This is a genomic window from Burkholderia sp. SJZ089 (assembly GCF_007828315.1).
GTDB lineage: Bacteria > Pseudomonadota > Gammaproteobacteria > Burkholderiales > Burkholderiaceae > Burkholderia > Burkholderia gladioli.
In genome coordinates, this window is sequence record NZ_VIUM01000002.1 from 558900 (window position 1) to 615307 (window position 56408).

General features: G+C 67.8%; 51 protein-coding genes, 2 tRNA genes and 2 pseudogenes (2 of these 55 cut by a window edge). 24 read left to right on the plus strand and 31 right to left on the minus strand.

Annotated elements, in window-relative coordinates; genetic code table 11:
• The 5 genes from FB600_RS05595 to hslU all read left to right on the plus strand — a co-directional run.
• Window positions 1-185, plus strand: partial view of a class I SAM-dependent rRNA methyltransferase gene (locus FB600_RS05595; RefSeq protein ID WP_096750035.1) — the 3' portion only. The gene continues 1069 nt to the left of window position 1, outside the view; the window shows 185 of its 1254 coding nt (coding positions 1070-1254); its start codon lies off the left edge, out of view; the stop codon is at window positions 183-185.
• 164 nt (window positions 186-349) lie between these two features.
• On the plus strand, window positions 350-1441 hold the full coding sequence (locus FB600_RS05600) for a CobW family GTP-binding protein (RefSeq protein ID WP_096750034.1): 1092 nt from the start codon (window positions 350-352) through the stop codon (window positions 1439-1441).
• A gap of 670 nt (window positions 1442-2111) precedes the next feature.
• The gene (gene dksA, locus FB600_RS05605) at window positions 2112-2528 is read left to right on the plus strand and encodes an RNA polymerase-binding protein DksA (protein WP_013699713.1); all 417 of its coding nucleotides are present in this window, start codon (window positions 2112-2114) and stop codon (window positions 2526-2528) included.
• 300 nt (window positions 2529-2828) lie between these two features.
• Complete coding sequence (gene hslV, locus FB600_RS05610) at window positions 2829-3365, plus strand: ATP-dependent protease subunit HslV (protein ID WP_013699714.1); 537 nt, start codon at window positions 2829-2831, stop codon at window positions 3363-3365.
• Between the two features lie 10 nt (window positions 3366-3375).
• The gene (gene hslU, locus FB600_RS05615) at window positions 3376-4719 is read left to right on the plus strand and encodes an ATP-dependent protease ATPase subunit HslU (protein WP_013699715.1); all 1344 of its coding nucleotides are present in this window, start codon (window positions 3376-3378) and stop codon (window positions 4717-4719) included.
• 95 nt (window positions 4720-4814) lie between these two features.
• Here the strand turns inward: hslU and FB600_RS05620 are convergent, their stop codons facing one another.
• The 3 genes from FB600_RS05620 to FB600_RS05630 form a co-directional block, all read right to left on the minus strand.
• Window positions 4815-5357, minus strand: a complete 543-nt coding sequence (locus FB600_RS05620) for a response regulator transcription factor (protein WP_013699716.1) — start codon at window positions 5355-5357, stop codon at window positions 4815-4817.
• A gap of 65 nt (window positions 5358-5422) precedes the next feature.
• Complete coding sequence (locus FB600_RS05625) at window positions 5423-6709, minus strand: ATP-binding protein (RefSeq protein WP_036052934.1); 1287 nt, start codon at window positions 6707-6709, stop codon at window positions 5423-5425.
• A 2-nt stretch (window positions 6710-6711) separates the two neighbouring features.
• On the minus strand, window positions 6712-7083 hold the full coding sequence (locus FB600_RS05630) for a cysteine-rich CWC family protein (RefSeq protein ID WP_096750033.1): 372 nt from the start codon (window positions 7081-7083) through the stop codon (window positions 6712-6714).
• Window positions 7084-7331: 248 nt separating this feature from the next.
• On the opposite strand from FB600_RS05630, the gene argB reads away from it, so the two are divergent.
• The 7 genes from argB (at window position 7332) to FB600_RS05670 (ending at window position 14106) form a co-directional block, all read left to right on the plus strand.
• Window positions 7332-8231, plus strand: a complete 900-nt coding sequence (argB, locus tag FB600_RS05640) for an acetylglutamate kinase (protein ID WP_013699719.1) — start codon at window positions 7332-7334, stop codon at window positions 8229-8231.
• 104 nt (window positions 8232-8335) lie between these two features.
• Window positions 8336-9082 (plus strand): pyrimidine 5'-nucleotidase, encoded by a 747-nt coding sequence (locus FB600_RS05645; protein ID WP_105820186.1) that lies wholly within the window; start codon window positions 8336-8338, stop codon window positions 9080-9082.
• Complete coding sequence (slmA, locus tag FB600_RS05650) at window positions 9049-9798, plus strand: nucleoid occlusion factor SlmA (protein ID WP_096750031.1); 750 nt, start codon at window positions 9049-9051, stop codon at window positions 9796-9798. The genes FB600_RS05645 and slmA overlap by 34 nt, the downstream gene beginning before the upstream one ends.
• A gap of 270 nt (window positions 9799-10068) precedes the next feature.
• A complete protein-coding gene (locus tag FB600_RS05655; protein ID WP_013699722.1) occupies window positions 10069-11214 on the plus strand; it encodes a homoserine O-acetyltransferase in 1146 nt (381 codons plus the stop codon).
• Window positions 11211-11825, plus strand: a complete 615-nt coding sequence (gene metW, locus FB600_RS05660; protein ID WP_013699723.1) for a methionine biosynthesis protein MetW — start codon at window positions 11211-11213, stop codon at window positions 11823-11825. Before FB600_RS05655 ends, metW begins: the two co-directional genes overlap by 4 nt.
• Before the next feature lie 9 nt (window positions 11826-11834).
• Window positions 11835-13151, plus strand: coding sequence for an AmpG family muropeptide MFS transporter (locus FB600_RS05665; RefSeq protein WP_145756349.1), 1317 nt, complete (start codon window positions 11835-11837; stop codon window positions 13149-13151).
• A complete protein-coding gene (locus FB600_RS05670) occupies window positions 13141-14106 on the plus strand; it encodes a M48 family metallopeptidase (protein ID WP_096750029.1) in 966 nt (321 codons plus the stop codon). Before FB600_RS05665 ends, FB600_RS05670 begins: the two co-directional genes overlap by 11 nt.
• Before the next feature lie 72 nt (window positions 14107-14178).
• Here FB600_RS05670 and FB600_RS05675 read toward each other — a convergent pair whose 3' ends face one another.
• The gene (locus FB600_RS05675) at window positions 14179-15129 is read right to left on the minus strand and encodes an AraC family transcriptional regulator (protein WP_036039116.1); all 951 of its coding nucleotides are present in this window, start codon (window positions 15127-15129) and stop codon (window positions 14179-14181) included.
• Between the two features lie 241 nt (window positions 15130-15370).
• On the opposite strand from FB600_RS05675, the gene FB600_RS05680 reads away from it, so the two are divergent.
• A complete protein-coding gene (locus tag FB600_RS05680; protein WP_047836804.1) occupies window positions 15371-16429 on the plus strand; it encodes an NAD(P)-dependent alcohol dehydrogenase in 1059 nt (352 codons plus the stop codon).
• Window positions 16430-16549: 120 nt separating this feature from the next.
• Here FB600_RS05680 and FB600_RS05685 read toward each other — a convergent pair whose 3' ends face one another.
• The 5 genes from FB600_RS05685 to gatC form a co-directional block, all read right to left on the minus strand.
• The gene (locus tag FB600_RS05685) at window positions 16550-17323 is read right to left on the minus strand and encodes an exodeoxyribonuclease III (protein WP_013699728.1); all 774 of its coding nucleotides are present in this window, start codon (window positions 17321-17323) and stop codon (window positions 16550-16552) included.
• Window positions 17324-17389: 66 nt separating this feature from the next.
• Window positions 17390-18229 carry a PPK2 family polyphosphate kinase gene (locus FB600_RS05690; protein WP_145756350.1) on the minus strand — a complete coding sequence of 280 codons (840 nt, stop codon included), beginning with the start codon at window positions 18227-18229 and terminating at the stop codon, window positions 17390-17392.
• A gap of 208 nt (window positions 18230-18437) precedes the next feature.
• Window positions 18438-19931 carry an Asp-tRNA(Asn)/Glu-tRNA(Gln) amidotransferase subunit GatB gene (gene gatB, locus FB600_RS05695; protein ID WP_098181477.1) on the minus strand — a complete coding sequence of 498 codons (1494 nt, stop codon included), beginning with the start codon at window positions 19929-19931 and terminating at the stop codon, window positions 18438-18440.
• A 3-nt stretch (window positions 19932-19934) separates the two neighbouring features.
• Window positions 19935-21425: an Asp-tRNA(Asn)/Glu-tRNA(Gln) amidotransferase subunit GatA gene (gatA, locus tag FB600_RS05700; RefSeq protein WP_096750028.1), complete on the minus strand. Its 1491-nt coding sequence runs from the start codon at window positions 21423-21425 to the stop codon at window positions 19935-19937.
• Window positions 21426-21495: 70 nt separating this feature from the next.
• Window positions 21496-21795, minus strand: a complete 300-nt coding sequence (gatC, locus tag FB600_RS05705; protein ID WP_096750027.1) for an Asp-tRNA(Asn)/Glu-tRNA(Gln) amidotransferase subunit GatC — start codon at window positions 21793-21795, stop codon at window positions 21496-21498.
• Between the two features lie 391 nt (window positions 21796-22186).
• On the opposite strand from gatC, the gene FB600_RS05710 reads away from it, so the two are divergent.
• The 5 genes and pseudogenes from FB600_RS05710 to rodA all read left to right on the plus strand — a co-directional run bounded on the left by FB600_RS05710 (window position 22187) and on the right by rodA (window position 28612).
• Entirely contained in the window at window positions 22187-23230 is a 1044-nt protein-coding gene (locus tag FB600_RS05710) for a rod shape-determining protein (protein ID WP_004189550.1), read from the plus strand.
• A gap of 178 nt (window positions 23231-23408) precedes the next feature.
• On the plus strand, window positions 23409-24506 hold the full coding sequence (gene mreC / locus FB600_RS05715; protein ID WP_098181476.1) for a rod shape-determining protein MreC: 1098 nt from the start codon (window positions 23409-23411) through the stop codon (window positions 24504-24506).
• On the plus strand, window positions 24503-25015 hold the full coding sequence (gene mreD, locus FB600_RS05720; protein ID WP_096750025.1) for a rod shape-determining protein MreD: 513 nt from the start codon (window positions 24503-24505) through the stop codon (window positions 25013-25015). Before mreC ends, mreD begins: the two co-directional genes overlap by 4 nt.
• 130 nt (window positions 25016-25145) lie before the next feature.
• Window positions 25146-27498: pseudogene (gene mrdA / locus FB600_RS05725) on the plus strand (penicillin-binding protein 2); the annotation flags it as partial.
• Window positions 27464-28612: a rod shape-determining protein RodA gene (rodA, locus tag FB600_RS05730; protein ID WP_096750024.1), complete on the plus strand. Its 1149-nt coding sequence runs from the start codon at window positions 27464-27466 to the stop codon at window positions 28610-28612. The pseudogene mrdA and the gene rodA, both read left to right, overlap by 35 nt.
• Before the next feature lie 55 nt (window positions 28613-28667).
• Here rodA and FB600_RS05735 read toward each other — a convergent pair whose 3' ends face one another.
• From FB600_RS05735 to def, 16 genes are all read right to left on the minus strand, one after another.
• Window positions 28668-29540 carry a tetratricopeptide repeat protein gene (locus FB600_RS05735; RefSeq protein WP_145756351.1) on the minus strand — a complete coding sequence of 291 codons (873 nt, stop codon included), beginning with the start codon at window positions 29538-29540 and terminating at the stop codon, window positions 28668-28670.
• A 397-nt stretch (window positions 29541-29937) separates the two neighbouring features.
• Entirely contained in the window at window positions 29938-30390 is a 453-nt protein-coding gene (gene queD, locus FB600_RS05740) for a 6-carboxytetrahydropterin synthase QueD (protein ID WP_013699738.1), read from the minus strand.
• A 19-nt stretch (window positions 30391-30409) separates the two neighbouring features.
• The gene (gene queE, locus FB600_RS05745; RefSeq protein ID WP_013699739.1) at window positions 30410-31042 is read right to left on the minus strand and encodes a 7-carboxy-7-deazaguanine synthase; all 633 of its coding nucleotides are present in this window, start codon (window positions 31040-31042) and stop codon (window positions 30410-30412) included.
• Window positions 31043-31210: 168 nt separating this feature from the next.
• Complete coding sequence (gene queC, locus FB600_RS05750) at window positions 31211-31945, minus strand: 7-cyano-7-deazaguanine synthase QueC (protein WP_013699740.1); 735 nt, start codon at window positions 31943-31945, stop codon at window positions 31211-31213.
• Between the two features lie 350 nt (window positions 31946-32295).
• Window positions 32296-32371 (minus strand) — tRNA-Phe (locus tag FB600_RS05755).
• Between the two features lie 70 nt (window positions 32372-32441).
• A complete protein-coding gene (gene esaR / locus FB600_RS05760; protein WP_096750021.1) occupies window positions 32442-33131 on the minus strand; it encodes a response regulator transcription factor EsaR in 690 nt (229 codons plus the stop codon).
• A complete protein-coding gene (gene esaS / locus FB600_RS05765) occupies window positions 33132-35540 on the minus strand; it encodes a sensor histidine kinase EsaS (protein WP_096750020.1) in 2409 nt (802 codons plus the stop codon).
• The gene (locus FB600_RS05770; protein WP_145756352.1) at window positions 35530-36120 is read right to left on the minus strand and encodes a DUF4390 domain-containing protein; all 591 of its coding nucleotides are present in this window, start codon (window positions 36118-36120) and stop codon (window positions 35530-35532) included. Before FB600_RS05770 ends, esaS begins: the two co-directional genes overlap by 11 nt.
• Entirely contained in the window at window positions 36117-37547 is a 1431-nt protein-coding gene (gene rsmB, locus FB600_RS05775; RefSeq protein ID WP_098154719.1) for a 16S rRNA (cytosine(967)-C(5))-methyltransferase RsmB, read from the minus strand. The genes FB600_RS05770 and rsmB overlap by 4 nt, the downstream gene beginning before the upstream one ends.
• Before the next feature lie 165 nt (window positions 37548-37712).
• The gene (locus FB600_RS05780) at window positions 37713-38456 is read right to left on the minus strand and encodes a MipA/OmpV family protein (protein ID WP_164467602.1); all 744 of its coding nucleotides are present in this window, start codon (window positions 38454-38456) and stop codon (window positions 37713-37715) included.
• A 307-nt stretch (window positions 38457-38763) separates the two neighbouring features.
• Entirely contained in the window at window positions 38764-39045 is a 282-nt protein-coding gene (locus FB600_RS05785; RefSeq protein ID WP_217281962.1) for a type II toxin-antitoxin system RelE/ParE family toxin, read from the minus strand.
• 41 nt (window positions 39046-39086) lie between these two features.
• Entirely contained in the window at window positions 39087-39362 is a 276-nt protein-coding gene (locus FB600_RS05790; protein WP_036048802.1) for a CopG family ribbon-helix-helix protein, read from the minus strand.
• A 295-nt stretch (window positions 39363-39657) separates the two neighbouring features.
• Window positions 39658-40515: a zinc metalloprotease HtpX gene (gene htpX, locus FB600_RS05795; protein WP_013699748.1), complete on the minus strand. Its 858-nt coding sequence runs from the start codon at window positions 40513-40515 to the stop codon at window positions 39658-39660.
• Between the two features lie 153 nt (window positions 40516-40668).
• Entirely contained in the window at window positions 40669-41316 is a 648-nt protein-coding gene (locus FB600_RS05800; RefSeq protein ID WP_036048800.1) for a LysE family translocator, read from the minus strand.
• A gap of 205 nt (window positions 41317-41521) precedes the next feature.
• Window positions 41522-42505: a methionyl-tRNA formyltransferase gene (gene fmt / locus FB600_RS05805; protein ID WP_145756353.1), complete on the minus strand. Its 984-nt coding sequence runs from the start codon at window positions 42503-42505 to the stop codon at window positions 41522-41524.
• A 23-nt stretch (window positions 42506-42528) separates the two neighbouring features.
• Window positions 42529-43032 (minus strand): peptide deformylase, encoded by a 504-nt coding sequence (gene def, locus FB600_RS05810; protein ID WP_013699751.1) that lies wholly within the window; start codon window positions 43030-43032, stop codon window positions 42529-42531.
• Between the two features lie 218 nt (window positions 43033-43250).
• Between def and dprA the strand changes: the two genes are divergently transcribed.
• The 3 genes from dprA (at window position 43251) to FB600_RS05825 (ending at window position 47872) form a co-directional block, all read left to right on the plus strand.
• Window positions 43251-44633: a DNA-processing protein DprA gene (dprA, locus tag FB600_RS05815; RefSeq protein ID WP_145756354.1), complete on the plus strand. Its 1383-nt coding sequence runs from the start codon at window positions 43251-43253 to the stop codon at window positions 44631-44633.
• The gene (locus FB600_RS05820; protein WP_013699753.1) at window positions 44633-45013 is read left to right on the plus strand and encodes a thioredoxin family protein; all 381 of its coding nucleotides are present in this window, start codon (window positions 44633-44635) and stop codon (window positions 45011-45013) included. Before dprA ends, FB600_RS05820 begins: the two co-directional genes overlap by 1 nt.
• A 210-nt stretch (window positions 45014-45223) precedes the next feature.
• The gene (locus tag FB600_RS05825) at window positions 45224-47872 is read left to right on the plus strand and encodes a DNA topoisomerase III (RefSeq protein ID WP_046575281.1); all 2649 of its coding nucleotides are present in this window, start codon (window positions 45224-45226) and stop codon (window positions 47870-47872) included.
• Between the two features lie 124 nt (window positions 47873-47996).
• Here the strand turns inward: FB600_RS05825 and FB600_RS05830 are convergent, their stop codons facing one another.
• Window positions 47997-49049, minus strand: a complete 1053-nt coding sequence (locus FB600_RS05830; protein ID WP_025097238.1) for a LysR family transcriptional regulator — start codon at window positions 49047-49049, stop codon at window positions 47997-47999.
• 398 nt (window positions 49050-49447) lie between these two features.
• Here FB600_RS05830 and FB600_RS05835 point away from each other — a divergent pair, with 398 nt between their 5' ends.
• On the plus strand, window positions 49448-50467 hold the full coding sequence (locus FB600_RS05835; RefSeq protein WP_013699756.1) for a D-2-hydroxyacid dehydrogenase family protein: 1020 nt from the start codon (window positions 49448-49450) through the stop codon (window positions 50465-50467).
• Window positions 50468-50539: 72 nt separating this feature from the next.
• On the opposite strand, the gene FB600_RS05840 is transcribed toward FB600_RS05835, so the two are convergent.
• Entirely contained in the window at window positions 50540-51418 is an 879-nt protein-coding gene (locus tag FB600_RS05840) for a patatin-like phospholipase family protein (protein ID WP_098181472.1), read from the minus strand.
• A 54-nt stretch (window positions 51419-51472) separates the two neighbouring features.
• Window positions 51473-51877: a PaaI family thioesterase gene (locus FB600_RS05845; RefSeq protein WP_145756355.1), complete on the minus strand. Its 405-nt coding sequence runs from the start codon at window positions 51875-51877 to the stop codon at window positions 51473-51475.
• A 190-nt stretch (window positions 51878-52067) separates the two neighbouring features.
• Between FB600_RS05845 and FB600_RS05850 the strand changes: the two genes are divergently transcribed.
• Window positions 52068-52143, plus strand: a tRNA-Lys gene (locus FB600_RS05850).
• 17 nt (window positions 52144-52160) lie between these two features.
• On the opposite strand, the pseudogene FB600_RS38040 reads toward FB600_RS05850, so the two are convergent.
• The 3 genes and pseudogenes from FB600_RS38040 to FB600_RS05870 form a co-directional block, all read right to left on the minus strand.
• Window positions 52161-53236, minus strand: a pseudogene (locus FB600_RS38040) (tyrosine-type recombinase/integrase).
• Between the two features lie 212 nt (window positions 53237-53448).
• Entirely contained in the window at window positions 53449-53835 is a 387-nt protein-coding gene (locus FB600_RS05865) for a hypothetical protein (protein WP_145756358.1), read from the minus strand.
• Entirely contained in the window at window positions 53813-54322 is a 510-nt protein-coding gene (locus FB600_RS05870; protein WP_127837649.1) for a hypothetical protein, read from the minus strand. The genes FB600_RS05865 and FB600_RS05870 overlap by 23 nt, the downstream gene beginning before the upstream one ends.
• On the opposite strand from FB600_RS05870, the gene FB600_RS05875 reads away from it, so the two are divergent.
• Window positions 54321-56408 carry the 5' portion of a DEAD/DEAH box helicase family protein gene (locus FB600_RS05875; RefSeq protein ID WP_145756359.1) on the plus strand. It continues 66 nt past the right edge of the window, so the window shows 2088 of its 2154 coding nt (coding positions 1-2088); it begins with the start codon at window positions 54321-54323; its stop codon lies off the right edge, out of view. The genes FB600_RS05870 and FB600_RS05875 overlap by 2 nt on opposite strands.

Below are 56408 nucleotides of genomic sequence, written 5' to 3' on the forward strand. Positions count from 1 at the left end.
TTACCTATTCGTGCTCGGGCGCGATCGACATGGACCTGTTCCAGAAGATCGTGGCCGGCGCGGCGGCCGACGCGCGCGTCGACGCGCGCATCCTCAAGCGGCTCGGCGCGGGCGTCGACCACCCGCTGCTGACGGCCTTCCCGGAAGGCGAATACCTGAAGGGCCTGCTGTTGCAAATCGCCTGAGCGCCCCGATCTGGGATTGCCGCGACGCGCCCCGGCCGAACGGCCGGGGCGCGGGCGCTTGACAACTATGTTTCAATAGGTGGTTCCGCGTGCGCGCCGGCAGGCCGGCGCGGCACCCAGATTCCGGCAGTTTTGACCCCGTTTCACGAACCAAGGCGATCGACATGGCCACCCCAGTCACCATCCTCACCGGCTTCCTCGGCAGCGGCAAGACCACCCTGCTCAAGCGCATCCTGAACGAACAGCACGGCATGAAGATCGCCGTGATCGAGAACGAGTTCGGCGAAGAGAACATCGACAACGAGATCCTCGTGCAGGACAGCAACGAGCAGATCATCCAGATGAGCAACGGCTGCATCTGCTGCACGATCCGCGGCGACCTGGCCCGCGCGCTGGAGGACCTGGCCGCGCGCAAGCGCGAGGGCAAGCTCGACTTCGACCGCGTGGTGATCGAGACCACCGGCCTGGCGAACCCCGGCCCGGTGGCGCAGACCTTCTTCATCGACAGCCAGATCGCCGACGATTTCCTGCTCGACGCGATCATCACCCTGGTCGACGCCAAGCACGCCAACGCCCAGCTCGACGAGCACGAGGTGGTGCAGCGCCAGGTCGGTTTCGCCGACCGCCTGTTCATCACCAAGGCCGACCTGGTCGACGAGGCGGCGCTGGCCTCGCTCAAGCACCGCCTGATGCACATGAACCCGAAGGCGGCGATCCGCCAGGTCGATTTCGGCCAGGCCGACATCAAGGAAATCTTCGACCTGCGCGGCTTCAACCTGAACGCCAAGCTCGAGATCGATCCGGATTTCCTGGTCGAGGACGAGCACGACCACGCCCATCACGGCCATGGACACGGCCACGACCACGGCGACCATGCGCACTGCGATCACGACCACGGCCATTGCGAGCACGACCACGAGCATGGTCACGGCCACCACCATCACCACGCGCACCACGACGACAAGATCAAGTCCTTCGTCTATCGCAACGACCGCCCCTTCGATCCGACCAAGCTCGAGGACTTCCTCGGCGGCATCCTGCAGATCTACGGCGAGCGGCTGCTGCGCTACAAGGGCGTGCTCTACATGAAGGGCGTGGACCGCAAGGTGGTGTTCCAGGGCGTGCACCAGATGATGGGCAGCGACCTGGCCGGCAAGTGGATGCCGATCGAGAAGAAGACCAACAAGATGGTCTTCATCGGCATCGACCTGCCGCAGGACCTGATCACCGACGGCCTCGACGCCTGCCTCGCCTGATCGCGCCGGGCCGGGCCGGGCCTGCCGCCGCGCGCGGCGGGTCCGGCCCGTGCCGCGGCGGCTTCGCGCCGCGTAACCTGGTCACCCGCGCAGGTCGCCCGCGCCGCGCTCGCGCCGACCGTTTGGCGCATCGGCGCCGCCCGCTTTCGCGGCTGATCCCTGGCCGATTCCAGGCCACCTCCCGCTCGCCGGCCAGCCTGCCGCCATCCCTTCGCCGCCCTTGTTCCCGCCTCGCGCATCCTTCGGTTGGCGCCGCACCGGCCGGGCAGGCACGCGATTTGATCCCGTCATCGCTTTTTCGCGCTTTGCAGGTTATATTTTTAGGATATCGGGGCGGCACGGCGGTGGAATTCCCTGATGCGGAGCGGCGAAGCGATTCAGTTACAATACGTGCCCACTGGATGGCGGCAGTAACAGGCCCGGTTCTTGCATGACTCGCCGGGCAACACCGGCATCGCCCCCGCAGGCCGGCTTCGGGCCGGGCGCGGGAAGCGCCGCGGATCGCGTCACGGCGCGAGCGGGCCGGACCAGGGGTACCGGGCTAACGGTACCGGAGGCTTTCGGCCCCGACAACGGCAAATGATTGGCAAACCATGACAAAGGCCGTTGCGGGTAATCCCAAAGTGCGGGCAATATCTCGCGATTTGCCGCACATTGAAGAAGCAAGCAGATGACGAACAAACTCTTGACCGAAGCCGAAATCCTGAAGATGAGCGAGAAGGATTACATGAATGACGATCAGCTCGCGTTCTTCAAAAATCGGCTCGAACAGCTGCAGGCGGAAATCCTCCGCAATGCGGGCCAGACGACCGAGAACCTGCGTGAAACGGTGATCGTGCCGGATCCTGCCGATCGCGCGACGATCGAAGAGGAACACGCGCTCGAGCTGCGCACGCGCGACCGCGAGCGCAAGCTGCTCAAGAAGGTCCAGCAGTCGCTCGCGCGCATCGATTCCGGCGATTACGGCTGGTGCGAGGAAACCGGCGAACCGATCGGCATTCCGCGCCTGATCGCGCGTCCGACGGCCACCCTCTCGCTGGAAGCCCAGGAGCGCCGCGAGCTGCGCCAGAAGCTGTTCGGCGACTGATCCGCCCGGCGCGGCCGCTTCCCGCGCCACCTCACGCTGCTTCGACAGAGCGCGCGGCTTGCCGCGCGCTTTTTGTTTTTCGGGCCGCCCCCCTTGCCCGGCCTGCCTTGCGCCTGCCCGCGGCCCCGGCCGCCGGCGCCCGTGCCGCCCCGCTCCGGGCATTTCCGCTCTTGATATCGCCTCGGCTGCCCTAACATGTCTGCAATACGCGCGGTGCGCCCCGGCGGCCGCGCCGCGCGTCGCCAGGGCGGCGGTGCCCCGCACCCCCGCGTCCTCCCCGGATTCTCTGAAGGAACGCAGATGGAGCAATATCACGGCACGACGATCGTCTCCGTGCGCCGCGGCGAGCAGGTCGCGCTCGGCGGCGACGGCCAGGTCACGCTCGGCAATATCGTCATGAAGGGCGGCGCGCGCAAGGTGCGCCGCATCTACAACAACCAGGTGCTGGTCGGCTTCGCCGGCGGCACGGCCGACGCCTTCTCGCTCCTCGACCGTTTCGAGGCCAAGCTCGAGAAACACCAGGGCAACCTGACGCGCGCCGCCGTCGAACTCGCCAAGGACTGGCGCACCGATCGCATGCTGCGCCGGCTGGAGGCGATGCTGATCACGGCCGACAAGACCACCACCCTGGTGATCACCGGCAACGGCGACGTGCTCGACCCGGAAGGCGGGATCTGCGCGATCGGCTCGGGCGGCTCCTACGCGCAGGCGGCCGCGCGCGCGCTGGCCGAGAACACCGAGCTGTCGCCGGGCGAGATCGTCAAGAAGGCGCTCACCATCGCCGGCGACATGTGCATCTACACGAACCACAGCCACATCATCGAAACGATCGAGTAAGGACGCCGACATGAGCACCATGACCCCTGCCGAGATCGTCTCGGAACTCGACAAGCACATCATCGGCCAGCACAAGGCGAAGAAGGCGGTGGCCGTCGCGCTGCGCAATCGCTGGCGCCGCCAGCAGGTGGCCGAGCCGCTGCGCCAGGAAATCACCCCCAAGAACATCCTGATGATCGGGCCGACCGGCGTCGGCAAGACCGAGATCGCGCGGCGCCTGGCCAAGCTGGCCGACGCGCCCTTCATCAAGATCGAGGCCACCAAGTTCACCGAGGTCGGCTACGTGGGGCGCGACGTCGACAGCATCGTGCGCGACCTGATCGAGATCGCCGTCAAGCAGACCCGCGAATCGGAAATGCGCAAGGTGCGCTCGAAGGCCCAGGACCAGGCCGAGGACCGGATCCTCGACATCCTGCTGCCGCAGCCGCGCGCGGTGGGCTTCGGCTCGAACAGCGAGACCGCCAACGACGACAACAACGCCACGCGCCAGACCTTCCGCAAGCGCCTGCGCGAGGGCGCGCTCGACGACAAGGAGGTCGAGCTCGACATCGAGCAGCCGCAGGCCGGCATGGACATCATGGCGCCGCCGGGCATGGAAGAGATGACCGAGCAGATCCGCTCGATGTTCTCGAACATCGGCGGCGGCAAGAAGACGCGCCGCAAGGTCAAGATCAAGGAAGCGCTGAAGCTGCTGAGCGACGAGGAAGCCGCCAAGCTGCTCAACGACGAGGAAGTGAAGACGCGCGCGGTGCAGAACGTCGAGCAGAACGGCATCGTGTTCCTCGACGAGATCGACAAGATCGCCTCGCGCAACAACGAGGGCGGCGGCGGGGAAGTGTCGCGGCAGGGCGTGCAGCGCGATCTGCTGCCGCTGGTCGAGGGCACCACGGTCAACACCAAGTACGGGATGATCAAGACCGACCACATCCTGTTCATCGCCAGCGGCGCCTTCCACCTGTCCAAGCCGAGCGACCTGATCCCCGAGCTGCAGGGGCGCTTCCCGATCCGCGTCGAACTCGATTCGCTGTCGGTGAAGGATTTCGAGTCGATCCTGGTGGCCACCGACGCGAGCCTGGTCAAGCAGTACCAGGCGCTGCTCGCCACCGAGGACGTGCAGCTCGAGTTCGCCGATGACGGCATCCGGCGCCTCGCCGAGATCGCCTTCTCGGTCAACGAGAAGACCGAGAACATCGGCGCGCGCCGCCTCTATACCGTGATCGAGAAGCTGCTCGAGGACGTCTCGTTCGCGGCCGGCAATCACGCCGGCGAGGCGGTGACGATCGACGCGGCCTATGTCGACCGCGCGCTCGGCGAGGTCTCGAAGGACGAGGACCTGTCGCGCTACGTGCTGTAAAAAACGCCGCAGGAATGAAAAAAAGGGCGGACCCGCGTCGAGCGGGCCGCCCTTTTTTCATGCGCCGCGCCGGCGCTACCGCCGGCGCCGGCCGCTTACTGCCGCACCGGCCGCTTGGCCAGCTTGCGCTGCAGCGTGCGCCGATGCATGTTCAGCGCGCGCGCCGTCGCCGAGATGTTGTTGTTGTTCTCGGCCAGCACGCGCTGGATGTGCTCCCATTCGAGCCGGTCGACCGACAGCACCACCGGGTTCTCCAGCGCGTCCTCGGCCTGCACCTCGCTGGCGTTGGTCTGCAGCGCGGCGAGGATCGATTCCACGTTGGCGGGCTTGGACAGGTAGTTGTCGGCGCCGTCCTTGACCGCCTGCACGGCGGTGGCGATGCTCGCGTAGCCGGTCAGCACCAGGATCCGCGCATCGGGCTGCAGGTCGCAGAGCGGCGCGATCAGCGACAGCCCCGAATCCTCGCCGAGATGCAGGTCGACCGTGATGAACTCGAATTTCGACGCGCTCGCGAGCTTCAGCGCCGCATCGCGCGTATGCGCCTGCTGGACGAGATAGCCGCGACGCTCGAGGCCCCGCGCCAGCGTGCCGGCAAATACCTCGTTGTCGTCGATGACGAGGAAGTGGTTGTCGCTCATCGTTTTCTCCTTCGGGTCAGCGTATGGTTAAGCGGTGGCGGGGCGAGGCGGCACGGGCGGGCCGCTCAGGCGATCAGCCCCGCCGATGGGTCCGCGCTCGCGGCCTGGCGCGTCACGGGCAGCCGCAGCAGGGCGCGCGTGCCGCGCGGCGCGGCGTCGGCCAGCTCGATCGTGCCGCCCAGCCGCGAAGCCGCGCTGAAGGCCAGGTAGAGGCCGACGCCATGGCCGCCCTGGGTGCTGTCGACCGGCGCGGTGCCGAGCGATTCGCGCAGCGCGGGCGGGATGCCGGGGCCGTTGTCGACCACCTCGAACACGATCGTGTCGCGCTCGCCCTGCCGCGCGAGCCGCGCCTGCAGGGTCACGCGATCGCGGCTCGCGCGTGCCGCGTTGTCGAGCAGGATGGTGAGGATCTGGCCGACCGCGACGGTATCCTCGAGTTCCAGGCCGGCCGGCCCCGCGCCGATCTGCTCGAACTCGACATGCGGATGGCGCAGCCGCCAGTGACGGCCGAAGGTGTCGAGCCAGGTGGCCAGGCTCTCGCGCGCGGCCGGCCCCGAGGCGCGGCTGCGCAGCCGCGCCAGCGCCGAGGTGCATTGCGTCATCTGCTCGTCGAGCACCTTGAGATCGGCGTCGTAGCGCGCCAGGCCCGGATCGTCTCGCGCCGCGTCGCGCAGCTCCTCGGTCAGCATCGCGATGGTCGACAGCGGGGTGCCCATCTCGTGCGCCACGGTGGCCGCCTGCACGCCCAGCGCGACCGCCCGCTCGTCGCGCAGCAGGCGCTGCTGCGCCTCGCCGAGCGCGGCGTCGCGCTGGCGCAGCGCATTCGACATGCGCGCCACGAACCAGGCGATCAGGCCGACCGAGACCAGGAAGTTCACGCCCTGGCCGGCGCGGTAGTAGTCGAACAGGTTGGCGGGATTGTCGAGGTTGAGCGGCACCGAATTGAAGCCGAGCGCGAAATAGCAGGCCACCGAGAAGGCCGCCAGCCAGACCATCAGGTGCCAGGGCAGCACCGCGGCCGCGATCGCCAGCGAGGGCAGGTAGAGCGAGACGAAGGGATTGGTGGTGCCGCCCGAGAGGAACAGCAGGGCCGAGAGCGCGCCGATGTCGACCCACAGCTGGCCCATCAGTTCGAAGTTGGTTTCGGGGCGGGCGCGCAGCACGCGCAGCCAGGTCAGCGCGTTGAACACCACCTCCAGCGCGATCACGCTGAGCATGGCGGGCAGCGGCAGGTTGGCGCCGAAGAACACCTGGGCGACCGCGATCGTGACGAGCTGGCCGATGATCGCGAGCGTGCGCAGCCAGAACAGGTTGCCGAGGTTGACGCGGCCGGTGGTGGTGATTCGTTGCATCATCATCGGCGCAGTTTACTCCGTGGGGCGGGAGCGGCCGGCTTCTCCTCGAGCGGCGCGGCGGGCATGCCGGCGGCGCGGACGGCCTGCTCGGCAAGCGCGGCGGCCAGGCATTCGGGACAGAGGCAGGCGCCGCTCGCCTGGGGCGACTGAGCCGCCTGGGCCGAACCCGCCGTCGCATCGGCCGCAGGCCGCAGCGGCGGCAGCGCCGCGCACCAGCAGACGAACGGCTCGGCACCGGCCGAAGCGCCAGCCGCCGAACCCGCCTGCGGCGCGCCGCAGTCGAACGCGGCGCCGCAGTTCGGGCAGGCGCCCGAGCAGGCGCGCCGCGCGCTGCGGCTGGCTGGAACGGCGGTTGCGGCGGGTCGTGGCATCGTCGCGCGGATGGCTGGGGAACAATCCGACAAGCATAGCGCGCCGACGCGCGATTGCCTCAGCGGCGCCCTGCCGATCGCGCCCTTTTGTCGCATAAAAACCGCGTCGAAACAGGGCTGGCGCAAGCTTCCCCCGAATGGCCGAAAATGCCCAAAAACCGCATGCTGCACTGCGCCAGTTGTGTACAATTCGCCGTGTTTCGCCGTCCCGCTTCACGTTTCAACCGCCCCGAACCCGAGTCCGAGCCATGTCCGATCCCATCGACCTCTCGCAGATCGCTCCCACGCTGAAAGCCGAAATCCTCGCGGAAGCGCTGCCGTACATCCGTCGCTATCACGGCAAGACCGTGGTGATCAAATACGGCGGCAACGCGATGACGGAAGAGCGCCTCAAGCAGGGCTTCGCGCGCGACGTGATCCTGCTGAAGCTGGTCGGCATCAACCCGGTGATCGTCCACGGCGGCGGCCCGCAGATCGACACCGCCCTCAAGAAGATCGGCAAGCAGGGCACCTTCATCCAGGGCATGCGCGTCACCGACGAGGAAACCATGGAAGTGGTGGAGTGGGTGCTCGGCGGCGAGGTGCAGCAGGACATCGTCACCCTGATCAACCATTTCGGCGGCCAGGCGGTGGGCCTCACGGGCAAGGACGGCGGCCTGATCCACGCGCGCAAGCTGATGATGCCGGATCGCGACAATCCGGGTCAGTACATCGACATCGGCCAGGTGGGCGAGGTCGAGGCGATCAACCCGGCGGTGGTCAAGGCGCTGCAGGACGACGCCTTCATCCCGGTGATCTCGCCGATCGGCTTCGGCGAGGACGGCCTGTCGTACAACATCAACGCCGACCTGGTGGCCGGCAAGCTGGCCACCGTGCTGAACGCCGAGAAGCTCGTCATGATGACGAACATCCCCGGCGTGATGGACAAGGAAGGCAACCTGCTGACCGACCTCTCGGCGCGCGAGATCGACGCGCTGTTCGAGGACGGCACGATCTCGGGCGGCATGCTGCCGAAGATCTCCTCGGCGCTGGACGCGGCCAAGAGCGGCGTGAAGTCGGTGCACATCGTCGACGGCCGCATCGAGCACTCGGTGCTGCTCGAGATCCTCACCGAGCAGCCGTTCGGCACGATGATCCGCTCGCATTGAGCGGGCGCATTCCCCGCCGCGCGGGCTCCACGGCCCCGCGCGCCGCCGGCGGGCCGGCGGACTCCCGGCCCGCCGCGCCGGCCGCCAGCGGCCCCGGCGCCGACATGGGCGCGCGCCGCCCCCGCCGCCGGCGCCCCCTGGCCGGCCGCCCGGTCTGGCTGTTCGACCTCGACAACACGCTCCACCACGCCTCGCACGCGGTCTTCCCGGCGATCAACACGGCGATGACGCAGTACATCATCGACACGCTGCAGGTCGACCGGGCCCGTGCCGACCATCTGCGCACCGACTACACGCAGCGCTACGGCGCCGCCCTGCTGGGCCTGGCGCGCCATCACCCGGTCGATCCGCACGATTTCCTGAAGGTGGTCCACACCTTCGAGGACCTGCCCTCGATGCTGCGCGCCGAGCGCGGGCTGGCGCGCCGCCTGGCCGCGCTGCCCGGGCGCAAGCTGATCCTGACCAACGCGCCCGAGGTCTATGCGCGCGCGGTGCTGGCCGAGCTCGGCATCGAGCGGCACTTCGAGCGCGTGATCGCGATCGAGCAGATGCGCGACCGCCGCGCCTGGCGCGCCAAGCCCGACGCCACCATGCTGCGCCGCGCGATGCGCGACGCCCGGGTGGCGCTGGCCGACGCGATCCTGGTGGAGGACACGCGCTCGCACCTGAAGCGCTACAAGCGCCTGGGCATCCGCACCATCTGGATCACCGGGCACCTGCCCGACCATCAGCCGCGCGCGGGACGGCCGCACTATGTCGATCGTCGTATTGCTTCGCTACAATCGCTGCGACTGAGCACACGATCGGGGCGACAGAAATGCAGCCGACTGAACCGCGCCACGCGGCCTTGAACGACGACGAGACCACCGCCGACGGCAGCCCGGGCACCACCGGGGCCGCCGCGCCGCGCGGCCGCGCGCGGCCCAGGCCGGGCGAGCGCCGGGTGCTGATCCTGCAGACCCTGGCGGCGATGCTGGAGGCGCCCAAGCGCGAGAAGATCACCACCGCGGCGCTGGCGGCCCGGCTGGAGATCTCGGAGGCGGCGCTGTACCGGCATTTCGCCAGCAAGGCGCAGATGTTCGAAGGCCTGATCGAGTTCATCGAGACCACCATCTTCGGCCTGATCAACCAGATCCTCGAAAAGGAGCCCGACGGCGTGCTGCAGGCGCGCGCGATCGGGCTGATGCTGCTGAACTTCGCGGCCCGCAACCCCGGCATGACGCGGGTGCTGACCGGCGAGGCGCTGGTCGGCGAGCACGAGCGGCTCGGCGAGCGCGTGGACCGCATGCTCGAGCGCGTCGAGGCCTCGGTGCGGCAGTGCCTGCGCCTCGCGCTGGCGGCCAGGGACGACGGCGACGGCGAGCAGCCGACCCGCCGCCCGACGGACGCGGCAGGCGCCGCCGGCGAGGCCGGCACGCCGCTCCAGCCGGCCGGCTACGACCCGGCCCTGCGCGCCAACCTGCTGGTCACCCACGTGCTGGGCCGCTGGCATCGCTACGCGCGCAGCGGCTTCACGAAGTCGCCCGCCGAGCAGGCCGACATCCAGCTGCAGCTGATCCTGCGCTGAGGCCGCGGGCGGGAGGCCACCCGCCCTGCCCTGTCCCGCCCGCGCGCAACCGCCGCGCCGATTTCCGCTATACTTTGCCCGGCTCGTCGCCGCCCTGGGCGCGACGACACCCGAAGAACGCGCCGATTTGCTGACTCGATTGCGGGCGCGCGAACCCACCGGAACACCGCGGGTTCACTACAAATGCGGCTAAAGAGGTCGTCAGCCGCGCAACTTCGACTCCGCGCATCGCCGACACCGTTTAGCCGCCCAGTCAACAAGGCGGAACGAATGGAATCGATCGGCATCGTCGCTCCTCAGACCATGCATTTCGCCGAACCGCTGCGGCTGCAAAGCGGCAGCGTGCTCGGCAACTACCAGCTCGTCGTCGAGACCTACGGCGAGCTGAACGCCGCGCGCTCGAACGCGGTGCTGGTCTGTCACGCACTCAACGCCTCGCATCACGTGGCCGGCATCTACGCGGACGATCCGCGCAGCACCGGCTGGTGGGACAACATGGTGGGCCCGGGCAAGCCGCTCGACACCAACCGCTTCTTCGTGATCGGCGTGAACAACCTGGGCTCCTGCTTCGGCTCGACCGGCCCGATGAGCCTGGACCCGGCCACCGGCACGCCCTATGGCGCGCGCTTCCCGGTGGTGACGGTGGAGGACTGGGTCAACGCGCAGGCGCGCGTGGCCGACGCGTTCGGCATCGAGCGCTTCGCCGCGGTGATGGGCGGCAGCCTGGGCGGCATGCAGGCGCTGGCCTGGAGCCTGATGTACCCGGATCGCGTGGCGCACTGCATGGTGATCGCCTCCACGCCCAAGCTCTCGGCGCAGAACATCGCCTTCAACGAGGTGGCGCGCTCGGCGATCCTGTCCGATCCCGACTTCCACGGCGGCAACTACTACGCGCACCAGGTGATCCCGCGCCGCGGCCTGCGCGTGGCGCGCATGATCGGCCACATCACCTACCTGTCCGACGACGACATGGCCGAGAAATTCGGCCGCGCGCTGCGCCGCGCCGACGGCGCGCTCGACGCCTACAACTTCAATTTCGACGTCGAGTTCGAGGTGGAGTCCTACCTGCGCTACCAGGGCGACAAGTTCGCCGAGTACTTCGACGCCAACACCTACCTGCTGATCACCCGCGCGCTCGACTACTTCGATCCGGCCAAGGCCTACGACGGCAACCTCACCGCCGCGCTGGCGAAGACGAAAGCCAAGTACCTGGTGGCCAGCTTCATGACCGACTGGCGCTTCGCGCCGGCGCGCTCGCGCGAGCTGGTCAAGGCCCTGCTCGACAACCGCCGCCAGGTCAGCTACGCCGAGATCGACGCGCCGCATGGCCACGACGCGTTCCTGCTCGACGACGCGCGCTACCACAACGTGGTGCGCGCCTATTACGAACGTATCGCCGTGGAGGTGGGAGCATGAACCAGCAGGCCCTGACGATGCTGTCCGCGCGGCCGGACTTCCGCGCCATCGCGCGCTGGGTCGAGCCGCGCTCGACCGTGCTCGACCTCGGCTGCGCCGACGGCTCGCTGCTCGCGCTGCTGGCCGAGGAGCTCGAGGTGACCGGCTACGGCATCGAGATCAACGACGCGGGCGTGCTCGGCTGCGTGAAGAACGGCGTCAACGTGATCCAGCAGAACCTCGAGGACGGGATGCGCCTGTTCGAGGACCAGAGCTTCGATTTCGCGATCCTCTCGCAGACCCTGCAGACCATCCACCAGACCGCGGCGATCCTGCGCGAGACGGTGCGCGTGGGCCGCGAGTGCATCGTCTCGTTCCCGAACTTCGGCTACTGGGCGCACCGTCTGTCGGTGCTGCGCGGGCGCATGCCGGTGTCGAAATCGCTGCCCTACCAGTGGCACAACACCCCCAACGTGCGGGTGCTGACCATCAAGGATTTCGAGGCGCTGGCGCCCGAGGTGGGCATCGAGATCCTCGATCGGGCCGTGCTGCACGGCGGCCAGCCGGTCCGTTGGGGCGCGAACTGGCGTGGTAGTCTTGCTGTCTATCGCGTCAAGCGAAGCCATCCCTGACGACCCTTCATGACCGCTCCCGAGCAGCACGACGCACCCGCGCTGGCCGCGCACGACGCACATCCCGGCTGGCGAGCCTTCCTGAACACGCGCATGCTGATCTGCGTGTTCCTCGGCTTCACCTCGGGATTGCCGTTGTTCACGCTGGTCTACCTGGTGCAGGCCTGGCTGCGTTCGGAAGGGGTCAATCTGAAGGAAATCGGCCTGTTCGCGCTGATCCAGTTTCCCTATACGTGGAAATTCCTCTGGGCGCCGCTGATGGACCGCTACGTGCCGCGCCTGCCGGGCTGGCGCCCGGGCCGCCGGCGCGGCTGGATGTTCGTCACCCAGTTGCTGGTGGCCGCGGCGATCGCCACCCTGGGCTTCGTCTCGCCGCGCGACTCGATCTGGACCGTGGCGGCGCTGACCACCCTGGTGGCCCTGTTCGGCGCGAGCTCCGACATCGTGATCGACGCCTACCGGCGCGAGCTGCTGCGCGACACCGAGCAGGGGCTCGGCAACGCGGTGCACGTGAACGCCTACAAGATCGCCGCGCTGGTGCCGGGTTCGCTGTCGCTGATCCTCTCCGACCACCTGCCCTGGACCCTCGTGTTCATGGTGACGGCCGCCTTCATGCTGCCCGGCATCGCGATGACGCTGCTGGTGCGCGAGCCCGAGATGCACGGCGCGCCGCCCAAGAATTTGCGCGACGCGGTGATCCTGCCGTTCCGCGAATTCCTCGCGCGCGGCGGCTGGCGCAACGCGCTGCTGGTGCTCGGTTTCATCTTCGTCTACAAGCTCGGCGACGTGATGGCCACCACGCTGTCCACCTCGTTCTTCCTCGACATCGGCTTCAACAAGACCCAGATCGGCGTGCTGGCCAAGACCACCGCGTTCTGGGCCAGCCTGGCCGGCGGCATCCTCGGCGGCATCTGGCTGGTCAAGATCGGCATCGCGCGCGGGCTGTGGATCTTCGGCCTGATACAGATCGCCTCCACGCTCGGTTTCGCCTGGCTGGCCGAGGCCGGCCCCGACCCGGTGCTGATGGCGGGCGTGTACGGCTTCGAGACCTTCTCCACCGGGCTCACGCTGGCGGCCTTCACGGCCTATATCGCCAGCACCACCGACCCGCGCTACACCGCCACCCAGTTCGCGCTGTTCACCAGCCTGGCCTCGGTGCCGCGCACGCTGGCCTCGGCCTCCAGCGGCTTCATCGTGGCGAAGATCGGCTGGTTCGACTACTTCCTGGTCTGCGCCGCGCTCGGCATCCCGGGCATGCTGCTGCTGTTCAAGGTCGCGCCCTGGGGCAGCGGCCGCGCGCAGGACGAGGCGGCTCGTGCCGGCTGAGTTCGCGAAAGTCCTCGGCACGGCCGCCGCCGGCTTGCTGCTGGCCTGTGCCGCGCCGGTGCTGGCGGCCAGCGAGGCGGCCGCCGCGGCACCGTCGGCAGCGCCCACCGCCGCGCCCCAGCATGCCGCCGGCTACGCGCCGGCCCAGCCCGGCGTGCAATACGGCAATGCCTTCGCGTTCCGCAACCTGATCCCCTCGCCGGTCCTGGAACAGATCACCACCGCGCAATACCGCCAGATGGTGCAGGCCGCCGCGCAATCGCACACGCTGCTGCCAGCCGACAACGCGCGCGTGCGACGGCTGCGCGGCTTCGTCGACCGGCTCGCGCCCTATGCGGTGAAATGGAACGATCGCGTCAAGGGCTGGCACTGGGAGCTCAACGTGGTGCGCTCGCGCGGCACGCGCATCGTCGGCCTGCCGGGCGGCAAGCTGCTGGTCGACAGCGGGCTGCTCGACCGGCTCAGGCTCAACGACAACGAATGGGGGGTGCTGCTCGCCCACGAGATGGCGCATGCGCTGCGCGAGCACGCGCGCGAGGGGCTCGGCGACATGCGGGTGGCCGCCACGCTCGGTGCCAATCCAATCTCCTCGCTGTACGGCCTGACCGAGCCGCTGCCGGCGCTGCCCGACATTGCCCAGCGGCTCGCCGCGCTGCGCTACGGGCCCACCGACGAGACCGAGGCCGACGTGATCGGCGGCGACATCGCGGCGCGCGCCGGCTTCGATCCGCGCGCGGCCATCACGCTGTGGGACAAGCTCGCCGCCGCCACGCGCGGCGATCGCGCGCACGGCTTCATCTACGCCCACCCTTACGACAAGCGCCGCCGGCAGGACCTGCTCAAGCGGCTCGGCGACTGGATGCCGGTGTATGCGAAGGCGATCGGCAAGCGCGTCGAGACGCTGCCGCCTTATGCGGGCATCAGCGCGGTGCAGCGCAAGACGCGACTGCGCTGAAGCCGCCCGGGGGCGTCGATTCACCGACCTCGATGAGGATGCGCATCGGGCGCGCCGCGCGGCGCGCCCTTCTCATTCGACCTCGACGGTCTCGTCGCTCGCCACCAGGCCGCGCGAGGCCTGCACCCAGCGCACCTCGTCGCCGGGGCTGCGGCCGAACATGCGCTTGAATTCGCGGCTGAACTGCGAGGCGCTCGCGTAACCGACGCGCGCGGCCGCCAGGCCCGCGCTCACACCGTGCTGCACCAGCAGCAGCCGCGCGTGATGCAGGCGCGTGGCCTTCACGTACTGCATCGGCGAGGTGCCGGTCACGCGGCGGAAATGCGCATGGAACACGGCCGCGCTCATGCCGGCCTCGGCCGCCAGCATGTCGACCGAATGCTCGCCCTCGAGATGCATGTGGATGCGGCGCAGCGCCTTGGCGATGCGGCCGAAGTGATGCTGCTGGGCCAGCGCCGCGCGGATCCCGTCGCCCTGCTCCCCGGTCAGCACGCGATAGCCGATCTCGCGCATGATCGAGGGGCCCAGCACGCGCGTGTCGTGCGGCGATTGCAGCACCTCCAGCAGGCGCAGCACCGCGTCGGCCAGCGGCGCGCCGAGCGGCGTCGAGCAGATGCTGTCGGGCTCGCTGACCGCCGCGCCGTGGGTTTCCTCCAGCAGCATCGCCAGCTCGGCGATCACGCCGAGATCGATGCGCACCGAGATCGCCAGGAACGGACCGTGTTCCGCGGTAAAGGTCTCGCACTCGAAGGGCAGCGGCACCGACATCACCAGGTACTGGCGCTCGTCGTAGACGAAGGTGCGATCGCCGACATAACCGATCTTGCGGCCCTGGCAGACGATCACGATGCTGGGCTCGTAGAGCACCGGGCAGCGCGGCGTGGAGGTGTTCACGCGCATGAAGCGCACGCCTTCCAGCGCGGCATCGGTGTAGCCGTCGTTCGGGGCGAGCTGGCCGAGCAGCTCGATGATGCGCTGCTGCACGCGCAGGTCGCCATCCGGTATCAGGGGTTCGAAGCTCATTGCGCGTCCCATGGCCGTAATAGGATCAGGCTTGCAATCTAGCACCGCGGCAGGCCCCCGCGTGTTGCATATGCACAATTCAAGAGGAATAGGCAAAGCTTCAAGACCTTCAGGTATATCGGGGCCCCAGCCCCGTCCCTACCATGGGTACCCGTTTCGCCGCGGCCTCCCGGATCCTCCGGGTCGTCGGTTTCAGCGGCCGCGCGAATCGTTTCGATTCCCATGGTAAGGAGCCTCCTCAATGAGCACGACTTACGCCTACGCGGCGCAGAGCGCGACTTCGCCGCTCGCCCCCCTCGAAATCCAGCGACGCGCGCTGCGCGATCTCGACGTCCAGATCGAGATCCTCTACTGCGGCGTCTGCCACTCCGATCTGCACCAGGCGCGCAACGAGTGGCGCAACTCGGTCTACCCGGTGGTGCCGGGCCACGAGATCGTCGGCCGCGTGACGGCGGTCGGCCCCGAAGTGACGCGCTTCAAGACCGGCGACATGGTCGGCGTCGGCTGCCTGGTCGACTCCTGCCGCACCTGCCCGAGCTGCGCGGACGGCCTCGAGCAATACTGCGAGAACGGCTTCGTCGGCACCTACAACGGCCAGGACCGCGTGACGGGCGAGATCACCTACGGCGGCTACTCCTCGCAGGTGGTGGTCGACGAAGCCTTCGTGCTGAGCGTGTCGGACAAGCTCGACCCGGCCGCCGCCGCGCCGCTGCTGTGCGCCGGCATCACCACCTACTCGCCGCTGCGCCAGTGGGGCGCCGGCCCCGGCAAGAAGGTCGGCATCGTCGGTCTGGGCGGCCTCGGCCACATGGGCGTGAAGCTGGCTCGCGCGATGGGCGCGCACGTGGTGCTGTTCACCACCTCGCCCTCGAAGATCGAGGACGGCAAGCGCCTGGGCGCGCACGAAGTGGTGATCTCGAAGGACGAGGCGCAGATGAACGCGCATCTCAACTCCTTCGACCTGATCGTCAACACGGTGGCCGCGCAGCACGACCTCAACCCGTTCCTGAACCTGCTCAAGCGCGACGGCACCATGACGCTGGTGGGCGCGCCCGAGCACGATCACCCGTCGCCGCAGGTGTTCAACCTGATCTTCAAGCGCCGCCGCCTGGCCGGCTCGCTGATCGGCGGCATCGCCGAGACGCAGGAGATGCTCGATTTCTGCGCCGAGCACGGCATCGCCTCGGACATCGAGATGATCAAGATCCAGGACATCAACGACGCCTACGAGCGCATGCTCAAGAGCGACGTGAAGTACCGCTTCGTGATCGACATCGCCTCGCTGAAGCAGGCGGCCTGAGGTCGGGCAAATCATGAGGTGAGGCGCTGCCGCCCGGCGGCGCGCCAGCCTCGCCGCGAAAGCAGAACGGCGCCGCCGGGAGCAATCCCGGCGGCGCCGTTTCATCGAGCGGCCTCGCGCTTACTTGTAGTCGTAGTCGACCGTCAGCGGCGCGTGGTCGCTGAACTTGATATCGCGGAAGATCGAGGTCTGCTTGGCGGTGCCGGCCACGCCCGGCGTGGCGATCTGGTAGTCGATCCGCCACCCCACGTTCTTCGCGTAGGCCTGGCCGCGGTTGCTCCACCAGGTGTATTGATCCGGGCGCGGGTCCAGCGTGCGGAACACGTCGACATAGCCGACCTCGTCGAACAGCTGGGTCAGCCAGGCGCGCTCCTCGGGCAGGCAACCCGAGTTCTTCTGGTTGCTCTTCCAGTTGCGGATGTCGATTTCCTTGTGGACGATGTTGACATCGCCGCAGAGGATCACCTCGCGCTTCTTCGCCTTCAGCTCGGCCAGGTGCGGCATGAACTCGGCCATGAAGCGGAACTTGGCCTGCTGGCGCTCCTCGCCGCTCGAGCCCGAGGGCACGTAGACCGAGATCACCGAAAGCTTGCCGTAGCGCGCCTCGACATAACGCCCCTCGCTGTCGAACTCGCTGCTGCCGTAGCCGATGATCAGGTCGTCGGGCTCGCGCCGCGTGTAGAGGCCCGCGCCGCTGTAGCCCTTCTTCTCGGCATGGTGGAAATGGCCGGTGAAGCCGTGCGGCGCCGCGAACTCGGGCGGCAGGTCGTCGGCCGACACCTTGATTTCCTGGACGCAGACGCAGTCGGCCTTCTGGTCGCCGAGCCAGTCGAAGAAGCCCTTCTTCGCGGCCGAGCGGATGCCGTTCAGGTTCGCCGTGATGACACGCAGCATGATGTGTTTCCGTTCAGTGTTGTTCGGTTCGTGGGTTGGGGCGCAACGCGTGATCCGGGCGGCGGCTCACTCGACCTTCACGCCCTCCAGTTCGGGCTTGGCGGGCGGATAGGCCAGCTTCATGGCGGTCAGCTCGCGCAGCAGCAGCTCGGCGACCATCACGTTGCGATGCGTCTTGGAATCGGCCGGGATCACGTACCACGGCGCATGCGGCGCCGAGGTGGCGGCCAGCGCGTCGCGATAGGCGATCTGGTAGGCGTCCCAGTACTTGCGCGCCTCGAGATCGGCGACGTCGAACTTCCAGTGCTTGTTCGGATCGTCGATGCGCGACTGCAGGCGCTCGCGCTGCTCGCCCTTGGAGATGTGCAGGAAGCACTTGACGATGGTGGTGCCCGATTCGTGCAGCATCTCCTCGAACTGGCGGATCTGCCGGAAGCGGCGCTCGCATTCGGCCTTGTCGATGCTCTCCAGCACGCGCGGCACCAGCACGTCCTCGTAGTGGCTGCGGTTGAAGATGGTCAGCTCGCCGGCGGCCGGCGCCTGCGCGTGGACGCGCCAGAGGAAGTCGTGCGCCAGCTCGACCGAGGTGGGCGCCTTGAACGGCACCACCCGCAGGCCGAGCGGGTCGACCTCGTGGAACACCGCGCGCACGGTGCCGTCCTTGCCGCTGGTGTCCATGCCCTGCAGCACCAGCAGGAGGCGCTTGCGCGGCTGCGTGTGCAGCATGTCCTGCAGCGCGTCGATCTTCATCGACAGCTCGGACAGGCGCGCCCGGTCGGTGTCCTTCGAGCCCGCCGAGAACGGCTTGGCGCCGGGCTCGAACCGATCGAGCTGGAACGCGGCCGCGGCCTTCTCGTCGGTGTGGAACGGCACGAGGAAATCGTCGAGCGACACTGGCTTCGCCATCACTGCCTCCTGGAACGGGTTCGGGATGTCGCGGGCGCGGCGGGCCGGACGCTGCCTGCATGGCCGCTGCCGCGACACGAACCAACGAGCATAACGCAACGAGCCGCCGCGGACACCCGGCCCGGCAGCGGCCCGTTGAAGCGGCGGGCGATCCCGCGGCAGGCGATCCGGCGGCGAACGATGCCGCAGCCTGTGGCCCGCCCCCGCCTCAGCCCAGCTTCTTCTTCAGCAGCTCGTTGACCTGGGCCGGGTTCGCCTTGCCCTTGGTCGCCTTCATCGCCTGGCCGACCAGCGCGTTGAAGGCCTTCTCCTTGCCGGCGCGGAACTCCTCGACCGACTTGGCGTTGGCCGCCAGCACCTCGTCGATGATCGCCTCCAGCGCGCCGCTGTCGGAGATCTGCTTGAGCCCCTTGGCCTCGATGATGCGGTCGGCGGCGGCTTCGTCGCCGGCCTTCTCGTCCCAGATCGCCTGGAAGATTTCCTTGGCGATCTTGTTCGAGATGGTGCCGTCGGCGATGCGGCGCAGTAGCAATGCTAGTTGAGCGGCTGAGACAGGCGATGCATCAATTTCAATCCCGTCACGGTTCAACTGCGCAGAAACATCGCCAATAATCCAGTTGGCCACACCCTTCGCTTGCATAACACCAGCGTCGCGAACGTCGCTCAATTTATCGACAACTGTTTCGAAGTAAGCCGCCATCGCCTTGCTGGCGGTCAGCACCACCGCGTCGTAGGGCGTCACGCCGTACTGCTCGACGAAACGCTGCTGCATCGCGGCCGGCAGCTCCGGCATCTCGCCGCGCACGCGCTCGACCCACTTCGGGTCGATCACCACCGGCATCAGGTCCGGATCCGGGAAATAGCGGTAGTCCTGCGCGTCTTCCTTGCTGCGCATCGAGCGCGTCTCGCGCTTGTCCGGATCGTAGAGGCGGGTTTCCTGCACCACCGTGCCGCCGTCCTCGATCAATTCGATCTGGCGACGCACCTCGTAGTTGATGGCGTCCTCCAGGAAGCGGAACGAGTTCAGGTTCTTGATCTCGGCGCGCGTGCCGAACTTCTCCTGCCCCAGCGGGCGCACCGAGACGTTCGCATCGCAGCGGAACGAGCCTTCCTGCATGTTGCCGTCGCAGATGCCGAGCCACATCACCAGCGCGTGCAGCGCCTTGGCATAGGCCACCGCCTCGGCGGCGCTGCGCATCTCGGGCTCGGTGACGATCTCGAGCAGCGGCGTGCCGGCGCGGTTCAGGTCGATGCCCGTCATGCCCGCGAAGTCCTCGTGCAGCGACTTGCCGGCATCCTCTTCCAGGTGGGCGCGCGTCAGGTTGATGGTCTTCGAGTAGGCTTCCTTGCCCGCCTTCTCGTTGGCCGGCACCTGGATCGTGAGCTGGCCGCCCTGCACCACCGGGATCTCGTACTGGCTGATCTGGTAGCCCTTGGGAAGATCCGGGTAGAAGTAATTCTTGCGCGCGAAGATGCTGCGCTGCGCCACCGTCGAGCCGAGCGCGAGGCCCAGCCGGATCGCCCGCTCCACCGCGCCGCGGTTGAGCACCGGCAGCACGCCGGGCAGGGCGAGATCGACCGCGCAGGCCTGGGTGTTGGGTTCAGCGCCGAACTGCGTCGAGGCGCCCGAGAAGATCTTCGACGCCGTCGACAATTGCGCGTGCGTCTCCAGACCGATAACGACTTCCCACTGCTGAGCCATGTCTTACACCCCCGCCGGAACTTGCTTGTGCCAATCGGTCACGCGCTGGAACGCGTCGGCCACCTGCAGCATCCGGGCTTCGTTGAAATAGTTGCCGATGATCTGCAGGCCGACCGGGCGCCGCGCATTGGCGCCGGCGCCGAAGCCGCAGGGCACGCTCATGCCGGGCAGGCCCGCCAGGCTCACCGACAGCGTGTAGATATCGGCCAGGTACATCTGGACCGGATCGTCGCCCTTGGCGCCGAGGTCCCAGGCCACGCTCGGCGAGGCCGGGCCCATGATCACGTCGCACTGCTCGAAGGCGTTCTGGAAATCCTGCGCGATGATGCGGCGGATCTTCTGCGCCTGCAGGTAGTAGGCGTCGTAGTAGCCGTGCGAGAGCACGTAGGTGCCCACCAGGATCCGGCGCTTGACCTCGGGCCCGAAGCCCTCGGCGCGCGACTTCTTGTACATGTCGAGCAGGTCGTCGTACTGGGCGGCGCGATGGCCGTAGCGCACGCCGTCGAAGCGCGACAGGTTCGAGGAGGCCTCGGCCGGCGCGATCACGTAATAGACCGGGATCGAGAGTTCCGTCTTGGGCAGCGAGACCGGCACCAGGGTGGCGCCGAGCGTCTCGTACTGCTTGAGCGCCGCGTCGATCGCCGCGCGCACGTCCGCCGCCAGGCCTTCGCCGAAATACTCGTTCGGCAGGCCGATGCGCAGGCCCTCGAGCGGCCGGCCGGCCGGCGCCTCGGGCGTCCAGGCCTGGCCGAGATGGCGGCCGAACTGCTCGTCGTCGCGCTCCAGGCTGGTGGAGTCACGCGCGTCGAAGCCGGCCATCGCGTCGAGCAGCAGCGCGCAGTCGGCCGCGCTCTGGGCCATCGGGCCGCCCTGGTCGAGCGAGGAGGCGAAGGCGATCATGCCGTAGCGCGACACGCGCCCGTAGGTCGGCTTGATGCCGGTCACGCCGGCGAACGAGGCCGGCTGGCGGATCGAGCCGCCGGTATCGGTGCCGGTGGCGGCCGGCGCCAGGCGCGCGGCCACCGCCGCGGCGCTGCCGCCCGAGCTGCCGCCCGGCACGGCCAGGGTGTCCCAGGGGTTCTTGACGGCGCCGAAAGCCGAGTTCTCGTTGGACGAGCCCATCGCGAACTCGTCCATGTTGGTCTTGCCGAGCGTCACCATGCCGGCCGCGGCGAGCCGCTCGACCACGGTGGCGTCGAACGGGCTGGTGTAGTTAGCCAGCATCTTCGAACCGGCCGTGGAGCGCCAGCCGCGCGTGACGAACACGTCCTTGTGGGCGATCGGCAGGCCGGCCAGCGGGCCGGCGGTGCCGGCCGCGCGCGCGGCGTCGGCGGCGCGCGCCTGGGCCAGGGTGAGATCGGGATCGACGTGGACGAACGCGTTGAGCTCGCGCGCCGCGTCGATGCGTTGCAGGTAGAGCTGCGCGAGCTCGACGGCCGAGGTTTGGCCGGCGTCGAGCGCGGCGCGCAGTTCGGTCAGGCTGTTGGCATGCATTGCTGGAGGATTCCTGGATTCTTGAGCGAGCGCGGCGAGCCGCGATCCCGGGCCGGGTGGGCCGGCCTTGTTATTCGATCACCTTCGGCACCAGGAACAGGCCGTCCTGGACGGCGGGCGCCGGGCGCTGGTTCTCGTCGCGATTCACGTGCTCGGTCACGACGTCCTCGCGCAGGCGCTGGGCCACGTCCTGGATCTGCTCGATCGGGTGCGCGAGCGGCGCGATGCCGGTCGTGTCGACGGCGCGCATCTGCTCGACCAGGCCGAAGAAGTCGTTGAGCTGGGCGAGCGTGTGCTCGGCCTCGGCGTCGGCTATCTCGAGCCGCGCGAGGTGCGCGATGCGTTTCACATCGTTCAGGGTCAAAGCCATGCGTTTCACCGGAAAAACTGGGCTGGTGCGGCGCACCGGAAGCCGCGCCGCGACAGGGGGTTGGAGGACTCGTTCGAACCCTCAAAAAGCGGGGACGAAGCGGTGAATTGACGGTCCGTTTGGGTTCAAATACCCGGAAATTATAAGGTATCATTACGCGTTCGACCCAGCCCCGGACCGTCCCTCCCGCACGGCTTACCGTTAGCTGCAAGCCGGCTGTCATCAGCCCCGCCTGCCGCGCGGCTCGCGCGACGGCCCCGGTAGATTTCACACGCAGCTTCGCGTTCCCGAGGCGGCCGCTCCCGCCCGATCCGAGGCTGTTATTTTTTCCGCCGCCACCCCAGCGCGCCAACACGGCCCGGGGTCGGCCCAGAGCGAGACAGGATTCTGAATGTTCGGTTTTTTGCGCAGCTACTTCTCCAACGATCTCGCGATCGATCTCGGCACCGCAAACACCCTCATCTACATGCGCGGCAAGGGCATCGTCCTCGATGAGCCGTCCGTCGTGTCGATCCGCCAGGAAGGCGGCCCCAACGGCAAGAAGACGATCCAGGCGGTCGGCAAGGAAGCCAAGCAGATGCTCGGCAAGGTGCCGGGCAACATCGAGGCGATCCGTCCGATGAAAGACGGCGTGATCGCCGACTTCACCGTCACCGAGCAGATGATCAAGCAGTTCATCAAGACGGCGCACGAGTCGCGGATGTTCTCGCCCTCGCCGCGCATCATCATCTGCGTGCCCTGCGGCTCGACCCAGGTCGAGCGCCGCGCCATCAAGGAAGCCGCGCACGGCGCCGGCGCCTCGCAGGTCTACCTGATCGAGGAGCCGATGGCGGCCGCGATCGGCGCGGGCCTGCCGGTCTCGGAAGCCACCGGCTCGATGGTGGTGGACATCGGCGGCGGCACCACCGAGGTGGGCGTGATCTCGCTGGGCGGCATCGTCTACAAGGGTTCGGTGCGCGTGGGCGGCGACAAGTTCGACGAGGCGATCGTCAACTACATCCGCCGCAACTACGGCATGCTGATCGGCGAGCAGACCGCCGAGGCGATCAAGAAGGAAATCGGCTCCGCCTTCCCCGGCTCCGAGGTCAAGGAGATGGAAGTGAAGGGCCGCAACCTGTCGGAAGGCATTCCGCGCAGCTTCACGATCTCCAGCAACGAAATCCTCGAGGCGCTGACCGATCCGCTGAACCAGATCGTCTCGTCGGTGAAAATCGCCCTCGAACAGACCCCGCCGGAACTGGGCGCCGACATCGCCGAGCGCGGCATGATGCTGACCGGCGGCGGCGCGCTGCTGCGCGACCTGGACCGCCTGCTGGCCGAGGAAACCGGCCTGCCGGTGCTGGTCGCCGAGGATCCGCTGACCTGCGTGGTGCGCGGCTCCGGCATGGCGCTCGAGCGCATGGACAAGCTCGGCAGCATCTTCTCGTACGAATAAATCCGGGCCCGGGCCGCGTCGTCGGGCGACGCGCGCGGCCCATGCCGGCGGGCGCCCGCCCCCGGCAGCAGTCACCGACGACGCACGCGCGACGCGCCGGCTTGGCAAGATCAGCCGAACCGCCGCGCGTTTTTCGCGTCTGAGGATCATTTAACCGATCAAGCGCCCGGCGCCGACCATGGAATACAGTCCGCCGCCCCTCTTCAAGCAAGGTCCTTCCGCGCTCGCGCGGCTGATCTTCTTCGTCGCGCTGGCGATCGCGCTCCTCGTCTCGGATGCGCGCTTCAGTACGCTCGAAATCGTCCGGGGCATCCTGGGCACCGCGCTGTTCCCGCTGCAACGGGCCGCGCTGGTGCCGCGCGACCTGTTCATGGGCGCCGCCGACCTCGCCGCCACCAATGCCTCGCTGCGCCACGACAACCAGCAGCTGCGCGAGCGCAATCTGGCGCTGTCGCTGCAGGCCAACCAGGCCGGCCAGCTGATGTCCGACAACGCGCACCTGCGCGCCGTGCTGGGCCTGCGCGCGCGGATCGCCGCCCAGTCCACCCCGGTCGAGATCCAGTACGACACCAGCGATCCGTTCTCGCAGAAGGTGGTGATCGGCCACGGCTCGCACGACGACATCCAGAACGGCGCGCCGGTGGTGACCGAGGACGGCGTGGTCGGCCAGGTCACGCGCGTGTTCCCGCTGCAGTCCGAGATCACCCTGATCACCGATCGCGACCTGGCGATTCCCGTGCAGGTGCTGCGCACCGGGTTGCGCAGCGTGATCTACGGCACCCCGAAGGGCGATTCGCTGGACCTGCGCTTCGTGCCGACCAGCGCCGACCTGATGGTGGGCGACGAGCTGGTGACCAGCGGCCTGGACGGCACCTACCCGCCGGGCCTGCCGGTGGCCAAGGTGGTGCGGATCGACAAGCTGGCCGACACCGCCTTCGCGCACGTGGTCTGCATGCCGGTGGCGGCGGTGCGCGGCGCGCGCGAGATGCTGGTGCTGCACTACCAGAACGACGTGCCGCCGCGCCCGGTCGACCCGGACGCGGACAAGAACGCCAAGGGCAAGAAGGGCGCGAAGGCCGCCGACAAGGGCAAGGGCGCGGCGCCCGCCGCCGGCGATAAGCCGGCCGCCACCGCGCCGGCGCCGGCCCAGGCAGCCCCCGCCGCCAGGAGCGGGCGCCCCGCGCCCGCCGCGAAGCCGGCGGCCAATACCCAGCCCGCCCCGCCAGCCACCCAGCAGGCCCCGGCCGCCGCGCCGTCCCGGGGAACGCAGCCATGAGCCGCCCGCAATACATCCTGCAGCCGGTCAACCCGACCTTCATCGTCTTCAGCCTGGCGGCCGCCTTCCTGCTGAACCTGATGCCCTGGGGCCGGCTGCCCGGCGTGCCCGACTTCGTGGCCCTGGTGCTGCTGTTCTGGAACATCCACCAGCCGCGCAAGGTCGGCATGGGCGTGGCCTTCCTGCTCGGCATCCTGATGGACGTGCACGACGCCGGCCTGCTCGGCGAGCACGCGCTGGCCTACACGCTGCTGTCCTACGGCGCGATCACGATCCACCGCCGCGTGCTGTGGCTCTCGCTCGGCGTGCAGATGTTCTATGTCGCGCCGCTGCTGGTGCTGGCCCAACTGGTGCCGTTCGTGATCCGCCTGATCATGGGCGCCGCCTTCCCCGGCTGGAGCTACCTGGCCGACGGCTTCGTGGAGGCCGTGCTATGGCCGGTCGCCAGCCTCCTGCTGTTGATGCCGCAACGCCGCCCGGTCGATCCGGACGACACGCGGCCGATCTGAGCCGCCCCGGCCGCCTCATGTCGAGCGCCCCGCTTCCGTCCTCCCCGGCGCTCGCCGCCGTCGCCCTGCCGGCCGCGATGCCGGCCCGGGCGCCGGCCGCCGTCCTGCCCCCGCTTTTCCCCGATTCCGCATGACCGAATTCAAGGACACCCAGCAGCAGCTCTCGAAGTTCCGCCTGCGCGTCGCGGCGGCGGGCGTGTTCGTGTTCGTCTGCTTCGGGCTGCTGGCCACGCGCTTCTTCTACCTGCAGGTCTGGCAGCATGGCAAGTACGCGCTGCAGGCCGACGAGAACCGCATCTCGGTGGCGCCGATCGTGCCGAACCGCGGCATCATCACCGACCGCAACGGCGTGGTGCTGGCGCGCAACTACTCGGCCTACACGCTCGAGATCACGCCCTCGAAGCTGACCGACACGCTCGACAACACCATCAACGCGCTCTCCGAGGTGGTGCCGATCGACGCGCGCGACCGGCGCCGCTTCAAGAAGCTGCAGGAGGACTCGAAGAACTTCGAGAGCCTGCCGATCCGCACCCGCCTGACCGACGAGGAAGTCGCGCGCTTCACCGCGCAGCGCTGGCGCTTCCCCGGCGTCGAGGTGCGCGCGAGGCTGTTCCGCCAGTACCCGCTGGGCCCCACCGCCGCGCACGTGATCGGCTACATCGGCCGGATCTCGAAGCGCGACCAGGACAAGATCGACGCGATGAGCGACGAGAACGACAGCGATCCCGAGCATTACGATCCGCGTCGCGACGCCAACAACTACAAGGGCACCGACTACATCGGCAAGATCGGCGTCGAGCAGAGCTACGAGACCGACCTGCACGGCATCACCGGCTTCGAGGAGGTCGAGGTGACCGCCGGCGGGCGCCCGGTGCGCACGCTCTCGCGCACCCAGGCCACGCCCGGCAACAACCTGGTGCTGTCGCTCGACATCGGCCTGCAGCAGGTGGCCGAGCAGGCCTTCGCCGGCAAGCGCGGCGCGCTGGTGGCGATCGAGCCGGCCACCGGCGACGTGCTGGCCTTCGTGTCCTCGCCGAGCTTCGATCCCAACTCCTTCGTGGACGGCATCGACCAGCAGACCTGGGACGAGCTCAACAACTCGCCCGACAAGCCGCTGCTGAACCGCCCGCTGCACGGCACCTACCCGCCCGGCTCGACCTACAAGCCCTTCATGGCGCTGGCCGGCCTGGAGCTGGGCAAGCGCACGCCGGGCTGGGGCTTCCAGGATCCCGGCTACTTCACCTTCGGCGGCCACACCTTCCGCAACGACGTGCGCTCGGGCCAGGGCTGGGTGGACATGAACCGCGCCATCATGGTGTCGAACGACACCTATTTCTACATGCTGGCGCGCGACCTGGGCGTCACCAACATCGCCAACTTCATGAAGCCGTTCGGCTTCGGCCAGATCACCGGCATCGACATCCAGGGCGAGGCGCGCGGCGTGCTGCCCTCGCCGGAATGGAAGAAGAAGACCTTCCGCAAGCCGGCGCTGCAGAAGTGGTACGACGGCGAGACCATCAGCCTGGGGATCGGCCAGGGCTACAACTCCTTCACGATCCTGCAGCTGGCGCACGCGATGGCCACGCTGGCCGACAACGGCGTGGTGATGAAGCCCCACCTGGTCAAGGAGATCGAGAACCCGATCACGCGCGAGCGGCACCTGACGGTGCCCAAGGAAAGCGCGGTGATCCCGCTCAAGCAGGCCGATATCGACGTGGTCAAGCGCGGCCTGGAGAACGTGATCGAGAACCCGTCCGGCACCGCCTACAAGATCTTCCGCGGCGCGGCCTACACGGCGGCCGGCAAGACCGGCACGGCCCAGGTGTTCTCGCTGCAGGGCGCCAACTACCACGGCCACCTGCTGGCCGAGCACCTGCGCGACCACGCGCTGTTCACCGCCTACGCGCCCGCCGACCACCCGAAGATCGCGCTGGCGCTGATCGTCGAGAACGGCGGCTGGGGCGCGCAGTCGGCCGGCCCGATCGCGCGCAAGGTGCTGGACTTCTACCTGGTCGATCGCCAGAACCCGGGCAGCGAGGCCGCCGCGGTGGCCGCCGCCGCCTCGGCGACCGAGCCGGTCAGCGCGCCGGTGGTGGGCGACACCACGCGGCCGGTGGAGATCGCGGCGGGCTTCACGGCGCTGCCGCAACCGGTGCCGCCGGCCGCGGCCAGCGGCGCGAGCGGCGCCGAGGCCGCCTCGGGCGCTTCGGGCACGGCCTCCGCCGCCCCGGGCGGCGCCTCCATCACCGCCGGCGAGGCCGCCGCCGGCGCCTCGCCCGAGCCCGCCAGCGCCGCGAGCGCGGCCCAGATGCGGCGCCTGCCGCGCAAGCCGCACCGCGCCCCCGCCAACGACCCGGCCGCGCCGCCCGCCCCGGCGGCCGCGCGCGACGGACAGCGCGGCACCCGCCGGCCCGCCGCGGCCGACACCGACGAATGACGGAGATAGGCATGCAATTCGACAAGCGCGCCTGGCTCGACAAGGCAAAGCAGATGTTCGCGGGCTTCGACCGCCCGCTCGCGCTGATCGTGTTCCTGCTGCTCTGCGTCGGGATCGTCACGCTCTACAGCGCGACCATCGACATGCCGGGCCGGGTCGAAGACCAGTTGCGCAACATCATGCTGACCTTCGTGCTGATGTGGATCATCGCGAACATCCCACCGCAGACGCTGATGCGCTTCGCGGTGCCGCTCTATACCTTCGGCGTCGCGCTGCTGGTGGCGGTGGCGCTGTTCGGAATGACCAAGAAGGGCGCCAAGCGCTGGCTCAACGTCGGCGTGGTGATCCAGCCCTCGGAGATCCTCAAGATCGCCACCCCGCTGATGCTGGCCTGGTACTACCAGCGGCGCGAGGGCAATATCCGCTGGTACGACTACCTGGTGGCCTTCGCGATCCTGCTGGTGCCGGTCGGCCTGATCGCCAAGCAGCCCGACCTGGGCACCGCGATGCTGGTGTTCGCGGCTGGCCTGTTCGTGATCTACCTGGCCGGGCTGTCGTTCAAGCTGATCGTGCCGGTGCTGGTGGCCGGCGCGATCGCGGTGGCCGCGATCGCCACCTTCGAGGACAAGATCTGCCAGCCGCAGGTGGTCTGGCCGTTGATGCACGACTATCAGAAGCACCGCGTCTGCACCCTGCTCGACCCGACCTCGGACCCGCTCGGCAAGGGCTTCCACACCATCCAGGCGGTGATCGCGATCGGCTCGGGCGGCCCGGTCGGCAAGGGCTACCTGAAGGGCACCCAGGCCCACCTCGAGTTCATCCCCGAGAAGCACACCGACTTCATCTTCGCGGTCTATTCCGAGGAATTCGGGCTGGTGGGCGGGCTGGTGCTGCTCACGCTCTACATGGTGCTGATCGCGCGCGGGCTCTATATCGCCGCGCAGGGTTCGACGCTGTTCGGGCGCCTCTTGGCCGGCTCGCTGTCGCTGGGCTTCTTCACCTATGCCTTCGTCAACGTGGGCATGGTCAGCGGCGTGCTGCCGGTGGTGGGCGTGCCGCTGCCCTTCATGAGCTACGGCGGCACCGCGCTGATCACGCTGGGCGTCGCCACCGGGCTGATCATGAGCGTCGGGCGGCAGAAGCGGCTGATGAAATCGTAGCGGCCGCAGCCGCCACGACTCTGCTTCGATCAAGCGGCGCTGCGGCGCCGCTTTGTCATTGCGAGGCCGCTTGCGGTGCCTCTGCGGCGGGGACGGCGCCGGCCGAGGCAGCCGAAGCCGCGGAGGCGGCCGCGACCTGCTTGCGCAGCGCGGTGCTGACTTCCTGGTACTTGAGCGCGGCCACCTCGTCGCCATGCACGGCCGCCGCCGCGTAATAGACGCGCGCGAGGTTGAGGTCGACCGCGACGCCGTCGCCGCCGCGCTCGTAGAACGAGGCCGTCACGTATTGCGCGGTCGGCTCGCCCGCGTCGGCGGCCTTGCGATACCACTCGAAGGCCTGGTGGTTGTCGCGCGGCGTGCCGCGGCCGTCGAGGAACTGGTTGGCCAGCGCGAGCTGCGCCTCCATATGGCCCTGCTGTGCCGCCTTCAGGAACCAGCCATGCGCGACGGCCGGGTCGCGCGCCACGAACTGGCCGTCGTCGTACATGGTGCCGAGCACGTACTGCGCTTGCGTCATGCCGGCATCGGCCGCCTGGTTCAGCCAGTGCAGGCCGTCGGCCTGGTTGGCCGGGCCGCCTTCGCCCTTGAGCAGCATCATCGCGTAGTCGAACTGCGCGAGCCGGTCGCCGCGACGCGCGGAGCGGCCGAAACCGGCCAGCGCCGAGGCGTAGTCGCCGGCGTTGTAGTCGGCCACCGCGTCGGCGGTGGCCTTCGAGGCCGGGGCCGGCCGGCGCAGCTTGCCATGGGGCACCGAGCGGCGCGTCGACGATGTGCCCGACGCGCCCGAGGCGCTCGCGGCAGCCGGCACGCTCGATGCGCCAGATGCTGCCGCATCCGCCGCCCGGGCCGGCTGGCTGGCCGCCAGCATCATGCTCGCCAGGCCTAGCGCGAACGCGGCGCCCGCCGTTCGCATCCGAAAACCGTTCATCTCCTGTCCTCCTGCTGGTCGCGCGCACGCGCAGCGGTTGCCCCGTCATGCGTGTGGCGGAGTCGATTCTTGTAGCGGGGAAGGCACGCGCGGCGCAAGGCTGACGCGGGCTCCCGAGCGGGTGGCTGCGCGCGTTGCCGGCAAGCCGGGCAGGCTCGCCCGCATCGCGCGCGCGACGATCTTACCGTGATCAGAATTGTGCTGCCGGGGCCGGCCGCGGGCGGCGCGAAGCGCGGTGCGGCAAGGCGAACGGCGGGACGGCGGCGGGCCCGGGCCGGTGATGCGACGCGGGGCGGCCAGGCCAGGGGGAACAAAAACGGGCCGGCGGATGCGGCCCGTGCAGACAAGGATGCGGCGGCGGGAAAGCCGGCGCGCCGGACGACGTGCCGAGCCAGGCTCAGCGCGCCGGATCGCGCTCGACGTCGGCCCAGCAGTTCGGCGTCTCGTACAGGCGCACGCGCTCGAGACGCAGGTTCACGCCGTAGTGAGCGTCATAGACGTCGGCGAGGATATCGAAGGCCACCGCCGCGAGATTCTCGACGGTCGGGATGCGATCGAGCACCACCGTCTTGTGGTCGGCCATCTTCTCGAGGAAGGAGCGCACCACCTCGTCGCGCGCATAGACCAGGAAGGCGTGGTCCCACTTGCCGACCAGGTGCTCCATGGCGAGCGACTTCACGTCGGCGAAATCCATCACCATGCCGCGGTCGGGCGCGCCCTCGGTGTCGACCAGGTCGCCGCGCAGCGTGATTTCGAGCACGTAGCGATGGCCATGCAGGTTGCGGCACTGGCTTCGGTGGTCGGGGATGCGGTGCCCCGCGTCGAATTCGAGTTTTCGGGTAATCAGCACGATGAATGAAGCGCGCGGCTCAGGGAATGTTCAGGTATTTGTGGGTCTGCATCGACAGCCGCCATTGCGGATGGCGCTTGCACCAGTCGATCGCGAGCTTCGTGTTGATGTCGCGCGAGGGGCCGTCCATCGGCTGCACCAGGAAGTAGTCGAAGTCGAGCCTGGCGTAGTCGGCCAGGCGCTGGTTGTCCTGCGGGACCACCACCTTCAGCTCGTGCCCCTTGGTGACCACCAGTGGCGCATCGGCCTTCGGGCTCACGCAGATCCAGTCGATCGTCTCGAGCACCGGCAGCGAGCCGTTGGTCTCGATGGCGATCTCGAAGCCCTGCGCGTGCAGCGCGTCGACCAACGGCTGGTCCAGTTGCAGCATCGGCTCGCCGCCGGTGCAGACCACGAAGCGGTTGGCCTCGCCCTCGGGCCACAGCGAGGCGACCATCGCGGCGAGCTGCTCCGGGGTCTTGAACTTGCCGCCGTTCTCGCCGTCGGTGCCGACAAAATCGGTATCGCAGAAGCGGCACACGGCCGTTTCGCGATCGGCCTCGCGGCCGGTCCACAGATTGCAGCCGGCGAACCGGCAGAACACGGCCGGGCGACCGGCGTTGGCGCCCTCGCCCTGCAACGTGTAGAAGATTTCCTTGACCGTGTACGTCATTCGCTGAGCCGGCGGCGCGAGCCGTCCGTTCCTTTCCCGCGCCTCATGCGGCGCCTGATGCCAGTGATTCCGGGCGATGCGCGAGCGTTCGCGCGTCACATCGTGCTGCTTCGTTGGTCTTGCCTGCTTCCTGATTCGCCCTGCTTGCGTACCCTGCCGCCCTGCCGTTCAGGCCGGCATCTCGGTGACCTGCTCGCCGCTGCGATACGCCTCGTAGCCGCGCTTGCGCAGCTTGCAGGCCGGGCAGGCGCCGCAGCCGAAGCCCCAGTCGTGCAGTTCGGCGCGCTCGCCGACGTAGCAGGTGTGGGTCTCGACGCGCACCAGTTCGACCAGCTCGGCGCCGCCCAGTTGCTCGGCGAGGCGCCAGGTATCGGCCTTGTCGAGCCACATCAGCGGCGTCTCGAGCACCATGCGCGTGTCCATGCCGAGATTGAGCGCCACCTGCAGCGCCTTCATGGTGTCGTCGCGGCAATCGGGATAGCCCGAGAAATCGGTCTCGCACATGCCGCCGACCAGCACCTTCAGCCCGCGCCGATAGGCCAGGGCCGCCGCGATCGTCATGAACAGCAGGTTGCGGCCCGGCACGAAGGTGTTGGGCAGCCCGTTGGCGCTGGTCTCGATCTCGATGGCGCGCGTCATGGCGGTGTCGCTGATCGCGCCGAGCACCGACAGGTCGATCATGTGATCGTCGCCGAGCCGGTTGGTCCATTGCGGAAAGCGCGTGCGCAGCGCCTCGCGCACGCCCTCGCGGCATTCGAGCTCGACGCGATGGCGCTGGCCGTAATCGAAGCCGAGCGTCTCGACCGTCGAATAATGCTCGAGCGCCCAGGCGACGCAGGTCGCCGAATCCTGGCCGCCGGAAAACAGCACGAGCGCGCCGCCTTTAGCGTCTGTCCGAATCACCGTGTACTCCGTATCAGGGGGCTCGCGGCGCGCGATGCCCGGGGACGCCGCCGATGCGTGGCGGGGGCGCCCGCGTGGGCGCTACCGGGCGCGCGGCGCCGCGTCCGCGGCGTGCGGCGGCAGAGCGTCAAACAAAAAAGGACTTGCGGCGCGGAAAACCAGCGTCCTCAAGTCCTTCAAGTCTTTGAGTCGGCAGGGATTTTATCATGCGGCCCGGTATTTCGCCCGGGCGCGGCCATATGCAGCGCCGCATACCGGGAATCGGGCGGCGGCATGTAGCGCACGCGGATCCCCGGCCTTCAAAAGGGAAAAGGTCCAAAAGCCGTGAAGCTTTTGGACCTTTTCGAATGTGGTGGCCTGGGTCGGAATCGAACCAACGACACGCGGATTTTCAATCCGCTGCTCTACCAACTGAGCTACCGGGCCAACGAAGAAGTGAGAGTATAGCCAGGCCCCATCAACCTGGCAAGCCCCTTTTTAAAAATTCCGCAAAAGCTCAGATCCCGCCCTCGGTCGGCTTCTTGCCGAGCTCGACGCCGAGCTGCTTGAGCTTGCGATAGAGGTGGGTGCGCTCCAGGCCCGTCTTTTCCGCCACGCGCGTCATGCTGCCGTTCTCGCGCGCCAGGTGGTACTCGAAGTAGGCGCGCTCGAAGGCGTCGCGCGCCTCGCGCAAGGGGATGTCGAACGGGATCGCCGCGGTCTGGCCGGCGAGGCCCGGCACGGCCGGCGCGTCCTCGCCCAGGACCGGCAGCGCGGCCGCCGAAGCCACCGCCGTCGGCCCGGCCGCGGGCTTGGCGGCCGGATGCTGCGGCACCGGCGCGGCGCCGCGCGCGAGGCCGTGCTCGACCGACTTGAGCAGCTTCTGCAGCGCGATCGGCTTCTCGAGGAAGTCGAGCGCGCCGATCTTGGTCGCCTCGACGGCGGTGTCGATCGTCGCGTGCCCGGACATCATGATCACCGGCATGGTGAGTTGCCCGTGGCTCGCCCACTCCTTCAACAACGTGACGCCGTCGGTATCGGGCATCCAGATGTCGAGCAGCACGAGATCGGGCGCCTGACGCTGGCGATACTCGCGCGCGGCCTGCGCGTTTTCCGCCACTTCGACGACATGTCCTTCGTCGGCGAGGATTTCCGAGAGCAATTCCCGGATGCCCATTTCATCATCTACCACCAGGATGGTTGCCATTTACGCTGCCCTTGTCTGCACTGTTGCTTTTGTCTTGGCGGGTGCCGTTCCGCTGTTCGCTCCGCCCTCGGAGCCCGTCGTGTCGTCGGCGAGTTGCAGGAAGAGGATGGAGACCTGCGCACCCTCGACGACTTCACCCTGCATGCGGTTGCGCAGATCGATCCGCGCACCGTGTTCGTCGACGATCTTCTTCACCGTCGCGAGCCCCAGCCCGGTGCCCTTGGCCTTCGTCGTGACGTAAGGCTCGAAGGCGCGCGTGAGGATGCGCGCCGGGAAACCGGGACCGTTGTCGGAAACGGTCAAGCGCACCGCGATGCGCTTGGTCCCGTCCGCATCGGGGTCGCCATATTCTACTGCCCTCGTTTCGAGCCACACACGTGGTTGCGCGACTTCGGCCACCGAATCCTGCGCGTTCTGCAGCAGGTTGTGGATCACCTGGCGCAATTGCGTGGCGTCGCCGCGGATCACCGGCAGCGGGCCCTGCTCGACCACGATCATGTTCTTGCCCTCGCCCACACCGTACAGCGTCAGCACCTCGCTGACGAGTTCGTTCAACTGCAGGTTGCCGAGCACGGCCGGCGGCGTGCGCGCGTAGTCGCGGAAATCGTCGACCATGCGCTTCATCGCCGCGACCTGGTTGACGATGGTGGTCGCGCCGCGCTTGAGCACCTCGGCGTCGTTCGGCGCGAGCTTGTCGGCCAGCTTCATCTGCAGGCGCTCGGCCGAGAGCTGGATCGGCGTGAGCGGATTCTTGATCTCGTGCGCGAGGCGCCGCGCCACCTCGCCCCAGGCCACCGAGCGCTGCGCGGAGATCACGTCGGAGATGTCGTCGAACACCACCACGTAGCCGGAAGTCTGCGGATCGGCGGCCTCGCTGGCCAGCGCGGACGCAAGACGCGTGCCGCGTACCAGCAGCGTGAGCGGATCGGTTTCGCCGGGCACCACCACCGCGAACTGCTGCTGCCAGTGGCCGCGATCCTCGCCGCCGCCCTGGCCGGCCGCCTCGCGATCGGCGAAGGCCTTGCGCACCATCGCGCCGAATTCGGCCACCGCCGCGATCTGGTCGAGCACGGTGCCGGTCTGCGACTGGAACGGCTGGCGGAAGATGCGCTCGGCGCCGCGGTTGGCGATGCTCAGGCGGAACTGCCGGTCGAGCACGAACACGCCGGCGGTCAGGTTGGCGAGGATGCTTTCGAGATAGGCCTTCGAATATTCGAGCGCGACGCGGTTGCGCTCCACCGCCAGGCGCGCCTCGGAAAGCTGGCGCGTCATGGCGTTGAAGGACTGGGTCAGGAAGCCGAGCTCGTCGCGCGTCTTCAGCTCGCGCTTGGGCGTGTAGTCGCCCTCGGCCACTTCCTTGGTGCCCTGCGCCAGCAGGAACAGCGGCCGCGCCAGCTGGTTGCCGAGCGCCAGCGCGATCATCATCGCGATGAAGGTGGCCAGGAACAGCGCGAGCGTGAGCGTGCCGATGTACATCTTGCGCAGCCCGCTGCGGCCCAGCGACTTCTCCTGATACTCGCGATAGGCGCGCTGCACCGCGTCGGCATTGCGCGCCAGGGTGGGCGACACCGGCTGGGTCAGCTGCAGGTAGCGCTCGGCCGGCTGCAGCAGGGCCGTGGAGGAATCGGGGATGCGCTGCACCACGCGCAGCCGCAGCGCGCCCTTCGATCCGCGCGCGCGCGGATCGCCGTCCACCTCGCCCTCGATCGCCGCGTAGCCGCCGTGCTCGCGCGCCTGGCCCAGCATCAGCGGGGTCGGCATGTCGTCGGGGATCAGCGCCGCGAAATTGCCCGAGGCCTGCGCCACGATATGCAGGTCGGGCGCCGCGCCCGAATTGCCGTGGCCCGGCTCGACGATGGTGGCGTCCTGCACGCCGAACTGGTCGCGCAGGCGCAGCAGGGTGAGCGTGGTGCCGTTGGTATTCGTATCGGCGCTGGCGAGCTGCTCGGACATCAGCCGCGCCTTGCTGCGCAGGTCCGACAGCGAGGCGTCGAGCGTGTCGCGCCCGAGGTTGAGGCCGGCCGTCAGCGCGGTCTCGACGTTGACGTCGAACCAGGACTCGATGCTGCGCGACACGAACTGGTAGGACACGATGTAGATGATGCCGCCCGGCACCACCCCGACCAGGGCGAAGAACACCGCCAGCTTGGCCAGCAGGCGCGTGCCGAACTTGCCCTTGCGCAGCCGCACCACGATCATGCCGACCAGGCTCATCACCACCAGCAGGAACACCAGCGCGACCAGGATGTTGGCGGTATAGAGCCAGGAGTAGTAGCGGTCGAAGAATTCGGTATTGGCGCTGGCCGCCGCGAGCAGCACCAGCAGCAGCAAGGCGGTGACCGCGACCGTCGAGACGATCACGCGCACCAGCAGGCTCTTGCCGAAGAAGCGGCGCAGGTTATTTCGCACGATCGGCCACCGTGAAGGTGAAGCGCTTCCACTCCGAGACCAGGGTCCAGTCGCGGTTGTTCACCGCGTCGACCTGGAACGGCTTGGGCATCAGCGCGGTGTCGAGCTGCATGCGCACCGAGGCCGTGTAGGTCTCGCCGGGAACCACCTGGGCGCGGTCGATCACATGCCAGGAGGTCACGTGCTGGATCACCGCGAGCGCGTCCTTGAGGGTCGGGAAGCCAAGCTGCAGGCCGCCCGTGGAGACGCGATATTCGCGCGTGAGCGGCTGGAACGACAGGCGGATGGTCTGCGAGACCGACACCGGCTGCTCGTCGAACCAGTACCAGCGCGCGCGGCTCAGCTCGAAATCGGTGGTGAAGTAGAGCGGGATGCCCTTGTTGACGGCGTCCTCGAGGTTGGCGTTCAGGTCGAACTCGAAGCGCGCGTCGAGCGCCCAGCCGCTACCGTCCGATTGCAGCGAGGCGCGCTGCACGTTGATCGGATCGGCATGGGCCGGCGCGACGACGGCGAGGCACAGCGTGATCGCGACCAGCAGCGCGGACGCGAACCGAAGTGGAAGGAGGCGTGAGATCGTCACCGTTTCTGAAAGCGCGCGTAGAAGAATCCGTCGTGGTCGGCCTGCCGCGCGGCCTCGTCGTGACCGGCATCGCCAGGCAGCCGGCTCGCGGCGACCCGCGGCAGCAGTTGCCCGGGCGCGTCCAATCGTACCGCATCTTGAACCGCGTCTTCAAACCAGCGCGCCTGTTGCTCGCCTTCCTCGGGGAAGATCGAGCAGGTCACGTAGAGCAATTCGCCGCCCGGCTTCAGCAGCGGCCACAGCGCCAGCAGGATGCGGCGCTGCTCGGCTACCAGCGCCGCGATGTCGGCCTCGCGGCGCAGCCAGCGGATGTCGGGATGGCGCCGCACGATGCCCGAAGCCGAGCAGGGCACGTCGGCCAGGATCCGGTCGAAAGCGCGGCCGTCGTGCCAGGCTTCGGGTGCGCCGGCATCGCCCACGCGCACCTCGGCGGCCAGCTTCAGGCGCGCCAGGTTCTCGCCGATGCGCTCGGCGCGCGTCGCGTCACTCTCCAGTGCCACCACCTCGACATCGGCCAGTTCGAGCAAATGCCCGGTCTTGCCGCCCGGCGCCGCGCAGGCGTCGAGCACGCGCATTCCGTCGCGCGCGCCCAGCCACTCGGCGGCCAGTTGCGCGCCCGCGTCCTGCACCGAGACCACGCCGTCGGCGAAGCCGGGAATCCGGTCCACCGGCAGCGGCGAAGCCAGCCGCACCGCGTGGCGGCCGACCGCGTCGGCCTCGATGCCGTGTTCGCGCAGCGTGGCCAGATAGGCGTCGACATCGGTATGCCGCGCGTTCACGCGCAGCGTCAGCGGGCCGGGCCGCTCGGCGGCCGCGAGGATCGACTGCCAGTGTTCGGGCCAGGCGCGCTCGACCGCGTCGATCCACCAGCCGCGATAGTTCCAGCGCGCGCCGCGATCGGCCTGCCATTGCGCGGCGAACGTCTCGCGCTCGCGCAGGAAACGGCGCAGCACCGCGTTGACGAGCCCCTTCGCGAAGGCGAACTCGCGCCGCGCGCCGACCGCCGTGACCGCCTGGTCGACCACCGTGAACGGCGTATAGGCCGCCTCGGCTTCGTCGTCGAGCAGCAGCGCCAGCGCGCAGGCCAGCAGCGCGCGCACGTGCTCGGGCGGGGCCTTGCTGACCAGCGTACCGACCAGCCATTCGGCGGTGCCGAGCCGGCGCATGGCGCGGTAGGCGATGTCCTGGATCGCGCCGCGCGAAAGCGGCTGCGCGGCGGCCGGCTGGGCGGCCTGCACCGCCGCCAGCGCGGCGGGCAGCGCCGAGCCTTGCGAGACCGCCGTGATCGCGCGCGCGGCGCCGTCCAGCGCGTAGCCGAGCGAGTCGGGCGGCAGGTGCAGCGCCGACAGGCGCGGCGCGGAAGGCCGCTGGCTGGACGGGCTGGGGCGTGACGAACGGGAAGGACGGGCGGAACGGGGCTGGGTCATCGGATACGGGAGCTGGCGGGCCGGCTTGGCGCGGGCCGCGCTCCGGACGAGCACGGCATCAAACGACGCATTGTAGCGCGCCGCCCGCGCGCTCCCGCCGGGGGATGCGTCTCCTGCCGCCCGCCGCGCGTCGGCCAGCCGGCGCGCGGCCGGCTCCCGGGGCGATCAGTAGCGGTAGGTCACCGCGCTCATGCCGAACCAGCTGTTCTTGCTCTGCACGATCGGGCTGTTGCTCGAGGAGCCGAACAGGCGCGTGAGGCCGCCGGTGGTGGTGATCGACCAGCGCTGCGAGAGCGAGTGGGTCCAGGCCGCCGAGACGGTGGCGCGATCGAAACCGCCCTTGGTCGAGTAGGCCGCGAAGCGGCTGCTCGCCGCCTGCGCGGCACTGACGCCGAAGAAGGTCTGGTTGTAGCGGCCGCTGCCGGCGTGCAGGCTGCTGGTCACGCTGACGCTGTCGGCCGTGGTCTGGAACACCGGCACCTCGAGGTCGAGATGGCCGCTCACGCCGCGCGTGGTGTGGGTGAGCGGCTGGTCGAGCGTGACGCTCACGGTGGACACGCCGAACACGCGCGCGCCGGCCTTCAGCGACAGCAGCAACGAGCCGGGGATATTGCCCATGCCCTTGAGGTAGTCGGAGCCGTTGCGGTCGAAGCGGTTCTCGTCGGCGCGGCCGTCGTCGTAGGAGAGCGCCGCGGAGACGAACAGGCCGTTCGAGAAATCGCGGCGGTAGCCGGCGCCGTCCATGCCGAGGAAGAAGCCGTTGTCGAAGCGGGCCGAGATCATCGGCGCCAGGATGGGCCGGTAGTCGCGGCTACCCAGGTAGCGCGAGCTCACGCCGCCGCCCAGCGAGAACAGGTAGACGTTTTCCGCGTGGGCGGCGGAGAAGCAGGCGAGGCCCAGCAAGGGCAGGCAGCGATGGAGCAGACGTAGGCGCACGGCGGGGTTCCCCGGTTGGTGAAGAGGCCGCCGCAGTCTAGGGAGCGTGGCGATGCGCGTCTGTCTCGAAATAATGCGGATTTGTGTGGGACTGTGGGGAAGTGTCGGGATGTGTCGCGTGGGTGAGAGAAGCGGGCGCGGGCAAGCCGGCCAGGCAGCGCAACGCAGGCGTCATGCCTCGGCGTGGCTTGAGGATCGGGTGAACAAGGCGATGCGATGGCGGTGACCGCCGTCACGCAAAATCCGCGGGCATAAAAAACGGGGCTGTCAGCCCCGTGTCCTATCGGTCCTGCCGAGTGTCCCACACGCGGAGGATCACGATGCCGGCCGGAATCGGTTCGTAGGCCGGGACGATTTCGTAGTGAATCTCGTAATCGCCGTGCAAACAAACGTCCTTGTGGATCTCGCGCGCCGGAGGACCTTCCCATCCGTCGAGTTCCTCGCCGATGCGGTGACGCAACGCGACGCCGAGCGATTTTCCTTCGGCGGTGAGCGCCTTCACAATCTCCCGTGCTTTCAGCACTCCATTGATCTTTTTCTCGAACTCGAAGATCGCGAGCATGTCGGACGCCGCCTTGCTCGTGAAAACGACGGGAACTTGCCTCACTCGCCAACCTTCGGCAGCGGTAGTTCGTGGTCGGTCCCGAGCGAATCCGCCCAGCGCTCCATCGCCTCCATCGACACCAATCTCGCCGCGTCGACGTCGTCCAACCCTTCCTGGATCATGGCGCGTTCGCGTTCCGCACGGGCGAGGTAGGCAACCACCGCCTTGCGGACGATCCATTGCTTCGAGCGGTCCAGCCGTGCCGCCATGGCGTCCATCCGCTCCACGAGGTTGACGGGCAATTGTGCCGTTACCGTTTTCAACGCTTCAGCCATGCCGGGCCTCCGTCATCTGCGTTTCCGAAGGCCCTATTGTAAAACAATAGACACCCTCGAGAGGCCCAATTGATTGCTGCTCGAACGGCAGCGCGTGGATCGGCGATGGTTTTTGTCGTTGACCGAAATCCTGCTTTCGACGCATTGCGCGCCGAGGTCTGTTCCTGCATCGATCGTTTGACCGTCGCTGATCCCTAGCCCCGCCTACCGTTCGCGCGTCTTGAGCGATAGGCGGGATCGATATCCCGCAGTCATCGCGACGATCAGGATACCGACGGCATCCCGACCTCGAAAATCACTCGAAGCGCCCCGTGCGCGCCATCTCCATCAGGCGCGCGATGCGCTCCTCGGTGGCCGGGTGAGTGCTGAACAGGTTCTGCAGCCCACCACCGGCCAGCGGATTCATGATCATCATCTGCGCGGTGGCCGGGTGCGCCTCGGCCGTCGCGAAGGGGATGCCGGCGGCATAGCGATGGATCTTGTCGAGCGCGGTGGCGAGCGCCTGCGGATCGCCCGAGATCTGCGCGCCGCCGCGGTCGGCCTCGAATTCGCGGGCGCGCGAGATCGCCATCTGGATCAGCGCGCCGGCGATCGGCGCAAGCAGCGCCACCGCGATACCGGCGATCGGGTTGCTCGGGCGGCCGTTCTCGTCGCGCCCGCCGAAGAACATCGCGAAGTTCGCGAGCGCCGAGATCGCGCCGGCCATGGTGGCCGAGATGGTCGAGATCAGAATGTCGCGGTGCTTGACGTGGGCCAGCTCGTGCGCCATCACCCCGCGCATCTCGCGCTCGGACAGCACGCGCAGGATGCCGGTGGTGGCAGCCACCGCCGCATGCTCGGGGTCGCGCCCGGTGGCGAACGCGTTCGGCGCGGCCTCGTCGATCAGGTAGACGCGCGGCATCGGCAGGTTCGCGCGCGTGGCCAGCTCGCGCACCATGCGATAGAACTGCGGCGCGGTGCTCTCGTCGACTTCCTGCGCGTTGTACATGCGCAGCACCATCTTGTCCGAGTACCAGTACGAGAAGAAATTCATGGCGAGCGCGAACAGCAGCGCGATCATCATGCCGCGCGAGCCGCCGATCATCCCGCCGATCACGATGAACAGGGCCGTGATCGCGGCCATCAGCATCGCCGTCTTGACCCAATTGAACATAGTCCACTCCTTGAGACCGTAACCACACTCGGCGGCATCCCAGTCGCGCCGCCAAGCGATTGTAAGCGAATCGTTAGATAAGGGCGTGTCGGAAAAATTCAATATCTCGAAATGACGAAACGCGTGAGTGACAGAACGCGTATCGGCACCGCCTCAGCGCTGGGTCGCCGCGGCCAGCCGCAGGCCGAGGCCGACGAAGGCGCTGCCGACCAGGCGGTCGAGCCAGGTCTTCAGCGCGCCGTTGCCGGCGAAGCGCCGCGTGACGGTGCCGGCCACCCAGGCCACCACCAGGCTCCAGATCAGGCCCTGCAACACGAATACGCCGCCCAGCGCGAGGAACGCGAGGGTCTTGTGCGCGCTGTCGGCCGCCACGAATTGCGGGAAGAACGAGATGAAGAACAGCACCACCTTCGGGTTCAACACGTTGGTGGTGACGCCCTGCACGAACAGCTGGCGCAGGGGGCGCGCCGGACCGGCGGCAGCCGGTGCTTCGGAAGACGCCGGCGTCGCGGCGGGCCGCGACAGCACCAGCTTCACGCCGAGGTAGATCAGGTAGGCGGCGCCGGCGTACTTGACGGCCGTAAAGGCCAGCGGCGAGGCGGCGATCAGCGCGGTCAGCCCGAACGCGCAGGCCAGCGTGTGGACGCCGCAGCCGGCCGCGATCCCGAACGCCGAGACGATGCCGGCGCTGCGGCCCTGCGCGACGCTGCGGCCGACGATATAGGCGGTATCCGGGCCGGGCGTGATGTTCAGCAGGAACACGGCCAGCACGAAGAAACCGAAATGGGTGATGCCAAGCATGGGGGGACCTTCGAAACCGCGGCGGGGACAGCAGGCATTCTACGCGTCTCGTCGCGCGGGCGGCAGCGCTTGGGGCGCAACCTCGGCGGCGGCATTAACGGCATTCGCGGCGATCGCGACGCCGCGCGGCGAGGCGGCACCGGAGCGGATCGCACGCCGCCCGAAGCGCCGCGCGATCGCCGCCGGCTTCGGCCCCGCCCGCCGCTCAGGCCGGCTCGGGCAAGGCGAAACGCTGGCCGGCCGCGAGCGGCGCGCCGGCCAGGAACTCACGCGCGGGCAGCCGCTTGCCGCCCGGTTTCTGCAACTGCGTGACGCGCAGCGTACCGCTGCCGCAGGCGATCAGCACGCCTTCGGCACCAGCTTCGACGATGGTGCCGGGCTCGGCCGCGCCGCGCGCGGCCACCGCCTCGGCGGCCCACAGCTTCAGCACGCTGCCATCGAGCGTACCCGCGCCGCCCGGGAACGGATCGAAGGCGCGGATGCGCCGCGCCAGTACCTCGGCCGGCTCGCGCCAGTCGAGCGCGGCCTCGTGCTTGCCGATCTTCTCGGCATAGGTGATGCCCTCGGCCGGCTGCGGCGTGGCGGCGAGCTTGCCCTCGCGCTCGAGCTTCACCAGCGCCTCGACGATCAGTTGCGCGCCGAGCGTCGCGAGCTTGTCGTGCAGCGACGCGGTGGTGTCATCCCCGGCGATCGCCACGCGCGCCTCCGAGATCATCGCGCCGGTATCGAGCCCCGCATCCATCTGCATCAGCGTGACGCCGGTCTCGGCGTCGCCGGCCTCGATCGAGCGGTGGATCGGCGCGGCGCCGCGCCAGCGCGGCAGCAGCGAGGCATGGATGTTGATGCAGCCGTGGCGCGGGATATCGAGCACTTCCTGCGGCAGCAGCAGCCCGTAGGCGGCCACCACCATCACGTCGTGCGGCGTGGCGTTCAGCGTGTCGAGCGCGGTGGCCGCCTCGGCCGGGAACTTGCCGTTGCGGCGCAGCGAGGGCGGCTGCGCGACCGGCAGGCCGTGTTCGAGCGCGTATTGCTTGACCGCGCTGGCCTGCAGTTTCATGCCGCGCCCGGCGGGCCGGTCGGGCTGGGTCAGCACCAGCGGCACCGGGAAGCCGGCTTGATGGATCGCGGCCAGCGCGGCCGCGGCGAATTCCGGCGTGCCGGCGAAGATGACGCGCAACGAATGGCTCATGGAGGATCGGTCCGTCACGCGCGTCACATCGCGCGTTCGAGTTTCTTCATCTTGCTCTTGATGCGGTTCTGCTTGAGCGGCGAGAGGTACTGGACGAACACGCGGCCCATCAGATGATCCATCTCGTGCTGGATGCAGACCGCCAGCAGCCCCTCGCACTCGAGCTCGAAGGGCTGGCCGTCGCGGCCCAGCGCGCGCACGCGCACGTGATCGGGCCGCTCGACCTCGTCGTAGACGCCCGGCACCGACAGGCAGCCTTCCTCGTAGACCTGCTTGCCGTCGCTGGACCAGACGATCTCGGGATTGATGAAGACCTGCAGCGCGTTCTTGTCCTCGGAGGTGTCGATCACGATCACACGCTCGTGCACGTCCACCTGGGTGGCGGCCAGGCCGATGCCGGGCGCGGCGTACATGGTCTCGGCCATGTCGTCGACCAGCTTGCGGATGCGATCGTCGACCACGTCGACGGGCTTGGCCACCTTGTGCAGCCGTTTGTCGGGGTAATGCAGGATGTTCAGAAGCGCCATGATGTTTCGATTCGGAAAGCGGTTGGGGCGGGCGGACCGGCCATTCGGCCGACTGGCCGCGCCGTCGCGATAGCCGGAAGATGAGGCTGCAATCGCGCGATATCCAGCGCGCAGCCCAACGCGGCGGGCCGGTGCGCGCGATCGTTCGTTTTATTTCGAATGGCGAAAATTCTAGCATGGCGGCTTGCGCGTCGCAGGCCGTGGGCCGGGCGGGGCCGATGAGCGCGGCCGTGCCCGCGCGCGAGACGCTGCTTGCCTGGTTGCATCTGGCCTCGGTGCCGAGCCTGCCGGCCGCGGCCTGCGAGGCGCTGCTGCGCGCCTTCGATTCGATCGAGGCGCTGTTCGGCGCCGATCACGCGCGGCTCGCGGCGCTGGTTGGCCCGGCCGTCGCGCGTATCGTGCTGGGGCCGCGCGGCGCGGGCTGTGAGGCGGCCGCCGATGCCGTGCTCGACTGGCTCGCCACGCCGCACGCCCGCCTGCTCACACGCCACGATCCTGCCTACCCGCCGCGCATCGCGATGCTCTACGATCCGCCGCCGCTGCTATATGTAAGAGGCGATCCCGCCTGGCTGCAAGCGCGCGCGGTGGCGATGGTCGGCAGCCGGCTCGCCACGCCGCAGGGCCGCGCCGATGCCGCCTATTTCGCGCGCCGCTTCGCCGACGCGGGGCTGGTGGTGGTGTCGGGGCTCGCGCGCGGCATCGACGCGGCCGCGCATCGCGGCGCGCTGGAGGGCGCGGCCGGCACCGTCGCGGTGGTCGGCACGGGGCTCGATCGCGTCTACCCTGCCGCGCATCGGCAACTCGCCCGGCAGATCGCGGCGCACGGCGCGCTGCTGTCCGAATGGCCGCTCGGCACGCCGGCGCGCGCGGCCAACTTCCCGCAGCGCAATCGCCTGATCGCGGCGCTCTGCGAGGGCGTGCTGGTGGTCGAGGCGGCGCCGCGCTCGGGCTCGCTGATCACCGCGCGCCTGGCCAACGAGCTGGGCCGCGACGTGTTCGCGATCCCCGGTTCGATCCATGCCCCGCTCTCGCGCGGCTGCCATGCCCTGATCCGCGATGGCGCGAAGCTGGTCGAGACGCCGGCCGACGTGCTGGTGGAGCTCGGCATCGCGGCGGTCGACGTCGATGCGATGGTCCGTGAAGGCGAAGCGGCAAGCACTCGCTCCGCCGCGAAGCGCAGCCGCCATGCCGACGCTCACGATTGCGCCACGCGCGATCCAGCCTATCCGCGAGACCGCCCGGATCTGGAATGCACCGACGACGGCGCATCGCCACGCCACGTCGACGGCGGCGCCGATCACCTCACGCCGGCCAGCGGTGCCGCCCGGCAAGGCGCCCCCTTGCCGCCCGAGGCGCTGGCCCTGCTCGACGCGCTCGGCCACGGCCCGGTGCCGGTCGATCTGCTGGCCGCGCGCGCCGGCATCGCCGCCGACGCGCTGCCGCACCTGCTGCTACGGCTGGAACTGGCCGGCCGCGTGGCGAGCCTGCCCGGCGACCGCTACCAGCGGCTCGACGCACCCGCCACGCCCCCCGCGCATGCCGTGCTACATTCCGGCGATATGGCGCAACCCGCGCCACCGCCATCCAGCAAGGAACCGTGATGCCCGCGCTGAACCTCGACACCGACGCCGATCGGATCGCCGAGCGCCTCCGTGACCCCAACGCGCTGCTCGTCGCCTGCCTGTGCGCCGAATGGTGCGGCACCTGCCGCGACTACGACGACACCTTCGAGCGGCTCGCCGCCGCCCATCCCGAGGCCTGCTTCGTGTGGATCGACATCGAGACCCATGCCGACCGCCTCGACGATTTCGACGTCGAGAACTTCCCGACCATCCTGATCGAGGACGCCCACGCCGTGCGCTTCTTCGGCACCGTGCTGCCGCACGCGGGCATCGTCGAGCGGATGCTGAGCGATCTGAGCGCGATTCCCGGGGTGACCCATGCGCCGAAACTGCGCAATCTGCTCGACGTGGCCGTCTGACCCCGAAGTCGATGCATCTGCACACCGATCGCTCGCACCCCGCCGAGGCCCGCGCCACACGGCGCTTCGGCAGGCTTGCCGGCGCTTCGGCCCCCACTTATGATGGGCCGCTTTTTACGCGAGCCGGGTGACGACCCGGCGCCGTGTGCTATAAAGCCGACGTAAAAGGGCCGTCAGACGGCCATCCGGTCTATCCAACCCACTCGAGTCATGTCCAAAGCACTGATCATTGCGGAAAAGCCTTCTGTCGCGAACGATATCGCGCGGGCCCTGGGCGGCTTTACCAAGCATGACGAATACTTCGAAAGCGACGACTTCGTCCTATCGTCCGCGGTCGGCCACCTGCTCGAAATCGCCGCGCCCGAGGAATACGAGGTCAAGCGCGGCAAATGGAGTTTCGCGCATCTGCCCGTCATCCCCCCGCATTTCGACCTCAACCCGATCGCAAAAAGCGAATCGCGGCTCAAGGTGCTGACCAAGCTGATCAAGCGCAAGGACATCGACCGCCTCATCAACGCATGTGACGCGGGGCGCGAGGGCGAGCTGATTTTCCGCCTGATCGCGCAGCACGCGAAGGCCAAGCAGCCGGTCCAGCGCCTCTGGCTCCAGTCGATGACGCCGGCCGCGATCCGCGACGGTTTCGCCAAGCTGCGCAGCGACGCCGACATGCAGCCGCTGGCCGACGCCGCCCGCTGCCGCTCGGAAGCCGACTGGCTGGTCGGCATCAACGGCACGCGCGCGATGACCGCCTTCAACAGCAAGGGCGGCGGCTTCTTCCTGACCACCGTCGGGCGCGTGCAGACGCCGACGCTGTCGATCGTGGTGGAGCGCGAGGAGAAGATCCGGCGCTTCGTGCCGCGCGACTACTGGGAAGTGCGCGCCGAATTCGTCTGCGCCGGCGGCTTCTACGAAGGCCGCTGGTACGACCCGAAATTCAAGCGCGACGAGCACGATCCCGAGAAGCGCGATTCGCGCCTGTGGGCGCTGCCGGCGGCCGAAACCATCGTGGCGGCCTGCCGCGGCCAGATCGGCGTGGTCAGCGAGGAATCCAAGCCCTCGACCCAGCTCTCGCCGCTGCTCTACGACCTGACCAGCCTGCAGCGCGAGGCGAACAGCCGTTTCGGCTTCTCCGCCAAGAACACGCTGGGCCTGGCCCAGGCGCTGTATGAAAAGCACAAGGTGCTGACCTACCCGCGTACCGACGCGCGCGCGCTGCCCGAGGACTACCTCGGCACCGTCAAGCAGACCATGGAGATGCTCAAGGAGAGCAACAACTACCTGCCGCACGCCAAGCAGGTGCTCGACAAGGGCTGGGTCAAGCCGAACAAGCGGATCTTCGACAACGCCAAGATCAGCGACCACTTCGCCATCATCCCGACGCTGCAGGCGCCCAAGGCCCTGTCCGAGCCGGAGCAGAAGCTCTACGACCTGGTGGTCAAGCGCTTCCTGGCGGTGTTCTTCCCGGCGGCCGAGTACAAGGTCACCACCCGCATCACCGAGGTGGCCGGCCATCACTTCAAGACCGAGGGCAAGGTGCTGGTCGAGCCGGGCTGGCTGCAGGTCTATGGCCGCGACGCCGAGGGCGCCGATGCCAACCTGGTGCCGGTGCAGAAGGACGAGAAGGTCAAGACCGACAAGATCGCCGCGCACCAGCTGGTGACCAAGCCGCCCGCGCGCTATTCGGAAGCCACCCTGCTGTCGGCGATGGAAGGCGCCGGCAAGCTGGTCGAGGACGACGAGCTGCGCGAGGCGATGGCCGCCAAGGGGCTCGGCACGCCGGCCACGCGCGCGGCCATCATCGAAGGCCTGCTCGGCGAGAAATACCTGATCCGCGAAGGCCGCGAGCTGATCCCGACCGCCAAGGCGTTCCAGCTCACCACCCTGCTGCGCGGCCTCGGCGTGAAGGAGCTGACCGCGCCCGAGCTGACCGGCGAATGGGAATACAAGCTCTCGCAGATGGAACGCGGCAACCTGCCTCGCGATACCTTCATGCAGGAAATCGCGCGGATGACGCAGACCATCGTCAAACGCGCCAAGGAATACGATTCGGACACGATCCCGGGCGACTACGCGACGCTCCAGACGCCGTGCCCGAATTGCGGCGGCCAGGTGAAGGAGAACTACCGGCGCTTCGCCTGCACCAAGTGCGAGTTCTCGATCTCCAAGATCCCGGGCAGCCGCCAGTTCGAGATCCCCGAGGTCGAGGAACTGCTGCAGAAGAAGGAAATCGGCCCGCTGTCGGGCTTCCGCAGCAAGATGGGCCGGCCGTTCTCGGCGATCCTCAAGCTGTCCTTCGACGACGAGACCAAGAACTACAAGCTCGAGTTCGATTTCGGCCAGGACCAGGGCGGCGAGGACGGCGAGGCGCCCGACTTCTCCGCGCAGGAGCCGGTGGGCGCCTGCCCGAAGTGCGGCGCTCGCGTGTTCGAGCACGGCATGAGCTATGTCTGCGAGAACTCGGTGGCCAACCCGAAGACCTGCGACTTCCGCTCCGGCAAGGTGATCCTGCAGCAGGAGATCGCTCGCGAGCAGATGGCCAAGCTGCTGTCGGACGGCCGCACCGACCTGCTGCCGAACTTCAAGTCCTCGCGCACCGGCCGCAACTTCAAGGCCTTCCTGGTCAAGCAGCCCGACGGCAAGATCGGCTTCGAGTTCGAGAAGAAGGAGCCGAAGCCGGGCGCCGCCGCCAAGAAGACCGCGGCGAAGAAGACCGCCGCGGCCGCCAACGAGGACGGCGCCGGTTCGGATGCGGCCGAAGCCGCAGTACCGGCCAAGAAGACGGCCGCCGCGAAGAAGGCGCCGGCCGCCAAGAAAACGGCTGCGGCCAAGAAGGCACCGGCTCGCAAGACCGGTTCGTGACGAGGTAGCGCGGGGCGGCCCTTCGTGGGCTGCCCCTCGCCATCTCGGGCAAAGCGATCCGCAAGACGCAAAAAGCGCGCTGTCCTCACGGACAGCGCGCTTTTTTGTGTTCGGCGCCTACGGCTTAGAGCGGCGTCGGCGCGGTCACGCGCTGGCGATTCTTCGGCAGCGGCGCCGGCATCGACGGGCCGGCCGGGCGCGAGCTGCCTTGCGGCGCGGCGGCCAGGTCAGACTGCGACGGCGGCTGCAGGCCGCTGCCGGCCCACTGCTCGCCGAGCGCCGTTTCCGGCGAATGGCTGAAGTGCTCGACCAGGTGATCGATGAAGGTGCGGACCTTGGCCGGCAGGTGGCGACGGCTCGGGTACGCAACGTTGATCTCGACTTGCGGCAGGCGGTAGTCGGGCAGCAGGCGCACCAGCTTGCCGCGCGCCGTGTCGCCGCCGATCAGGTAGCTCGGCAGCATCGCGATGCCCATGCCGAGCAGCGCGAACTGGCGCAGCATCTCGGTATTGTTGGCGACGATCACATTGGTCGGCCGCACCCGCACCTCGCCGTCCGGCCCCGTGAACACACGCTCGTCGCCCCAGTATTCGGAGGGCAGGCTCAGCGAGGGGTGCTCCATCAAATGCTCGGGATGGGTCGGCACGCCATGCTGCTCCAGGTAGGCGGGCGTCGCGCAGACCGTCATGCAGCCGGTGGTCAGGCGGCGCGTGACGATGCTGGCGCTGCGCATCTGCCGCGCGATCACCACGCCGACGTCGAAGCCTTCCTCGACCAGGTCGACCTGGCGGTCAACGAGGGTCAGGTCGGGAATCACCTTGGGATAGCGCTGGGTGTAGGTCTGCAGCACCGGCGCGAGGTTGTGCAGGCCGAACACGACCGGCGCGACGATGCGCAACGTGCCGACCGGCTCATGATTGCGCGCCACCACCATCTGCTCGACGTCCTCGAGCTCGTCGAGAATCTGGCGGGCACGTTCAAGATAGACCTGACCGGATTCGGTCAGGGAAAGGCTGCGCGTGGTCCGGTTCAGCAGGCGCGTGCCGAGCCGGCCTTCGAGATCCGCGACATGGCGCGTGGCCACGGCGTTCGAGATATCCATCGCACTGGCCGCTCGCGCGAAGCTGCCCAGATCCGCCACCTTGACGAACACTCGCATCGACTGCAAATGATCCATAACCACTCCCGCCGCTGTGCTTTACAGCTTCAAAATTGTGTAGCAAATGCGTAATTCTCCTACGACAGCGGATTTGGTGCAGAGTTGCCGTCAGAGTGTGGGAAATCCACAAAAAATGTTCGCCCCAGCCCGGGCTTGAGCCAGGATTCATCTAATTATTCTGATCACAGAAACAATAGGCTCCGAATACGCCCATTTTCTACGCCAGCTCAACGGTGGCCGGCATTGCGTACGATCAGCGATCGACAAGATGGCGCCGCAGCGCCCGTAACAAGCTGTTAAAAAGCGATACACCCGCGCCGCCGCCGTCATAAGATCATGGCGGCCCCGCCGTGCGGGCCGCCGGCGCGCCTTGTCGCCCGGTGCTTTCCGTCTTTCGTGCCGCTTCCGAACCCTTCATGAAAATAGCCATCCTCGACGACTATCAGGACGCCGTCCGCAAGCTCACCTGTTTCGAGTTGCTCGCCGACCACGAGGTTAAGGTCTTCAACAATACCGTGCGCGGGCTCGGCCAGCTCGCGAGCCGCCTCGCCGAAGTCGAGGCCCTGGTCCTGATTCGCGAACGTACGCACATCACCTCGCAACTGCTGGCAAAACTGCCGCATCTGCGCATGATCAGCCAGACCGGCAAGGCTTCCAGCCATATCGACATGGCTGCCTGCACCGAGCGCGGCATCGCCGTGCTGGAAGGCACCGGCTCGCCGGTGGCGCCGGCCGAGCTGACCTGGGCGCTGATCATGGCCGCCCAGCGCCGCATCCCGCAGTATGTCGCCAACCTCAAGCAGGGCGCCTGGCAACAATCGGGCCTGAAGACCTCGGCGATGCCGCCCAACTTCGGCCTCGGCCAGGTGCTGCGCGGCCAGACGCTCGGCATCTGGGGCTACGGCAAGATCGGCCAGATGGTGGCCGGCTACGGCAAGGCCTTCGGCATGAAGGTGCTGGTGTGGGGCCGCGAGCATTCGATCGAGCGCGCGCGCGCCGACGGCCACGACACGGCGGCCAGCCGCGAAGCCTTCTTCGAGGAGGCCGATATCCTCACCCTGCATCTGCGCCTGAACGACGAGACGCGCGGCATCGTCAAGCAGGACGACCTGATGCGCATGAAGCCGACCTCGCTGCTGGTGAACACCAGCCGCGCCGAACTGCTCGAGGACAGCGCGCTGGTCAATGCGCTCGCCTACAACCGGCCGGGCATGGTCGCCATCGACGTGTTCGAGAGCGAGCCGATCCTGCAGGGCTACAGCCTGCTGCGCATGGAAAACGTGATCTGCACGCCGCATATCGGCTATGTCGAGCGCGAGAGCTACGAGCTGTATTTCGGCGCCGCGTTCCGCAATATCCTCGCCTTCGATTCGGGCGACATGTCGAGCGTGGCCAACCCCGACGCGCTGGTCGGCGGGCGCAGCCGGCGCGCCTGAGCGGCGCCGGGCAAAGGCATGGCGGCGCCTTGCGCGCCGCCGCCCGTCTCTATCTTTCTGTCTATCGAAGCCTCAGGACGCGACGCTTTCGCGCCGCGCCTGCGCAGCTTCCGTTCCCATCGCGGCGACGAAGTCCTCGCCGTCGCGGCGGCCGAGATCGTAGGCGTGCTGCATCTGGCCGGGGCTCGTGTAGTCCCAGCTCGAGATCGGCACCTTGGCCGAGGGCTGCACGTAGAGACGCGTCTGCTCGCCGTGCGCGACCGTGAAGCGCTGCGGCCGCGGATAGCGCCGCGTCACCATCACCAGCACCCTGCCCGGCGTGGCGTCGAGCGCGCCGACCGGCACGTTGTCGACCATCCCGCCATCCAGCACCGGCCGCCCCGCGCGACGCAGCACCGGCGTGAACGGCGGCGTGCACGAGGACTGCAGGATCAGGTCGGCCAGCTCGTCGACATGGGCGCAATCCTGGGCGCGCACGAACTCCGGGCGAAAGCCGAGCGACTGGCCGAGCGTGGGATGCAGCGTCTTGCGGATGTATTTCTCGATGTTGTAGGCGATCAGGCCCGCCGCCACCGCGCTGCGCGCGCCGAGCCAGCGCGGCACGTGCGACACGCCGATGCGGATTTCCGGCGCGTCGGCCAGCTGGGTGAAGCGCTCGCCGTAGATATCGACCAGCGCCTGCCGATAGATCCGGTAATGCGGGAACACCGGCTTGCCGCGCAGCAGGTTGCCCCAGTAGGCGTTCCTGGTGTTGCCGCGCAGGGCGTCCAGGTAATAGCGCATCACCCATTGCGAGTCGCTCGTATAGAGCATGCAGGCCGTGGCCGCGCCGGCCGAGATGCCGGTGATCACGCGCGGACGGATGCCGAGCGCCGGTTGCGCGACGTCCCAGAAACCCGCCTGCCACCAGCAGCGGTTGCCACCGCCGGCGAATACGACCTGGTCGAACATGGACTGACTCTCTTTCTCTCTTCGTTTGTCTGGCTGGATTGCCGTTGCCGCGGCTCAGTTGACGAGCGCGTAGGTGGAGGTGGCATGCACCGCCATCCGCCCTTCGTCGTCGAGCACCTCGATCTCGCCGAACACGAGGTTGCGGCCCATGCGCAGCACGCGCGCCGTGACCAGCAGGTCGCCGCAGCGGACCGCGCGCATGAAGCTGGTGTTCAGCGCGACGGTGGTCATCGGCCGGAATTCGCCGAGCTTCAGCGAGATCGCGGCGAGCATCGCCGTGTCGGCCGCGGCCATGAACACCTGGCCGCAGATCACGCCGCCCGAATGCCGCAGCTCGCCCGAGAACGGCAGGCGCAGCGTCACCGCCTCGTCCGATACGGCCACCGGCACCAGCCCGAGCGAGCGCACCCAAGGCGCGAGCAGCCGATCGAGCAGCTCGCGAACCGCGTTCTCGTCCATCGTGGAATCCTCGGCAGGGCCGCGCGAATGCTGCGCGGCGGATGTGGGCGTCATCATACCGGGAGCGTCGAGGGCTCGACGTTTCGTGCGCCGAGGAAGGCCTCGGGATGGGTTCCAGAACTTTTTGGAGAAAAAAGCGAGAAAGGGCTAGACACGGGGCGGAAGCTCGTGCATAATCTTTTTTCTGTTGGGGGCGTTAGCTCAGTTGGTAGAGCAGCGGACTCTTAATCCGTAGGTCGAGTGTTCGAGTCACTCACGCCCCACCAAAGAATTCCCTTCAGAATCAAGAAACTATGCCGCCGCTAGTCAGCGGCATTTTTTCTTTCTGCTCCCCCAATCTTGACCAAAACTTGACCGTACCTGCGTGTTCGGCCAAGTGACTGGGGGCGAGGTGGGCGTACTTCTGCACCATCTCAATCGTTTCCCACCCGCCCAGTTCCTTCAGCACCATCAACGGCGTGCCGCGCTGGACATGCCAGCTTGCCCATGTGTGGCGCAGATCGTGCCAGTGAAAATCGTCGATGCCGACTGCTTGGCAGGCCCGCTCCCAGTCTCGTGTGTCGATTTGCTGGATGCGAGCATCGAGCCCTTCCCCGCGAGTGAAAACGAGACGCTCTGAAGACTCTAACCGGCGAGCGAGCACACCCACCGCGTCGTCGTTCAGCGGCACTGAGCGCGCACGCTTGGATTTCGCCCCCTATGCGTGATCCACGCATTGCACTGGGCCAAATCGACCTGGGACGGCGTAAGCCCAAACAGCTCGGACTGACGCATGCCCGTGGCGACCGCCACAATGGTAGCGTCACGCATCCAGCGCAATCGCAGTGCATTGATGAGCGCCGCGATAACCTCGGGCGGCTCCCATCGGACACGCACGTCCGGCTCGAAGTACCGGGGGAGTTTGGGCACCCGGTCGATCCACTCCCATGCCTCGCACAGATTCAGCAGACGCTTGATAGTAGCGATATACCGATTGCGCGTGCTGCCGGTCAGCTGCTCGGCAGGCTTACCCTTAACAACTCGATGCGTGGGCAAGGCGTCCGTGATTTCGTCGGCTGTTAAAGAACGAACCGAGCGGCCCGAGAACTGCTCGCGCCAGTACGCGACATGCCGCAGCTTGGTGGCGTAGTCGCGCTGGCCCCCACACTCCCGTAAGAACTTGACGGCCGCTTCCTCGAAGGAGCGATCAGGCACTTCGCCCAGCTTGTCCTGTCGCCATAGTTCAGCCTTCAGGCAGTCGTGGTATTTCTGGGCCGCCTTCCGGTCTTTGGTTTCAGTAGAGCGTCTAATTCTTTCGCCGCCTGGCGTGCGGATGTCGAGATGCCAGACCCCGGAATTTTTATCTTTGCGGATGGACATTGATTCTCTCCAGCGACCCGCATCGATAGCCGGGTCACATTGTTCTTGGTTTCACAGAGTTCGGCAAGCCGGGACGGCAATACTCGCCAGACGCGTGAGCCCGGCAGCCGGAACCCGACACGGTGCCGCATCGCGAAAACCGTGCTGTAGGACAGTTGCAGTCGGTCGGCAACCTGCTGCAGCGTCAGGGCCATTTCCTCATTCATGGCGGCTCAGCCTTCTTTGGCGCCGACCAGCATGGTCACGATGGGGGCACGCCCCCGTGTTCGCTCCACGGTAATCAGGCCCGCCGCCTGGAGGCGGTCGAGCGCCTCGTATTTGGCGTCCCGGGCGACCCCCAGAACGGCCAGCGCCTTCGCTCCCAGCTTGACGGTATGGGTCTTCTGGAGGCCGGCCAGGTATTGCAGGGCAAGCGCCACATGCAAGGTCTTCCCTGGCAGGCAGGCCGCCCGGCCGATCCAGTCCAGGGGAATCGGCCCCTTGATGAACCGGCCGCCGTGGGACACGGGCCTGACCGGAGCTTCTCCTTGCACTGGAACCAGCGCCTGAGCAGCGTGCGACCACGACAGCCTCACCTCATCGATCGCGACCGGCATCATGCGACGACGGTTCGTCTTTCAGGTTGGTGGCCTGTAGCACCTCATATGCGCCGAGGTCCCGGTTCGACTTGATGCGAACCCAGTGTGTTTTTGCCAGATTGGCCCCAGCGTGTGCGGACTGAGACCATGTGTCGAGGCGACCATCCGGGCCGGGCATGTTCACCAGCCACACGAAAGGATTTCCGTCGCGGGTTACCCCGACGTACAGCTGCTTCGCCTTCGCCTCTTGGGCGAGGGCTGGGTACAGTTCGGGCCGCACCAGATAAACGTCGTTATCCTCCTTCAGCTCCACGACAGCGACTGGGATAGTCCAGTCTGGGTTCGGGTTCACACGGACGTAAGCCTGAGGGCTGGGCTTGCGGATGGGCACCCGGTGCTGCCTTCCAAACCACGGTTGCAGCCTGCTCAACAGCGTTCGTCCGATAAAATACGAGGCCGCCTCCAAACTGACCAATCCGACCGCAAGGGAATTGAAGGAAACGCTCATGGCACCGAACACGAACGAAGCCTTCTCCCGCGTGAAGATTGACGCTCAGCTCAAAGACAAAGGCTGGGACGTGCTCGATACCAACTCGGTCCGGTTTGAATATGTGCTGCCCGACAAGACGAAGGCCGATTACGTACTGTGCGACCGCAATGGGCGCGCGCTCGCTGTCATCGAGGCCAAGAAGGCATCCATCAATCCCGCGCAGGCCGAAGCGCAGGCTAAGGGGTACGCTGAGCAGATCAAGGTACCTTACATTTTTCTCGCCAACGGCGACGAAATTCGCTTTTGGGAATGGCAACGCGAAGCATTCCCGCGCGCAGTCAAGACATTCTTCTCGCAAGATGACCTGGAACGCCGCGCCGCGACGGCCCAGGTGAAACGCGATCCGTTGACCATGCCCATCGACCGGCACATCGTCGAGCGTGATTATCAGACCGAGTGCATTGATACCCTGTGCCGGGAGATCGGCGCAGGCCGTCGCAAGTTGCTGGTGGAGATGGCGACCGGCACAGGCAAGACCCGTACCGCCGCAGCGTTCATCAAACGGCTTTTCGAAGCGAATGCGGTCACGCGCGTACTGTTTCTGGTGGATCGCATTCAGCTGGCAAGGCAGACAGAGGATGTGTTTGTCGAGCACCTGACCGACTATCCCTCCTATGTGCTGCGGGCCGGACGCCGATTTCAGGACGAGAAGCGCATCACGATCACTACGCTGCAAAGCATGGTGAACATCTACCGTGACTATTCGTCTGGCTATTTCGATTTGGTGATCTCAGACGAATGCCACCGCTCGATTTATGGCAAGTGGAGCGGCGTGCTGAAACACTTTGACGGCATTCAAGTCGGGCTAACCGCCACACCGTGCGTCGCGAACCCGGAAGATTTCGGTGACGACGAGGACAAGCTGTTCATTCGCGACACGTTGCGCTTCTTTGAGGTAGATCGCCCGACCTTCAGCTACAAGATGAAGGATGCGATCCGGGACGGCTACCTCGTGCCCTATCAGGTTTTCAAGGCTAAAACAGTCAAGACGGCGGCGGATGGCGGCTTTCCGGTAAGCCGGAAAGAACTCGACTGGTCGGCGATGGATGCCGAGACGCATGCCGAACTGGAAGCGCTGTTCGGCAGTCAGGACACCATTGTCGTTGACCCGTCCGTGCTGGAGCGGAAATTCACGATCCCCGAGCGCAATCGCGCAATCGTGCGCGAGTTCCGTGAAGTGCTGACCAACGGCTTTACCGACGCGCAGCGCGTGCTACGCAAGCCGCTGATCGGCAAGACCATCGTGTTTGCCGTCAACAAGCGCCACGCGGAAACGCTGGCGACCATGTTCGACAAAGCGTTCGCCGACCAGAAACCCTCGCCGGACGTGCGCTATGCCGATTACGTGGTGTCTGGTGCTGGCCCGGACGACACGGCAGACGGTATGACCAAAATCAAACGATTCAAAAAAGAACCGTTCCCCCAGATACTGGTCTCCGTGAACATGCTCGATACCGGCTTCGATTGTCCTGAAGTAGTGAACCTCATCTTTGCCCGCTTCACCCGATCCGCGATTCTGTATCAACAGATGCGCGGGCGCGGCACGCGCAAAGCGAAGGGCAAGCCAATCTTCACTTTGTTCGATTTCGTCGGAGTGACCGACTATCACGGCGACATCGAAGGCCCGGGCGAAGGCGGCATTGTCGTCGAGCGCCCCCGCAAACCCAGGGGCGAACCACGCAAGCTCATTTCCCTGGACGTTGACGATCATATCGACCCAGCCACGCGCGAGTGGATAATGGTCGATGAGAACGGCAACATGGTATTCCCGGAAGCTTCGGAACAACGTCGCGCGGAGATCGGCGCACGCTTCGAGGCGTGGATGCTTGAGCGCGAGGATGCGCTGATGCCCGATCAGCAACGGTGGCTGCTGACCGTGGGCAGTCAGCTCCGCGCCAACGCCGACACCTGGGACGAATTCACGACCGGGCATTTCGCGTTTCCGCCATTCACGTTGATGGGCGGATTGCCGGAAGCCGCCCGCATCTTTGGCGGAGACGCAAAACTGGGTGCGCTGCTGGACGGCCTGAACACCGCGGTCTAT

Excerpts from the sequence above, each read along its gene's own strand:
- dprA (WP_145756354.1), top strand. The coding sequence starts at position 43,251 with ATGAGCGCGGCCGTGCCCGCGCGCGAGACGCTGCTTGCCTGGTTGCAT.
- FB600_RS05625 (WP_036052934.1), bottom strand. The coding sequence starts at position 6,709 with ATGCAACGAATCACCACCACCGGCCGCGTCAACCTCGGCAACCTGTTC.
- FB600_RS05630 (WP_096750033.1), bottom strand. The coding sequence starts at position 7,083 with ATGCCACGACCCGCCGCAACCGCCGTTCCAGCCAGCCGCAGCGCGCGG.
- FB600_RS05620 (WP_013699716.1), bottom strand. The coding sequence starts at position 5,357 with ATGAGCGACAACCACTTCCTCGTCATCGACGACAACGAGGTATTTGCC.
- FB600_RS05845 (WP_145756355.1), bottom strand. The coding sequence starts at position 51,877 with ATGGACGAGAACGCGGTTCGCGAGCTGCTCGATCGGCTGCTCGCGCCT.
- FB600_RS05675 (WP_036039116.1), bottom strand. The coding sequence starts at position 15,129 with ATGAGCTTCGAACCCCTGATACCGGATGGCGACCTGCGCGTGCAGCAG.
- argB (WP_013699719.1), top strand. The coding sequence starts at position 7,332 with ATGTCCGATCCCATCGACCTCTCGCAGATCGCTCCCACGCTGAAAGCC.
- fmt (WP_145756353.1), bottom strand. The coding sequence starts at position 42,505 with ATGAGCCATTCGTTGCGCGTCATCTTCGCCGGCACGCCGGAATTCGCC.
- gatC (WP_096750027.1), bottom strand. The coding sequence starts at position 21,795 with ATGGCTTTGACCCTGAACGATGTGAAACGCATCGCGCACCTCGCGCGG.
- FB600_RS05835 (WP_013699756.1), top strand. The coding sequence starts at position 49,448 with ATGAAAATAGCCATCCTCGACGACTATCAGGACGCCGTCCGCAAGCTC.
- rsmB (WP_098154719.1), bottom strand. The coding sequence starts at position 37,547 with ATGACCCAGCCCCGTTCCGCCCGTCCTTCCCGTTCGTCACGCCCCAGC.
- metW (WP_013699723.1), top strand. The coding sequence starts at position 11,211 with ATGAACCAGCAGGCCCTGACGATGCTGTCCGCGCGGCCGGACTTCCGC.
- esaR (WP_096750021.1), bottom strand. The coding sequence starts at position 33,131 with ATGGCAACCATCCTGGTGGTAGATGATGAAATGGGCATCCGGGAATTG.
- FB600_RS05665 (WP_145756349.1), top strand. The coding sequence starts at position 11,835 with ATGACCGCTCCCGAGCAGCACGACGCACCCGCGCTGGCCGCGCACGAC.
- FB600_RS05645 (WP_105820186.1), top strand. The coding sequence starts at position 8,336 with ATGGGCGCGCGCCGCCCCCGCCGCCGGCGCCCCCTGGCCGGCCGCCCG.
- FB600_RS05820 (WP_013699753.1), top strand. The coding sequence starts at position 44,633 with ATGCCCGCGCTGAACCTCGACACCGACGCCGATCGGATCGCCGAGCGC.
- FB600_RS05870 (WP_127837649.1), bottom strand. The coding sequence starts at position 54,322 with ATGAGCGTTTCCTTCAATTCCCTTGCGGTCGGATTGGTCAGTTTGGAG.
- hslU (WP_013699715.1), top strand. The coding sequence starts at position 3,376 with ATGAGCACCATGACCCCTGCCGAGATCGTCTCGGAACTCGACAAGCAC.
- mreD (WP_096750025.1), top strand. The coding sequence starts at position 24,503 with ATGAGCCGCCCGCAATACATCCTGCAGCCGGTCAACCCGACCTTCATC.
- FB600_RS05865 (WP_145756358.1), bottom strand. The coding sequence starts at position 53,835 with ATGATGCCGGTCGCGATCGATGAGGTGAGGCTGTCGTGGTCGCACGCT.
- dksA (WP_013699713.1), top strand. The coding sequence starts at position 2,112 with ATGACGAACAAACTCTTGACCGAAGCCGAAATCCTGAAGATGAGCGAG.
- FB600_RS05685 (WP_013699728.1), bottom strand. The coding sequence starts at position 17,323 with ATGCTGCGTGTCATCACGGCGAACCTGAACGGCATCCGCTCGGCCGCG.
- FB600_RS05710 (WP_004189550.1), top strand. The coding sequence starts at position 22,187 with ATGTTCGGTTTTTTGCGCAGCTACTTCTCCAACGATCTCGCGATCGAT.
- hslV (WP_013699714.1), top strand. The coding sequence starts at position 2,829 with ATGGAGCAATATCACGGCACGACGATCGTCTCCGTGCGCCGCGGCGAG.
- FB600_RS05690 (WP_145756350.1), bottom strand. The coding sequence starts at position 18,229 with ATGGCGAAGCCAGTGTCGCTCGACGATTTCCTCGTGCCGTTCCACACC.
- slmA (WP_096750031.1), top strand. The coding sequence starts at position 9,049 with ATGCAGCCGACTGAACCGCGCCACGCGGCCTTGAACGACGACGAGACC.
- queE (WP_013699739.1), bottom strand. The coding sequence starts at position 31,042 with ATGACGTACACGGTCAAGGAAATCTTCTACACGTTGCAGGGCGAGGGC.
- FB600_RS05600 (WP_096750034.1), top strand. The coding sequence starts at position 350 with ATGGCCACCCCAGTCACCATCCTCACCGGCTTCCTCGGCAGCGGCAAG.
- htpX (WP_013699748.1), bottom strand. The coding sequence starts at position 40,515 with ATGTTCAATTGGGTCAAGACGGCGATGCTGATGGCCGCGATCACGGCC.
- FB600_RS05800 (WP_036048800.1), bottom strand. The coding sequence starts at position 41,316 with ATGCTTGGCATCACCCATTTCGGTTTCTTCGTGCTGGCCGTGTTCCTG.
- gatA (WP_096750028.1), bottom strand. The coding sequence starts at position 21,425 with ATGCATGCCAACAGCCTGACCGAACTGCGCGCCGCGCTCGACGCCGGC.
- mreC (WP_098181476.1), top strand. The coding sequence starts at position 23,409 with ATGGAATACAGTCCGCCGCCCCTCTTCAAGCAAGGTCCTTCCGCGCTC.
- FB600_RS05825 (WP_046575281.1), top strand. The coding sequence starts at position 45,224 with ATGTCCAAAGCACTGATCATTGCGGAAAAGCCTTCTGTCGCGAACGAT.
- gatB (WP_098181477.1), bottom strand. The coding sequence starts at position 19,931 with ATGGCTCAGCAGTGGGAAGTCGTTATCGGTCTGGAGACGCACGCGCAA.
- def (WP_013699751.1), bottom strand. The coding sequence starts at position 43,032 with ATGGCGCTTCTGAACATCCTGCATTACCCCGACAAACGGCTGCACAAG.
- FB600_RS05830 (WP_025097238.1), bottom strand. The coding sequence starts at position 49,049 with ATGGATCATTTGCAGTCGATGCGAGTGTTCGTCAAGGTGGCGGATCTG.
- FB600_RS05785 (WP_217281962.1), bottom strand. The coding sequence starts at position 39,045 with ATGCTCGCGATCTTCGAGTTCGAGAAAAAGATCAATGGAGTGCTGAAA.
- rodA (WP_096750024.1), top strand. The coding sequence starts at position 27,464 with ATGCAATTCGACAAGCGCGCCTGGCTCGACAAGGCAAAGCAGATGTTC.
- FB600_RS05735 (WP_145756351.1), bottom strand. The coding sequence starts at position 29,540 with ATGAACGGTTTTCGGATGCGAACGGCGGGCGCCGCGTTCGCGCTAGGC.
- FB600_RS05655 (WP_013699722.1), top strand. The coding sequence starts at position 10,069 with ATGGAATCGATCGGCATCGTCGCTCCTCAGACCATGCATTTCGCCGAA.
- FB600_RS05680 (WP_047836804.1), top strand. The coding sequence starts at position 15,371 with ATGAGCACGACTTACGCCTACGCGGCGCAGAGCGCGACTTCGCCGCTC.
- FB600_RS05840 (WP_098181472.1), bottom strand. The coding sequence starts at position 51,418 with ATGTTCGACCAGGTCGTATTCGCCGGCGGTGGCAACCGCTGCTGGTGG.
- FB600_RS05790 (WP_036048802.1), bottom strand. The coding sequence starts at position 39,362 with ATGGCTGAAGCGTTGAAAACGGTAACGGCACAATTGCCCGTCAACCTC.